The 42,552-nt window shown below is 39.5% G+C and carries 39 protein-coding genes and 4 pseudogenes; 25 read left to right on the top strand and 18 right to left on the bottom strand.

Translation table 11 applies throughout. The annotated features are described in order from the left end of the window. Positions 1-558: 558 nt before the first annotated feature. Positions 559-1,248, bottom strand: coding sequence for a Crp/Fnr family transcriptional regulator (locus tag J7E66_RS03365; RefSeq protein WP_214998031.1), 690 nt, complete (start codon positions 1,246-1,248; stop codon positions 559-561). A 39-nt stretch (positions 1,249-1,287) separates the two neighbouring features. Here J7E66_RS03365 and J7E66_RS03360 point away from each other — a divergent pair, with 39 nt between their 5' ends. From J7E66_RS03360 to J7E66_RS03335, 6 genes are all read left to right on the top strand, one after another. Next, the gene (locus tag J7E66_RS03360; RefSeq protein ID WP_214998030.1) at positions 1,288-2,430 is read left to right on the top strand and encodes an aminotransferase class V-fold PLP-dependent enzyme; all 1,143 of its coding nucleotides are present in this window, start codon (positions 1,288-1,290) and stop codon (positions 2,428-2,430) included. Further along, positions 2,420-3,031: a YitT family protein gene (locus J7E66_RS03355; protein WP_214998029.1), complete on the top strand. Its 612-nt coding sequence runs from the start codon at positions 2,420-2,422 to the stop codon at positions 3,029-3,031. The genes J7E66_RS03360 and J7E66_RS03355 overlap by 11 nt, the downstream gene beginning before the upstream one ends. 41 nt (positions 3,032-3,072) lie before the next feature. Further along, positions 3,073-4,479 carry an amino acid permease gene (locus tag J7E66_RS03350; protein ID WP_251032734.1) on the top strand — a complete coding sequence of 469 codons (1,407 nt, stop codon included), beginning with the start codon at positions 3,073-3,075 and terminating at the stop codon, positions 4,477-4,479. Between the two features lie 183 nt (positions 4,480-4,662). Beyond that, positions 4,663-6,411 (top strand): thiamine pyrophosphate-requiring protein, encoded by a 1,749-nt coding sequence (locus J7E66_RS03345; protein WP_214998028.1) that lies wholly within the window; start codon positions 4,663-4,665, stop codon positions 6,409-6,411. A 93-nt stretch (positions 6,412-6,504) separates the two neighbouring features. Next, positions 6,505-7,998 (top strand): aldehyde dehydrogenase family protein, encoded by a 1,494-nt coding sequence (locus J7E66_RS03340; RefSeq protein ID WP_214998027.1) that lies wholly within the window; start codon positions 6,505-6,507, stop codon positions 7,996-7,998. Between the two features lie 334 nt (positions 7,999-8,332). Continuing rightward, complete coding sequence (locus J7E66_RS03335; RefSeq protein ID WP_214998026.1) at positions 8,333-9,112, top strand: cyclase family protein; 780 nt, start codon at positions 8,333-8,335, stop codon at positions 9,110-9,112. 487 nt (positions 9,113-9,599) lie between these two features. Here the strand turns inward: J7E66_RS03335 and J7E66_RS03330 are convergent, their stop codons facing one another. Continuing rightward, entirely contained in the window at positions 9,600-10,457 is an 858-nt protein-coding gene (locus J7E66_RS03330; protein WP_214998025.1) for a LysR family transcriptional regulator, read from the bottom strand. Between the two features lie 217 nt (positions 10,458-10,674). On the opposite strand from J7E66_RS03330, the gene J7E66_RS03325 reads away from it, so the two are divergent. Both J7E66_RS03325 and J7E66_RS03320 read left to right on the top strand, forming a co-directional pair. Beyond that, positions 10,675-11,442, top strand: a complete 768-nt coding sequence (locus J7E66_RS03325; RefSeq protein WP_214998024.1) for a TSUP family transporter — start codon at positions 10,675-10,677, stop codon at positions 11,440-11,442. A gap of 26 nt (positions 11,443-11,468) precedes the next feature. Beyond that, the gene (locus tag J7E66_RS03320) at positions 11,469-11,678 is read left to right on the top strand and encodes a type 1 glutamine amidotransferase family protein (RefSeq protein WP_214998023.1); all 210 of its coding nucleotides are present in this window, start codon (positions 11,469-11,471) and stop codon (positions 11,676-11,678) included. A gap of 522 nt (positions 11,679-12,200) precedes the next feature. On the opposite strand, the gene J7E66_RS03315 is transcribed toward J7E66_RS03320, so the two are convergent. Genes J7E66_RS03315 through J7E66_RS03300 form a run of 4 tightly spaced genes read right to left on the bottom strand, consistent with a single transcriptional unit; the run spans position 12,201 to position 16,328 of the window. Further along, positions 12,201-12,425 (bottom strand): hypothetical protein, encoded by a 225-nt coding sequence (locus J7E66_RS03315; protein ID WP_214998022.1) that lies wholly within the window; start codon positions 12,423-12,425, stop codon positions 12,201-12,203. Beyond that, positions 12,422-13,636 carry a Ger(x)C family spore germination protein gene (locus tag J7E66_RS03310; RefSeq protein ID WP_214998021.1) on the bottom strand — a complete coding sequence of 405 codons (1,215 nt, stop codon included), beginning with the start codon at positions 13,634-13,636 and terminating at the stop codon, positions 12,422-12,424. The genes J7E66_RS03315 and J7E66_RS03310 overlap by 4 nt, the downstream gene beginning before the upstream one ends. Next, a complete protein-coding gene (locus J7E66_RS03305; RefSeq protein WP_214998020.1) occupies positions 13,620-14,738 on the bottom strand; it encodes a GerAB/ArcD/ProY family transporter in 1,119 nt (372 codons plus the stop codon). Before J7E66_RS03305 ends, J7E66_RS03310 begins: the two co-directional genes overlap by 17 nt. Next, positions 14,739-16,328, bottom strand: a complete 1,590-nt coding sequence (locus J7E66_RS03300; RefSeq protein ID WP_214998019.1) for a spore germination protein — start codon at positions 16,326-16,328, stop codon at positions 14,739-14,741. It abuts the gene before it with no gap. 207 nt (positions 16,329-16,535) lie between these two features. Between J7E66_RS03300 and J7E66_RS03295 the strand changes: the two genes are divergently transcribed. Further along, a complete protein-coding gene (locus J7E66_RS03295; RefSeq protein ID WP_214998018.1) occupies positions 16,536-17,393 on the top strand; it encodes a dimethylarginine dimethylaminohydrolase family protein in 858 nt (285 codons plus the stop codon). Positions 17,394-17,507: 114 nt separating this feature from the next. On the opposite strand, the gene J7E66_RS03290 is transcribed toward J7E66_RS03295, so the two are convergent. Beyond that, entirely contained in the window at positions 17,508-17,996 is a 489-nt protein-coding gene (locus J7E66_RS03290) for a hypothetical protein (protein ID WP_214998017.1), read from the bottom strand. Between the two features lie 304 nt (positions 17,997-18,300). Here J7E66_RS03290 and J7E66_RS03285 point away from each other — a divergent pair, with 304 nt between their 5' ends. Genes J7E66_RS03285 through J7E66_RS03265 form a run of 5 tightly spaced genes read left to right on the top strand, consistent with a single transcriptional unit; the run spans position 18,301 to position 21,354 of the window. Next, positions 18,301-18,777: a DUF2975 domain-containing protein gene (locus J7E66_RS03285; protein WP_214998016.1), complete on the top strand. Its 477-nt coding sequence runs from the start codon at positions 18,301-18,303 to the stop codon at positions 18,775-18,777. A 10-nt stretch (positions 18,778-18,787) separates the two neighbouring features. Next, on the top strand, positions 18,788-19,009 hold the full coding sequence (locus J7E66_RS03280; RefSeq protein WP_214998015.1) for a helix-turn-helix domain-containing protein: 222 nt from the start codon (positions 18,788-18,790) through the stop codon (positions 19,007-19,009). 58 nt (positions 19,010-19,067) lie between these two features. After that, entirely contained in the window at positions 19,068-20,000 is a 933-nt protein-coding gene (locus J7E66_RS03275) for an ABC transporter ATP-binding protein (protein ID WP_214998014.1), read from the top strand. After that, on the top strand, positions 19,993-20,937 hold the full coding sequence (locus tag J7E66_RS03270; protein ID WP_214998013.1) for an ABC transporter permease: 945 nt from the start codon (positions 19,993-19,995) through the stop codon (positions 20,935-20,937). The genes J7E66_RS03275 and J7E66_RS03270 overlap by 8 nt, the downstream gene beginning before the upstream one ends. Positions 20,938-20,985: 48 nt before the next feature. Beyond that, the gene (locus J7E66_RS03265) at positions 20,986-21,354 is read left to right on the top strand and encodes a hypothetical protein (protein WP_214998012.1); all 369 of its coding nucleotides are present in this window, start codon (positions 20,986-20,988) and stop codon (positions 21,352-21,354) included. Positions 21,355-21,477: 123 nt separating this feature from the next. On the opposite strand, the pseudogene J7E66_RS03260 reads toward J7E66_RS03265, so the two are convergent. From J7E66_RS03260 to J7E66_RS03240, 5 genes and pseudogenes are all read right to left on the bottom strand, one after another. After that, positions 21,478-21,620 (bottom strand): annotated as a pseudogene (locus J7E66_RS03260) (YvrJ family protein). A 69-nt stretch (positions 21,621-21,689) separates the two neighbouring features. Next, positions 21,690-21,908, bottom strand: a complete 219-nt coding sequence (locus tag J7E66_RS03255; RefSeq protein ID WP_214730988.1) for a DUF2922 domain-containing protein — start codon at positions 21,906-21,908, stop codon at positions 21,690-21,692. Between the two features lie 39 nt (positions 21,909-21,947). Beyond that, positions 21,948-22,166: a DUF1659 domain-containing protein gene (locus J7E66_RS03250; RefSeq protein WP_098932547.1), complete on the bottom strand. Its 219-nt coding sequence runs from the start codon at positions 22,164-22,166 to the stop codon at positions 21,948-21,950. Positions 22,167-22,728: 562 nt separating this feature from the next. Continuing rightward, positions 22,729-23,298 carry a DUF6241 domain-containing protein gene (locus J7E66_RS03245; RefSeq protein WP_214998011.1) on the bottom strand — a complete coding sequence of 190 codons (570 nt, stop codon included), beginning with the start codon at positions 23,296-23,298 and terminating at the stop codon, positions 22,729-22,731. 232 nt (positions 23,299-23,530) lie between these two features. Further along, positions 23,531-23,779: pseudogene (locus J7E66_RS03240) on the bottom strand (MFS transporter); the annotation flags it as partial. Between the two features lie 87 nt (positions 23,780-23,866). Here J7E66_RS03240 and J7E66_RS03235 point away from each other — a divergent pair. Both J7E66_RS03235 and galU read left to right on the top strand, forming a co-directional pair. Beyond that, a pseudogene (locus J7E66_RS03235) lies at positions 23,867-24,010 on the top strand (peptidase M20); the annotation flags it as partial. A gap of 282 nt (positions 24,011-24,292) precedes the next feature. Continuing rightward, positions 24,293-25,165 carry a UTP--glucose-1-phosphate uridylyltransferase GalU gene (gene galU, locus J7E66_RS03230; RefSeq protein WP_214998010.1) on the top strand — a complete coding sequence of 291 codons (873 nt, stop codon included), beginning with the start codon at positions 24,293-24,295 and terminating at the stop codon, positions 25,163-25,165. Positions 25,166-25,263: 98 nt separating this feature from the next. Here the strand turns inward: galU and J7E66_RS03225 are convergent, their stop codons facing one another. The 3 genes from J7E66_RS03225 to J7E66_RS03215 form a co-directional block, all read right to left on the bottom strand. Next, positions 25,264-25,437, bottom strand: a complete 174-nt coding sequence (locus J7E66_RS03225; protein WP_214998009.1) for a hypothetical protein — start codon at positions 25,435-25,437, stop codon at positions 25,264-25,266. Positions 25,438-25,757: 320 nt separating this feature from the next. Continuing rightward, positions 25,758-26,021: a hypothetical protein gene (locus J7E66_RS03220; RefSeq protein ID WP_168241056.1), complete on the bottom strand. Its 264-nt coding sequence runs from the start codon at positions 26,019-26,021 to the stop codon at positions 25,758-25,760. A gap of 378 nt (positions 26,022-26,399) precedes the next feature. Further along, positions 26,400-27,311, bottom strand: coding sequence for a TauD/TfdA dioxygenase family protein (locus J7E66_RS03215; RefSeq protein WP_214998008.1), 912 nt, complete (start codon positions 27,309-27,311; stop codon positions 26,400-26,402). A gap of 489 nt (positions 27,312-27,800) precedes the next feature. Between J7E66_RS03215 and J7E66_RS03210 the strand changes: the two genes are divergently transcribed. From J7E66_RS03210 to J7E66_RS03195, 4 genes are read left to right on the top strand one after another with little or no spacing between them, the layout of a single operon-like run. Further along, entirely contained in the window at positions 27,801-28,844 is a 1,044-nt protein-coding gene (locus J7E66_RS03210) for an ABC transporter substrate-binding protein (protein ID WP_214998007.1), read from the top strand. A gap of 12 nt (positions 28,845-28,856) precedes the next feature. Then, entirely contained in the window at positions 28,857-29,684 is an 828-nt protein-coding gene (locus J7E66_RS03205; RefSeq protein ID WP_214998006.1) for an ABC transporter ATP-binding protein, read from the top strand. Positions 29,685-29,718: 34 nt separating this feature from the next. Next, complete coding sequence (locus tag J7E66_RS03200) at positions 29,719-30,549, top strand: ABC transporter permease (protein ID WP_214998005.1); 831 nt, start codon at positions 29,719-29,721, stop codon at positions 30,547-30,549. A gap of 19 nt (positions 30,550-30,568) precedes the next feature. After that, complete coding sequence (locus J7E66_RS03195) at positions 30,569-31,924, top strand: LLM class flavin-dependent oxidoreductase (protein ID WP_214998004.1); 1,356 nt, start codon at positions 30,569-30,571, stop codon at positions 31,922-31,924. Positions 31,925-32,109: 185 nt separating this feature from the next. Here the strand turns inward: J7E66_RS03195 and J7E66_RS03190 are convergent, their stop codons facing one another. The 3 genes from J7E66_RS03190 to garR all read right to left on the bottom strand — a co-directional run bounded on the left by J7E66_RS03190 (position 32,110) and on the right by garR (position 35,829). After that, positions 32,110-33,429, bottom strand: a complete 1,320-nt coding sequence (locus J7E66_RS03190; protein WP_214998003.1) for a gluconate:H+ symporter — start codon at positions 33,427-33,429, stop codon at positions 32,110-32,112. A gap of 66 nt (positions 33,430-33,495) precedes the next feature. After that, positions 33,496-34,932, bottom strand: a complete 1,437-nt coding sequence (locus tag J7E66_RS03185) for a four-carbon acid sugar kinase family protein (protein ID WP_374103823.1) — start codon at positions 34,930-34,932, stop codon at positions 33,496-33,498. Positions 34,933-34,935: 3 nt separating this feature from the next. Beyond that, positions 34,936-35,829, bottom strand: a complete 894-nt coding sequence (garR, locus tag J7E66_RS03180; protein WP_214998001.1) for a 2-hydroxy-3-oxopropionate reductase — start codon at positions 35,827-35,829, stop codon at positions 34,936-34,938. A 221-nt stretch (positions 35,830-36,050) separates the two neighbouring features. Here garR and J7E66_RS03175 point away from each other — a divergent pair, with 221 nt between their 5' ends. The 5 genes and pseudogenes from J7E66_RS03175 to J7E66_RS03155 form a co-directional block, all read left to right on the top strand. Continuing rightward, the gene (locus J7E66_RS03175) at positions 36,051-36,677 is read left to right on the top strand and encodes a GntR family transcriptional regulator (protein ID WP_214998000.1); all 627 of its coding nucleotides are present in this window, start codon (positions 36,051-36,053) and stop codon (positions 36,675-36,677) included. Positions 36,678-37,081: 404 nt separating this feature from the next. Beyond that, positions 37,082-37,486, top strand: coding sequence for a hypothetical protein (locus J7E66_RS03170; protein WP_214997999.1), 405 nt, complete (start codon positions 37,082-37,084; stop codon positions 37,484-37,486). A gap of 1 nt (position 37,487) precedes the next feature. Then, positions 37,488-38,159, top strand: a complete 672-nt coding sequence (locus J7E66_RS03165; RefSeq protein ID WP_214997998.1) for a PspA/IM30 family protein — start codon at positions 37,488-37,490, stop codon at positions 38,157-38,159. A 376-nt stretch (positions 38,160-38,535) separates the two neighbouring features. After that, a complete protein-coding gene (locus J7E66_RS03160) occupies positions 38,536-39,396 on the top strand; it encodes an NHL repeat-containing protein (RefSeq protein ID WP_214997997.1) in 861 nt (286 codons plus the stop codon). Positions 39,397-39,804: 408 nt separating this feature from the next. Next, positions 39,805-41,904: pseudogene (locus J7E66_RS03155) on the top strand (transglycosylase domain-containing protein); the annotation flags it as partial. Positions 41,905-42,552: the final 648 nt, after the last annotated feature.

Genomic DNA, 42,552 nt, shown 5'->3' with positions numbered 1-42,552 from the left:
AATCTTAAGAGGATAGCAAATAAGCTATCCTCTTAATTAACCCTTTTATTTCACTTGTTTACCATATTATTGAAAAAAAACAGCGGTTTTTTGGATAAATTGACTCAGTGGTGATAAAATGTCGTAAAAAAAAGTGACTTTTTCAGTGGCTTCGGACAGTTCTGGTGGTCCAGGCACTAACCCACTAAAAACTTTTGTAGCATTTAGGAGCTTTGAAATCTTCTAAGGAAAAATAACCTATAAAAAACCAAAGTGGAACGCATAAGCGTCTTATTTGGTTCTTTTGAGAATAATATGGGAATCATTTTATGTTCCGTCACTTTTTGATGATGCAAATAAGGGGCAAGGGCACTTTTTAATTAGTGACCCTTGCCCCAGAACCAATTTTTGTACATAACCTACTAGCTTATCAAATAAATCCACTCACGCTATCTTAATCAAATATTCAAAAAAAATAAAAAGTGTAAAGTACTTTACTGATAAAAGCGCTTTCAAGAAGTATATTAGTATCAATTAAGAATATTACTTCGTCTCGATTTTTATTAGCTTTGATCCTTATCAGAAACTAGTAATCACCCATTTTTCTAACTGTTTTACACCAGTAATTACGTAATTACTATCAACCTTTGCAAGAATTTGTTCTTTCTCAAGCATCTTCATTGTGTTTGCAACAGTAACACGAGATGTACCGACCAAATTAGCAAGTTCTTGGTGGGTAAAACGGAGGTCGATCACATCACCCATTTTTGTTTTCTTTCCATATGTATGGACTAGCTGTAATAGTGTGTAACAAATTCTTTGCACTGCAGAGTAACTGCTAAGCATCATTGTATGGGAAGCAAGTATGCGATTTTTCATATCCATGATGATCAAGATTTGCTTTGTAATATGGTAATCGTCTTTCATTGCTGCTTCAAAACAATGTTTTGGAACCTTAATAACGGATGCATTGCTAGCTGTTATGGCACTGGAATTGTATGAGGGAATGTTGAAAATCCCGCACTCTCCGATCAATCCATTCTTGCCAATAATCACAATTGCCTTTTCATCTCCAGACGGAGAGGTGATGAAAAGACGGATTCGCCCCTCAACAACAATATATACATGGTCCGTGGGTTGATCCTGATGAAAGAGATATTCGTGCTTTTTTAGAAGCATTTTTTGACCAAGTTGTTGGAAGGTCTCCCATGAAAAAGGAAGATCTTCAATCCAGGGAGATAAATATGATTCATTTGTTAAAACATCCATGTTTTAATCACCTCAAACTAAACAAAGGTAGGGAAAATTATGACATTTCCATTTACTAAAGAAAGAGAGCAATTCCCCATTTTAAATAAAATGACTCAATTGTCAAGCTGTTCGCAAAGTGCAATGAGTATTCAAGTAAAGGCTGCCATCAATGAATACGTCGATAGCTGGAATAACGAAGGGATGGATTGGATTGGCTGGATGAACCACGTTGAACAGGCAAAAGCTTCATTTGCGCAGCTAATCAATGCTTCACCAGATGAAATTGCTGTACTCTCTTCCGTTTCGGATAGTGCCTCATCGATTGCGAGCGCTTTATCCTTTACAAGCAAACGCAATAAAATTTTCACAACGGAAATTGATTTTCCAAGCATCGGACACGTGTGGCTCGCTCAACAAGAAAGAGGCGCTCAAGTTCAGTTTATTCCAAGCGAAAATAATACCGTGCCATTAGAGCATTATGAACAATTTGTGGATGAACAAACAATAATTACATCCATTCCGCATGTTTCCTATTATAACGGCTTTAAACAAGACTTAAAAAAGATTGCTTCGATTGTCCATCAAAAAGGCTCTTATTTATTTGTCGATGCTTACCAGTCTGCTGGTTGTGTACAAATTGATGTGAAAGAAATGGACATCGATTTTCTAGCAACTGGCTCTCAAAAATATCTTCTAGGTATTCCTGGTATTGCATTTTTGTATGTGAAAAAGGAAATTGCCAATGAGCTTAAGCCAGCAGTGACAGGTTGGTTCGGACGGATAAATCCTTTCGATTTTAATGTTAAGCTTCTGGATTACGCTGAGGGAGCCCGACGATTTGAAACAGGAACCCCACCAATGGTGAATGCTTATGCTGCAGATACTGGAATAAAAATACTATTGAAGATCGGTGTTGAAAATATCGAAAACTATTTGCGAACATTATCGCATAAAGCAATTACTCACGCAAAGGAATTAGGGTTGAAAATTGCAAGCCCAGAAAACTTGGATGAAAAGGCTGCTAATACAGCCATTTTTGTAGGAGAAGCGACGAAATTCGAAAACCAAATGAAAGAAAGAGGCTTTATCGTCTCAGCACGAAATGATGTCATACGAATCGCTCCTCACTTTTACAATACGGAAAATGAAGTTATTGCAGCGATCGACATGTTAGCGGAACTTATGAAAGATGGAAAATAATAAATACATTTATAAAACCGCTATTGACATTTTTTTGATTATTTCCGGAACCGCTGTAATGGCGCTTGCTTATTATTTGTTTATGAAACCCAATGACATAATAGCCCCTGGACTTGGTGGTATCGCGATTATTTTTGCACATTTTGTGCCACTTTCACTCGGGATAGTCTATTTTATTTTGAACATACCGCTATTTTTTCTTGGATTCCGCTTTGTCGGCTGGAAATTCGTTTTGTACAGCCTATGCGGTATGTTTTCTTTATCCATTTTTTTATCATTGTTTGAATCCTTAACTGGATTTCAACAACCCATTGTTGGCGCTGTCACAGGAGGCATTTTAAATGGGGCATTTCTTGCATTGGTATTACTCGCAGGCGGTTCAACAGGTGGATTAGACATTGCGTTTATCGTGATCAACAAACTTTGGCCACGGTTCACAGTTGGTAAAATTATGTTTCTTATCAATGGAATTGTTGTTATTGTGTCAGGAATTCTTTTTAGTTTTCAAAGTTCTATCATCACTATTTTTTCCATTTATCTAGCAGGAAAAACACTCGATCTTTGCTGCTCTCGCTTGCTGAAAAGGCAAATATCGGAATGAATTTAGTTTTTAGAATATTGCGAACCATGAAGGGGGAATGAATGATGAAGGATAAATTACTTGAGCGCGAATCAGGACTGCATCGGGGATTGTCGAAAAGCAAGCTAACGATGATTGGTTTAGGTGGAGCAATTGGTACCGGTCTATTTATGGGTAGCTCGATTGCCATTAATTATGCTGGACCAGGAGTTATTTTAAGCTATGTTATTGCCGCTTGCATCGCTGTTATTATGATGTTCAGTTTATCTGAAATGGCTGTTGCGTATCCTACAGCTGGCTCTTTTGGGGTATATGCTGAGAAGTATTTAGGAGGATGGGCCGGCTTTGCCTCACGTTGGACATATTGGGCAGCTCAAGTCATTGCTGTTGGCGGAGAAGCCGTAGCAGTCGGAATATATATGACCTATTGGTTCCCAGGAATCCCTGTCTGGGTATGGACACTAGGATTTGGAGTTATCCTTATTTATGTGAATTCTCGTTCTGTTGAGAATTTCGCCACCATTGAATATTGGTTTGCAATGGTAAAAGTTATCGCGATTGTCGCCTTTATTATATTCGGTGTTTCGACTGTAATAGGTATTGGAACACCTGCAGTCGGTTTTGAAAATTATACAAAGCATGGTGGATTTCTTCCGCATGGCTTCAGCGGTGTTTGGATGGCTGTACTGATGGCGATATTCAGTTTCGTCGGTGTAGAGGTCATTGCCGTTACAGCCGGGGAAGCAAAAGACCCGCAAACCGCTGTACCAAGAGCGATGCGAACGATGGTATTCCGGTTAATTATTTTCTACTTTCTTGCAATGGCGATAATGCTTGCGGTTGTACCTTGGGTGGATTCCGGTGCTATGGAAATCGCACAAAGTCCGTTCGTGAAAGTCTTCGACCACATTGGCTTTAGGTATGCGGCAGGCGTGATGAATTTCGTTGTCTTAACCGCAGCCTTATCAAGTATGAATACGAATTTGTATTTAACAACAAGAATGATTTTCTCTTTATCTAGAGGTAACTATGCACCTCAATCACTTGGGAAACTTTCGAAAAACGGATCACCGGTTAATGCACTAACACTTTCAAGTTTAGGAATCATATGTGCCGCATTAATTGCAAAAGTTAGCCCGATGGCTTATAACTATTTATTCGGTATTTCCTTGTTTGGAGCACTCTTCGTCTGGATGCTTACATTATTAAGCCATTTACGCTTTAGAAAAGAATGGGAACAAAAGGGTGACCATAAGCTCCCAGTAAGAGCCCCTTTATTCCCTGGGTTGCAAATTATAGGTGTGATTTTAATAGCTGCCATTTTAATTACAATGGGAGTAAGCAAAGACTTTCGAGTTTCGTGGATCATCGGAGTTCCATGGCTTATCTTCTTAACAGTCGTCTATTTCAAAAAATTCAGAATTAAAGATTTAGTTGAAGATCATAACCAAAATAAAATAACCAGTTAACATCAAAAAGACAGCCTTCATCATTGATATAGCACCTCTAAAGAGACAACAATAATATCTAACCATTATCTCCATGATAAGATTTAGGAAAGTCGGTTCTGATGTAAACCTCGAATTTAAAAGAAAAAAAAGTTGTAAGGAAATAGAAAGTCTATTAAAAAACTAATGTAAGGGGGATTTGAATTGTATACAACTGGCACTGCATTTTTAGAAGCATTACAAGAAGCGGGTGTTTCCTATATCTTTGCTAATTTAGGGAGTGATCATCCAGCTATCATCGAAAGTTTGGCAATAGCTAAAAAGGAAAATAAGAAATTACCAACAGTTATTACGTGCCCTCACGAATTTGTAGCTTTAAGTGCTGCACATGGTTATGCTCAAGCGACGGGTGAACCTCAGGCGGTTATCGTTCATGTGGAGTGTGGAACACAAAACCTAGGTGGAGCGATCCATAATGCATCTAAAAGTAGGGTTCCTGTTTTAATTTTTGCTGGTGCTTCCCCATACACGCAAGAAAACGAGCTAACTGGAAGCCGGAACGAATTCATCCACTGGATTCAAGATGTTTTTGATCAACGCGGCATTGTACGTGGATATACAAAATATGATAATGAAATTAGAACAGGTGCCAATGTGAAGCAGCTTGTTTATCGTGCACTCCAAATTGCGAAAAGCCATCCGATGGGGCCAGTTTATTTGATGGGACCTCGGGAAGCTATGGAAGAGAAAACTGAACCAGTCAGTATTAATAGCGAACTTTGGAAACCTATCTCACCAGGAGCAATTTCGCCGCAAAAAATTGCAGAATTAGCTAAGGATTTGTTATCAGCCAACAATCCACTTATTGTAACATCCTATTTGGGCAGAAATACTGAGGCGGTCGGAGAACTTATCCGTTTAAGCGAACAATTGGCAATTCCTGTTATTGAATCGATACCACATCACATGAATTTTCCGACAAACCACCCAATGCATTGTGGTTCTTATTGGAATACTGAGCAAAATGAATTACTTGCTAATGCAGATTTTGTGCTTGTATTAGATAGTGATGTTCCGTGGATACAGACAAAAAACAAGCCATCGGATGAAGCGACTATTTATTATATCGACGTCGATCCATTAAAAGAAGAAATGCCTTTGTGGTATATCCCTTCAAAGATCTTCTTTAAAGCTGATTCATATATAGCTCTTCAGCAGATAAACCAATACCTAGAAGATAATAGTGTAATAGATAAAGACATCGTGTCCAAGCGTTGGAAGAAGTTCTCTGACATTCACTATCGACAAAATGAAGAAAAGCTACGTATCGAACAAGCAGAGAGCGACTTCATTACACCAGAGTACCTGACTGCTTGTATAAGAGAAGTTATTGATGAAAACACAATTGTTCTGAATGAAGGTATTACAAATTATGGAGTAATAACTAATCATATTGGAGTAAGTACACCAGGCTCTTATTATGCAAGTGGTGCCGGTTCTTTGGGATGGAATGGTGGCGCAGCAATAGGGATGAAATTAGCTACGCCTGACAAAACGATTGTCAGTCTAACTGGGGATGGTTCCTATTTTTTCAGTATTCCTTCTACTGTGCATTGGATTGCTAAAAGATATAACACCCCGTTTTTACAGGTCATTTACAATAATTCTGGCTGGAAGGCACCAAAGATTTCAACATTGGGTGTTCATCCGCATGGTGTTGCTAATGAAACAGAACAGTTTTGGGTGAACTTTGATCCAACAGCTGATCATGCTAAAATTGCTGAGGCCGCCGGTGGGGCTCACGCAATTAAGGTAAAAGAACGTTCTGAACTAAAGGATGCTGTAAAGAAAGCTATGAAACTTGTTAAGGAAGGCAGAACTACTGTGTTAGATGTTTCTATTCCCCATGTTTATTTAAATAATAAAAATATGAAAATGGAAATAGAAGTATAAGTGTGAGAACTAGGTCTTCTGCTAAGACAAGATATGATTAATACAATACTGTAAAGAATCTTAAGAAAAAATATAAAATTGGAGGTAGATTTAATGCTGACTGCCAGTGAAAAAAAGGTTATAGATCTTAAACTTGAGGAAAAATATGGTCCTTTTATTAATGGCGAATTTGTAGAACCTTCTAATGGTTATATTGATGCTATCAACGCAGCAAACGGAAAATTGCTTTCAAAAATTTCTAGAGGCGGAAAAGAAGATGTGGACCGTGCTGTAAAAGCTGCTAACGAAGCGTTTATAGGGTGGTCTAATACGCCTATCGAGGAACGTTCAGCTTTACTTCATAAGGTTGCTGATCTTCTAGAAGCAAACCAAGTTCGTTTAAAAATGATTGAATGTTTGGATACTGGTCGCCCTATTCACGAATTTGACCTGGATTATAAGCTTGCCATTTATCAATTCCGTTATTTTGCTTCCGCGATTTTAACCCATGAAGGCATTTCTAGGCCTATTCAAAATGGTCATCTAATTGTTAAGAAAGAGCCTCTAGGTGTTTGTGCGCAAATTACTCCATGGAACGTACCTATGATTATGGTTTCCTTTAAATTAGCTCCGGCACTTGCCGCAGGTAACACAGTAGTACTAAAACCTGCAGAAGATGCAAGTCTTTCTACAATGGAGTTCGCTAAATTGCTGAACAAGATTCTTCCAAAGGGAGTAGTTAATATTGTTCCAGGTTATGGTACAGAAGCAGGACAAGCACTTATTGATCATCCCGATATACACAAACTTGCCTTCACTGGAAGTGTTGGTGTAGGACGTTTGGTCGGTAAAACAGCAGGGGAAAGACTGCTGCCCGTAACACTGGAACTTGGGGGTAAAGCACCTCACATCGTTTTTCCAGACGTAGATATTGATCGTGCTGTAGAAAATGCGACCCTCGGGTATACTTTCTTTAACGGACAAAGCTGTATTCTTGGAACACGTCTCTTTATCCATGATGATATTTATGATGAGTTTATTGAAAAATTAATTGCGAGAGCAAAAGAAGTTAAAATTGGCGATCCTACGGATCCATCAACTAGATTAAGTACACTCATTAATGAAAAACAAGGTAAGCGTGTTCTTGGTTACTTTAATATAGCAAGAGAAGAAGGAGCTAAAATCGTCTATGGAGGTAATCGAGTTACTGTTCCGGGTAACGAGCATGGATATTTTATTGAGCCAACAATAATTGAAGCTACAAGTAAAATGAGAATTGCCCAGGAGGAAATTTTCGGACCAGTAGCTACTGTTACTCATTGGAGCGATGTAGATGAGGTCATCAAGATGGCAAATGACGTTGACTATGGTCTTGCGGCTGGTATTATGACTGAAAACCTCGAAAATGCTTTAAACACTGCAAATAAGCTACAGGCAGGAAGTGTTTGGATTAACCAATACTTTAACTTCCAGTCAGGTGCACCATTTGGCGGCTATAAGGACAGTGGTGTTGGAAGAGAATATAGTAAGGAAGCATTGGATCACTATACGCAATCGAAGACGATTGTTGCGGCATACAAGCTGCCACCGGCTGGATTGTATAAATAATTAAAGTTATTCACAAAAATTTGAAATCTGTTGAGTAAGAATTTAATAAGATTTGTATAATCAGGCGATCGAAAGATATTAGCGGTCTTCGACTGCTTCAAAAAATCGAACTGCCGTCCAAAAATTTATGTTTAAATTAAAAAATTAGCTTTCCCATGATTTTTCCTCACCATAATTGGTTTGTCCAGATATGGTGCGCCGATTCAGGGTTGGATTTGGTTGACCCAGCTATAAGGCCCCGGGGGGCAGGTTAACTGCAACATCATGATACTTGCTTGCAGTTAATAAAGAAGGGACGTAAAAAGCAAAAAAATTGTAGATTCCAAACAAGGGAGTGATTGCTATACTGGTAAACCTGCTAAAAGATATTGTAAACGGAAACATTGAAGTGATTGATTTGGCTCAACCTCTCAATGAACAAATACCTGTTATTCAATTGCCGGAGCCATTTTCCAATACCGGGGGATTTAAGTATCTGCGATTATCGAATTATGACGAAGCAGGACCGGGTTGGTATTGGAACGATTTTGTGGCAGGAGAGCATGTGGGAACTCATTTCGATGCACCTAACCATTGGATTACCGGACGCGAAAAAGACGGAGTGGATACCATTCCAATCAAAAATATGATTGGCGAGGCCTGTGTAATTGATGTAACAGAGCAATGCGCTGCTAATCCAGACTATCTTCTGACGAAAGACGATATCCTTTTATTTGAAAGGGAATATGGACGTATACCAGAGCAATCTTGGGTTGTTTTATATACGGGGTGGGGTAAATATGGGCAGGATCCTACAAAATTCTTTAATATCTGTTCGGATGGTATGTCGCATACTCCAGGTTTTTCACCTGAAGCCTCCCGTTTTCTTGCGTACGAACGCGACATTCTGGGAGTAGGTGTTGAAACGGTTGGTACGGATGCCGGACTCGCTTCTTTATTTGATCCGCCATTTCCTAGTCACCATTATATGCATGGAGCCAATCGCTATGGTCTTGCCCAACTGGCAAACGTCAATCTGCTGCCTCCCCGAGGTGCTATCATTATTGCAACTCCGCTAAAAATAACGGGAGGAAGCGGAAGTCCTATTCGACCGATTGCACTGGTAATTCGTTAATCGTAAACCCTTTTAATATTCATACTTATTTACTTTTATTTCTATTAAAGAGGATCATATGTTAAATCGTCTAGATGGCTAAACTTCCTTTCCTCGTATTTTGTCGAAAATTGATAGGTTTTAGATTGTGGGAGAAGACAAGAATTGCTGATGGAAGGACATGGGAACAGCTCTCATGCTTCATCTGTTGGGTGTTCTAGACTGTAAAAAATGTGGCATAATTTGTTACATAATCAAACTGCCCTTCAATTGCGAATTTGGTTTCTCCGCCATAGGGATGTAGTGATCACGACTGTACCGTATCAACTAAAAAAGTAAAAAAGACAAATGAAATCTAAAGTTCTCTTAATGGGAGGCATTACCTTAAAAGGTGTGCCTCCTTATAATTTGCAAATGTAGCAGCCTTAAAAATCCACATAGAATTCCCCTTCCTAACACCTTAGATTTAGGGAATTGACTATTTTAACTTTACTTCTTCCTTAAACTCTTAGTCTGAGTCTACTTGCGTTTTTATATATTCAATGAACTTTTTCGCAGCAGGCGAGAGTTCTTTTAGAGTTAGTGCAGCAATCCCAATCATTCGATACTGTTCAGGCTCTAGACTAAGAACCCTAAGTTTATGCGATATACCTTGCAGAACTAATTCAGGCATGATGCTTACTCCTAATTCATTTTCTACCATTGCTACAATAGCGTGGTCGTCAATCATATCAAAACTCTGCTTAAGAGTAATACCTGTCCCTTTTAATAGACGCTTTATATCGTGGTTTGCAATAAAAGATTCATTCTCTAATTGTTCTATGCCGATTTTTTCTTGATTACTGACGGGATGATTGTTTGGAATGATACACAATATCCTGTCTTTTTTAAGGGGTATCGTTTCAAAAGATTTTAATGAAGGCAAGGTAATAAAACCAAAATCAATCACTCCGTTAGTTATCCACATATCAACATCTTCATAGTCTCCTTGAAAAATCTTAATTTCAATAAAGGGATGTTCTTCTTTAAAATGCTTGATACATTTAGGCAACCATTGAATACAAACACTTGTAAACGCCCCTATCCGAACTGTACCAACCTCAAGTCCGTTGATTGAAGCAACTTCTTGCTTCATTTTTTCATCCCAATGTAGAATCGTTCGTATATATTTTAGTATCCTTTCTCCGTTACTAGTTAGGGTAATACCGGACCTACTTCTAATTAGTAGAGTGAAACCAAGTTCAGATTCCAAATTTGCGATTGAATAACTAACAGCGGCCTGAGTTAAATTTAATACATCCGCGGCTTTTGTAAGATTCCCTGATTCAACAACCGTGTTAAAAACCTCATATTTTGAAAGGCTCATTTTATCATCCTTATCCATAAGTTTTATTTATAATAAGTATATAAAATTTTAATTTTATTTATATATAGTTTACTTCTATAATTTAAGAAAATACAAATATGTGAAAAGGATAGCTAATAAATAAGTTGATGGGTCGTGTCTTTATCGTACAAGAGAATAACGGATGCTTTACAAGTTAGTTATATTCTAAGTTTTTAATGTCGGGAGGAATGATTGGATGCAATTCGAATTGGAACCATCTTTATTACTATTTTTGATTATTTTTGGATTTCTAGCTGCCTTTATTGATTCAGTAGTAGGGGGTGGCGGTCTAGTTACATTGCCTGTATTGTTATTCACAGGTCTGAATCCGGCCGCAGCAGTGGCTACGAATAAATTAGTAGGAACAATGGGCTCCTTGACGAGCACACTTATGTTTTATCGTTCCGGCAAACTCGATTTTTCGTCACAGTATAAGCTATTTCCACTCGTTTTTATTGGCTCGATGGTCGGGGCATTTACGGTTCATTTAATGAACCCCGAAGTGCTAAAGCCATTGATGCTGGTTATGCTCGCAGCTGTAGCTATTTATACCATTTTCAAGAAAGATTGGGGAAGTACTTCCACTTATAAAATGCTATCCATACGCCATTTAATACTGTTCATGGTTTTCATTTTTGCGATTGGTTTTTATGATGGATTTCTTGGACCCGGAACAGGCTCCTTCTTGATTTTTGCTTTTTTAATGATTGGCTTTGATTTTATAAAGGCAGCGGGTAACGCGAAATTTTTGAACTTTGGTAGTAATATTGCTGCATTATTGATGTTTATGTATTTAGGCCAAGTCAACTATGCATATGGATTGCCAATGGGACTTGCTGGAATTGCTGGAGCGATGTGCGGATCGAAATTTGCCATTAAAAAAGGAAGCCGTTATGTTCGAGCCTTGTTCATTGCCGTAACCTTTTTACTATTAGCAAAAAATATATATGATTCAATTCATTAATGCCTTGGAATAGGGGAGATGTTTTTGTGAGAATTCATTATCTTCAAAACGATAAACTCTGTGATTTAGGAAATATAGAATCATGGGAAAAGGAAAGAGGCCATTCTATTACTTCAACCCATTTGGATGAAGAAGCTTGTTTTCCATCCCTTGAGGATTTCGACTTGCTCATTATCTCAGGTGGAAGAATGACTTCGTATGAAGAGGATGTCTATCCTTGGCTTGCCTATAACTAGGATTGGTGAAGACATCTCTCGACAAGCTTTTCAGATGTTAGAGGGATAAAACTAGGAGTGGTGCGTGCTGAGGCCACTGTTAATCAAACGTTTGTGTAGTAGGGAATTGACAGGCAATTAATAGAATTATGTAAGTTTAATAGAAACCTATCTGATTTTGTGGAAAGTTGGGTTATTTCCTGCGGAATATACTTTCAGTTATCGACAATTTTCATTCTTGCTTGGCAGGGAGGGTTCTTATAAATCAGTACTTGAAGCTGTTTTAACTAAACGTTTGATTAGTATAGCCTATATGGAATATAGTCGAACGGCTGTCGGTTAGTGACAAAAGTGATTTGGGCGGTTTCTATCTCCTATAGCATATTGGAGTGTATTTGAATAGGGCATTAATCATCCCCTTATAACAAATAATAATGAAAATAATTAAACATTTTAAATAACAAAGGGAACGAAAAAAGGAGAAGAGTAATCATCATCAGACAATTTCTCTTCTCCTTTTGTTGTGAAGTTTCCACAACTTGATTATTCAAGTAATTTCCCCAATGGCTTGTAGATTCTATCTACCAAATAGGAAGGTCCGGGCGTATCCGGGTAATAGAGAAGAATGAAACTAAGAATCCACCCCATTGCCAGCAGGCATACAAAAGCAATTTTCTCTTTTTTTTCCTTTGACTTTATTTTTGGCCACTCGTATAAAAACATGAGGGCTAAAGCGATTGTAAACGCAAAAACAATCGCCCATTTCATATATCTTCCACCTCACTTTTCGGTACTGCAGGTGGATCAGTAGAAAGGCCTGGTCGTAGAATTTTAACATCAATATCATACTCTATTTCAACAGTTGGAAAAATTTCATCCCATTTTACTTTAGCTGATTGCCACTCTTTCGTGTATTTACGCTGAAAACTTCTATGAAAGTTAAAGATGTCTACTCTCATTTCTTGTTGTACTTCTTCAACCGCTTCCTTTATTCTTCCTTCTATACTTTCTTCAATTTTCCTTTCAAGCATCCTCATACTCTTAGGATCTCTTAAGTCCAAGGTGCTGGCATTTTGAATCACATCATCCTCTACTTTGCAATTAATCGTTATTTTCCATGTTTCATTTTCAATTCGTGGAATCAGCTTCGTATAGGAACGAATCATTTCACCTGTGACCTTGCCATCCCCCTCTTCTACATCAACCGTGATGGTCGCAGATTTAATTTCATTTCTTACCCATAATAATCCCCTTGTGACTGATGCATCTAAGGTCCCAACCATTTTATCTCCTTTAAACACGGCGGTACCGCTTAGCATCAATTGCGTTTTATCCTTTATTTTTCCTTCATCCTTTTTGGAGGAAATACTTGTAACCATAGGCAATGCCGCTCCTCCTGTTTCACTTGCAAACATTTGCAGCAGTTCACTCATCGTAATATCCATTCCTATCTGAAATTGGGCTAATTCAGTAAGGGTCTCTGAGGAACTATTTTCTAAATGGGGCAGGCTTGAAATAAGATCCTTAGCCGTTCCTTCACTTACGAAAACATTGTTTCTTAATCGAGCTTCTGGTAATCGTGAAAAGAAGTCCATATGCTCTCGGATTCCTTTTTCCGCTAGTTCTTCTCCAACTACGGTTGCAGAACCATGCCCCCAAAACAAGTTACGAGCAATTTTTTGCTGCAGCTTCGATCTAGCTTCAGCCATTGTCTCACCAGTTGCAGATTCAACAAACGATGTTCGTGAACCTGGAGCTCCTCCACCTTCCTTTATTGCCGCACTCATAGTCTCTGGTATAACTATTTCTACGGAAAGCTCAATTTCATTTTCATTATAGTAATCAATTCCTGTGCTTAGGACAATCGCCACATCATTAACTTCACGGCGATCCCAACATCCGGTAAGGAAAAAAAGTGTATGCCACATCAATACCATCACGAAGGTTTTACAAATCTTTAGATTAACCCTTGAGTTCATCTTTTAATCCCTTCCTTTGTTCCACTCTTTTACGTACGAGAGTAATGAATAACAGAAGGGCAGGAAGGATTATTTGCAGCGATAGCAAGTAAAAGACACTAGAAGTTCCAAGAAAACTTTTTAATTCTGTCAGATTAGGGGCAGACCACCGAGCGAATAAAATTAAAAGGAAGCCAAGTGGAAATACAATGGGTTTATAATTGGAAAGCTTTAGCCATTGAGCGGTGCCTAGTGCCAAAGCATAATAAAATACAGAAATTTTTATAAAAGTTCCTAATACCCATAGTGCCATTACAATCGATTCCAAGTGTTGAAAAAATTTCGCTATACTAACGTATTTTCCTGCATTCATTACCGGATAACTTAAATCGGCAGTTATTTCACCAAATAGACAAAGGGCTGTCAAATTGGTTAGAACCATAATAAATACTACGCTGAGTACGGAAAGGTTTCCCCATAATAATCCTTTTTTCTGATCCGATAAATAAGGTAGAAAAAAGGCGATAAGAATATATTCGCTAAACCAGGATGCTGGGGAGGCTGCTCCTAAAAAGGAAGGCTTGAGACCTTTTTCCAGTATAGGGAGCATATTGGTTAGATCCAAATCCTTGATAAGGAAAAGGACAAGCGTCAACCAGAGTAATATCACAATAGGGACAAAATGCTGCGCCGCTCTAGCGATCGCTTCTAATCCGCCGCGGACAGCGAAAGCGCAAACGAGTGTCATACTTCCTAAAATGACCATCTGAGGGGTCTGAAACAAAAAGTTACCCGAGATAAACTCTCCATATTCTCTTATCACAATGCCATTTATATGTAAGTATAAAAATAGATATAAAAAACCAATGATCTTTCCAGGGATATTTCCAATAATACGTTTACTATATTCAATAATCGTTTCTCTTGGATAGTGTTTATGTAATTCATAAGCAATCCATACAGCCAAAAAACCAAAGAAGGAACCCCAAACAGGGGATATCCACATATCACGCTCTGCTTTGGCTGCTGTAATCGAAGGAAGGATCAGTAGAGCAGTAGCCAAGATGGTAGGATGCATCATGATGGCCAGTTGAAAAGATGAAATTTTCCCTTTTTCAATCATTTATTCACCCCCATGAGTTGGACCTGGTTTTTGATCAGGAGCTTGACGGTACTTGTTATAATCCCCTGTCAAATGAGGGCGGGAAGAATAAGCCCACCTTGGAAGTCTAAAAAATACATCTTTCATTTCGCTTCCTTTCATCGGTGCAATGGGAGACAAATACGGTACCCCAAAAGAACGTAATGTGCATAAGTGGGTAACAATCATAATGACCCCCAGCATAATTCCCAATAATCCTAACGTTCCTGCTAGGATAAGCATGGGAAAGCGCAGCAATCTAAGAGCCATTCCAGCATTATATCTAGGGATGCCAAACGAAGCGATTCCTGTTACAGCAACAACCATTACCATAGGGGCAGAAACAATTCCTGCTTCAACTGCTGCCTGTCCAATCACTAGTGCTCCGACAATACTTACAGCTGCCCCCATCTGTTTGGGCAAGCGAATTCCAGCTTCTCTTAAAATCTCAAACATAATCTCCATCGAAATTGCTTCGATTAAGGCGGGAAATGGGATGGGTTCACGTGACGCTGCCATACTGATTAAAAGTGCAGTTGGAACCATTTCATGATGATACGATAAAACGGCTACATATAAAGAAGGGAGCAAAAGCGAAATGACGATAAATAAAAAACGAAGCCAGCGGATAGCTGTACTTATAATTGGACGTTGATAATAATCTTCTGAAGCTTGGATCAGAGAATAGAACGTGGTTGGAGCAACCAGTACAAAAGGAGTGCCATCTGTTATAATTGCCACATGTCCTTCCAATAAATAGGATGAAATAACATCCACCCGTTCCGAATTTAATACTTGGGGAAAAGGAGAATACGGATTATCCTCAATAAATTCCTCAATATACTCGCTTTCCAATATCCCATCGACATCAATTCGATTTAGGCGATTTTCAACCTCCGTGATGAGATTCTGATTTGCTACTCCATCAATATAAGCTACTGCTACACTTGTTTTGGTTAATCTGCCAATTGTCGTTTTTTTTATTTTAAACGTTGGACTTTTGATTTTACGTCGAAGGAGAGCAATATTCACCCCGATGGATTCGATGAATCCTTCGCGCGGTCCCCGTATTACGGATTCAGCAGATGGCTCCTCAATTGCCCTTTTTTCCCATTTTGCTAAACCGACAGAAAATCCCTCACCTTTTTGGTCTATAAGAATGACAGGGTTTCCTGATGAAATTTGATCAATCACATCTGTATATGTTTCTACTGTACTAATATTAGAGTTAGAAATCTTTTGTTTCAGATTAGAGGAAGTATTTTCAGAATTTTGCTCTCCAGATTCCTTCAAAAGTGGGGAAAGGATCGTATCGTTAATCCCTTCTGCATCCGCTAAGCCTTCAATGTAAATTAACACTGCTTTCTCTTTTCCTCCTATTAAGAAGGAGTGAAAAATAACATCGGGACAATTCTCATAAATGGAATTTAGATTAGTAATATTTTCATTCAAATCATCTAATAGAACATCTTCTGGTTTTGGTGATGGAGCTTTCCTTTCTTTAGAGTCAGTAGATGTTTGATTTTGAAATAATGATTGAATTTTTTTAGGCTTTCTCCACTTACTACGCATCTACAACAATCTCCTAATGTACCAACATTGTTTTTTTATTATGTTTTAAAAAAACAAAAATATGCACATTTTGGTAATTTTATCCTCTGATAATTCCCTCATTAAAGACCCTATGATGCAAGGAGATTTCCTATTGTCTCTGTTTGTAAATATTAACGATAGATTAGGAAAACCTATTTTAAAAAGAGAATTCCGGAGGGCAGCAAAATGGCAGAAATCCCAAAGACAAACAACAAGACTTTTTGCATGAGTGAATACGATGTATTAAAACGAGTAATCCTTTGTCAGCCTCAATATATGACGATCCGCGAAGTAATTAATGAAACGCAAGAGCATTTTAAGAATGAAGGTATCCATATTGAACGTGCGCTTGAGCAGCACAATAATTTTGTCAAAACGCTAAAGCAGAATGGCATCGAAGTTATTTTATTGCCTTATCATAAGAAATATCCTGAACAGGTCTTTACCCGGGATATTGGTTTTACTCTAGGGGAAACAATCTTTGTTGCTAATATGGCAACGGATGTTCGGGCAGGGGAGGAAAACGTTTTAAAACAATGGTTGGAGGATGAAGAAATCTCTTATTATAATTTAGCCGAGGAACGAATTGAGGGCGGAGATGTTGTGATTGATCGGGAAAGAATTTACGTGGGGCTCAGCAATCGAACGGACCAAAAAGCTGCTGATCAATTACAGCGTCTTTTGAATCAATTTAATGTCATTCCCATCCATTTTAAAGCAAAATACCTGCATCTGGATTGTATATTTAATGTAGTTTCTCCTGATGTGGCCCTTATTTACCCCAATGCCTTAACGAAAAAGGACATCGAGCTTTTTGCTTCACGCTATGAATTAATTGAAGTTTCGGAAGAAGAACAATTTCAATTGGGTACAAATGTATTGAGTATCGGGGACAAACGGGTATTAAGTCTGCCGGTCAACGAGAAGGTAAACAAGCAGCTTCGTAACCGAGGTTTTCAAGTTATTGAAGTGGATATCACAGAAATCATTAAATCTGGTGGCTCCTTCCGTTGTTGTACCCTTCCTATCTTACGTGAAACGTAAAATAATCATATAAAAATGACCATATAAACATCCTCAGGCCCGTAAAGGGTGAGGTTGTTTATATAGTCATCAGGTACATAATTTAGCTTTTTACGTTTTAACCTGGGAGTACGTTCATTCCTCTCTAATTTTATTTTCTCCACCAATTTGTCCTTCTTGCCACTTTTGATAACCATAAAGAATAATAGCTATTATTGTCATTATTAAAATCCCTTCAAGTGGCGATAAGTTTCCTCCAGCAGTTGTAATTTTGAGTTTTTTCCATAAAGTTCTAAAACCAAACGAATAGATACAATCTACAATCAAATTAACAATTAAATAAACCCAAAACTTATCAAACGTAAGATAAAATATCCAAATAGTTCCAATTAAAAAAACTCCATATACAGTATGTATTTGGGCTACTTTATCCCATGCAAATAGAGTTTCTTTGTACTTCCACCAGTCATATGTCCAAGCAACTTGATACATTATTGTGTTTATCACAGTTGCAAACAAGGCAACAGGCATAAATCTACGAAGAGCAGATTTATTTAAATTATTTAAAAAGAATAAGGAAATCCAAGGTATTAAAAAGAAAGACCATAAAACGAGTTTTACCATATGAAGTCTCCTTTTGTTATCTGAATAGTGTTCTTAGAATCCCCTAATCTATACATTTTATTCAATTATTCTTTACTGGAGAGTGGAATTAATCATCATCATCATCTGTTTCTATCAAGGCTTATAAATTGAATAGTGTGAATTTATAGAGCGTTTCTTTGTAATAAGGAATGTTTTTTATTCTATTCTAAAATTAATGTTTGTTTATCAATAAAAATGTTATAAAAAATAATAAAAGTTTATTGAATATCGATAAATAATGTGTTAAATTTCAAATAGACAATAAATATGTGAGGTGCTTTTTATGAAACGAGGATCAACACTATTTTTAAGGATGGCTGTTTTTCTTATTGGAACTCCAGTTCTTGCTTTGTGTATATTTGGGTTGCCTTGGTTAGCTAAGAATTCAGTAAATCTAGATTATGCCCATATCCTATATCCCATTTTAATAGGTATGTATGTTTCAGTGATCCCGTTTTTCGTTGCATTGTATCAGGCTCTCAAACTTTTAAGCTATATTGACAAGAACCAAGCTTTCTCTGAATTGTCTGTTAAAGCTCTATTGAATATTAAAATCTGTGCAATGACAATCAGTGGTTTGTTTGTGGTAATTTTGCCATTTGTTTATCTCGTCGCAGATCTAGACGATGCCCCAGGTCTCATCATAATCGGAATAATCCCTATCTTTGCTTCAATAGTAATCGCAGTATTCGCTGCTGTTCTTCAAAGACTTTTACAAGAAGCGATTGATATAAAATCGGAAAATGACTTAATCGTCTGAGGTGATAACAATGGCAATGATAATCAATATTGATGTGATGCTGGCGAAAAGGAAAATGAGCGTAACAGAGCTTTCGGAGAGGGTTGGAATCACGATGGCTAACCTTTCTATATTGAAAAATGGAAAGGCAAAAGCCATTAGGCTTTCAACTTTAGAAGCGATTTGTAAGGCTTTAGAATGTCAGCCTGGAGATATTTTAGAATACCGAAGTAATGAAGACATCCAAGATTAATAAGGCATTGTGAACAAAAGGACGAAACGTCCAAATTAATCATTAAAGGAGGACATGTATGAGCAACGAACCTATTATCAGCTTGAGTCATGTGACTAAACGGATTGGCCGGACCACCATCATCGACGATCTTACATTTGACGTACCGCAAGGCGAAATTTTCGGCTTTCTTGGTCCAAATGGGGCTGGTAAAACAACCACAATCCGGATGATCGTCGGACTGATGTCGATCACTAAGGGACAGATACTGATTAAGGGGAAAAATATCAAAACCGAATTCGAGCAAGCGATCCGGCACGTTGGCGCCATCGTGGAAAGTCCAGAAATGTACAAGTATCTGAGCGGGTACCATAATCTCGTTCACTACGCCCGCATGGTACCGGGGGTAACTAAGGAACGGATTGACGAAGTGGTGTCGCTGGTCAAGCTGGAAAACCGCATCCATGACAAAGTCAAAAAGTACTCGCTCGGCATGCGCCAGCGTCTGGGAGTCGCTCAGGCCCTGCTGCATCGGCCTTCCCTGCTGATTCTCGATGAACCGACGAACGGTCTTGACCCGGCAGGGATTCGCGAACTGCGCGATTATTTGCGGCATTTGACCCGTACGGAAGGAATCACCGTTATCGTCTCCAGCCATCTGTTGTCCGAGATGGAGCTCATGTGCGACCGGGTCGCCATCCTCCAGCAGGGCAAGCTAGTCCATGTGATGCCGGTTCAGCATTTTACCCAAGGGAACGATCAAGTTCAAACGTATCTAATCCAAGCACAGCCAGCGGAACAGGCATTGGTGACCATGAGGCAGATGGATGGGGTTCAGGAGGTCAAGCTCGCTCAGGAGGGGATCATCGAGGTCACCACCGAGCGGGAACACATCCCGGATATTCTTGCAGGGCTGATGCAGAACCATATTCGTATCTATGGCGTGCAAATGGTTTCCCAGTCTCTAGAAGATCGATTCTTGGCAATAACGGGGGGTGGACAAATTGGTTAATCTAGTACTCAATGAAAATATGAAGATTTACCGACGGGGGCGAACGTGGATTCTGGTCGGACTTATGGCCGCTTTTGTGCTTTTTGTCAACATCATTGAATGGCATTCCGATGGAAAAAAGGCGCAAGGGGAAGGCTGGCGGGCAGAACTGCTGCAGGAGAAGCAGCAATGGAGCAAAATTCTGAAGCAGCCCAAGCTGGATGAAGAGGATCGAATGTTCTACCTGGAGCAGATTGCCGTCAACGACTATCACTTGGAGCAGAATATTCGCTCGACGGTCGGCACGATGTGGGATGGTGTGAACTTTTCGGCCAATCTGATGATCGTGATTACCATTTTTACCATCATCATTGCGGGAGACAGTTTGGCGGGCGAATTTTCATCTGGCACCATCAAGCTGCTGCTCATCCGGCCAGCCAACCGGGTCAAGATCCTCGTGTCCAAGTATATCTCTTTTCTGTTGTTCAGCATGCTGTTGTTACTCACTCTGTTTGTCCTATCCGTCGCGGTCAACGGAATCTTATACGGCTTTGGATATATGGATCTACCGTTGATCAGCATGAATGCGGAAGGGCAAATCGTCGAAAGGAATATGGTCCTCAATCTGTGGAAAACGTATATGCTTAACGGTGTATCTACTGTCATGTACGTAACCATGGCCTTTATGATCTCGTCCGCCTTCCGAAGCAGCGCGATGGCTATCGGGTTTTCCATCGGCGCCTTGTTTGCGGGTAATATTGTTCTGGAGGCACTGCAGCGGTTCGATTGGAGCAAGTACCTGTTGTTCGCCAACACCGATCTCACCCAGTACCTGACCGGACGTCCTTTCCAAGAGGGAATGACATTGTCCTTTTCCATCGGAGTGCTCGTTGTCTATTTCCTCGTGTTCAATCTGATTTCCTGGCTCCTTTTTACACGTAGAGACGTGGCGGCCTAAACCTGCCGATTTTATAACCATTAAGATTCACCAAGGAAGTGATTCAAATTGATAAAAAATATTAGCCTTATAACTGATAAAATAAAAGATTTTTCATTACAAAATATAGAGTGTATTGTTGGATTCTTTCTGAACTTTCAAAATAGGTCTTTTGAAGACAATTGTTTACTCGACATAGATTTTATTATTAAGGATAAAGAAAAACAATATATTGCCTGCTTTCGATTCTACAACCCTAAGAGTATCAATTTTGAAAGTGGGGGTATTTATCATCAAATGTCAATCGAGATTTACGATATAAGGGAGAGAGGTTGGGGAAATAAGAAATATGAAGTGATAGACTACGAAGATGATACCTTACACTTTTATTGTTCAGACATTGAAATTTTTTCTTTAAGAGAACTCAATCAAATTTAGTGCCTGTCACGCCACGGATTTTGTCGAAGATTGGTAGGTTTTTAGATTGTGGAAAATGAAAGAATAAAGACAAGAAACCACCTTGGATCTGCCTGATAGTAGAGGCTAGGTGGTTTCTCTTTTTTATATTCGCTCCCTCATCCGCTCAGGAAGTGTCTGTATCGATTGGACGACCAAATCAAGCTTTGCTTCAATACGGTAAACAAATAAAGCGTCACAACGATGGGGAATCCCACCTGGCTGATAATTGGAATCAACTGTTCCACTTTTCTCTCCTCCTTCCACTATTGATAAAAAGAGGCTGGGTTCATAATGAATCCGGCCTCTCACTTTTATTAGGCAATCACGTAATCCGTCACATTGCGGTCGATCACTCTTGCTCCTTTTGCAGCTACAAACTTGCCACTGCTAGTTGTGAAAACTTCAGATGCAATAATCTGCGCCATCGATAATTTTACGACTTCTTCATCAATCGGCTCTTTTGGGTTATCAACGGAAAGGCTCGCCGTCTTTCCAAACTCCGTGGCAAATTGCAATTCCAATGTTTTTGCCATTTATTTCACCTCCCATCACTTTATTATTTTGTTAGACTATTAACCTACAATTGCGATGCTATCATTCCGCTCCACTTTATTTAGCGTGTCATTGCATAGAACTGCAACTGCTAGTGCAGCTTGCGATAATTGATCCGCAGTAGCTGCCTTGGTGACATTGCTAAACGTTTTCGCTTTGAGGATGGGATTTCCTTCGTCATCCATGCCCGCTTCAAATACGATGCGAAGCTTCGTTACTTCTAATAACGCTAGTGCCATTGTCTCTCACCACCTTTCACCATCTATATAGAAAAAAGTCGGTAAAAAGGACAGGGGAGGGGGAAGAGAATTTTAAATAAATTGAAAAATGCCCTGGAGAGGATAGCGTCTCCCAGGGCATTTTAATAGAGTTTTCAATATTTCGTAGACGATCCGCAAATAAAAGCAGTGAATCCGCAAATAAGAGCCGGAAAATATGGGAAGCAATAACTACGTAATAAGGATCTGAATTTTGTGGGGATTACTCATGAGGGAGCTCGTTTAAATGATATTTTGTGTAAAATTACACTTAAATAGTTGCGCATTTATGATTTATTAAACGACTTGACCCTTTAATGGGCGAATTTTTGAGTTTTATGAGCGGATCTTCGAGATTTATGGGCGGATTTTGGGCTTTAATGAGCGAATTTAACCATTTTATGGGCGAATTTAGAAGCAATAGCTTAATAGCAAGATATTAAATTTCCATGCCTGTCACTCTCCAGATTTTGTCGAAGATTGATAGGTTTTTAGAGAACTAGAAATAACAGAATGAAGTTGTAACTGAATATTGAAGCTCCCATTAGTGCTGGGAGCTTACTTCACGTACAATATCTTCTTCGAAGTTATTCAGGATGAACGTTTCTTCTTCTGATTTGCTCATAATTCCATAAGCTTTACCGATCGTCCCGCCTTGGTATGTCCAGAAATAGTTGTGGTCATCATCTACTTCAGAAAAGGTGCCTTTTTTCCATTTATCTAAAATGGCTAGCAAATCATCTTTTTGTTCGAACTTACTGTTCTCCACAATGTCATAGACTTGATTAATCGTATCGGGAATCATAGGAATGGCTCCCCATTTTTCTTTCGCTTTCACTTTTTGATGTGTCATCTTATGCATCACCTCGATCACCGCATCTTGTGAACTACTGTCATCAATCCCAATATCATATTGAACTCCGCCAATTTTGGCTGTCTGCTGCTTGTCTACTTCCTTTTTCTCATTATTGACCGTATCTTGAACAGCTTTCGCTTCTACTTTCTCTTGTTTTTTTCCAGATTCGGCTTCATTGTCGACCGGTTTATATCCTCCGTATTTTACGCCTATTAAAACAGCCAAAATAATACCAGTTACGATAAATACTATTTTCACTTCATCTCCCCCTGTTTTACTAGATAGCTCTAATTTAACAAAGAATTCAGAATTCATCTAGCTTATTTAACTTACATAATCACTTCAAACAAGACAGATGTCGACATTTTTTCTGAATTTGGATTGAATCGTATGCCGACCGTTTTTTGCGCTTTCTGGATAAACAAGCGGTTTTGAACATGTATGTAAGAGTGGATTGTAAAAAAATTAATTTTCTAAATAGTATTTACAATTAATCTTTCTCACATATATAATTCCAGTGAGAGTTGAAAACAGCGTTCCCCGGATACATCGGACACCAGCTCCAAATAAAAATCTTATGATACACATGACAACATAATTGGCACTGGCAGCTGTTAAAGCAGTAAAGAGACCACCATGCAACTGCGATGGTCACGATCTTCCTTGCTCCAAACCTTTCAGCCAGCTTACCGCCAGGAATTTGCGAAAAACAATACCCTAAGTAAAAAAGTGAAGAGAGTAGTCCAAAGAACCGTGATTCTTGTCAGTCATTTTGATGTAGTGGGAGTAGAGGATTATGGTGATTGGCAGGAATATGCTTTTTCTAAATATTCCTGTACTCAACCTAGGCCCTGTTGGAAAGGATGCCCATAAATGGACCGAACGTCTAGATGTTGACAATGCCTTCGGAGCTTTAAGAGATATGCTTTCAATTACAGTGAATCTATTATTAGCTGAGGACACTGATTAAATATATTTGAAGATACCCTTCATTAAGGGTCAGGCCCCCACTACGTTAAGCGTTATTGTAGTGGGACCTGACCCTTTTTTAATGGAATGGGACTAACCAAATGATATAACATGAGAAACGTTCCTGTGGAGCTTTGTTTTTGGCTATCTATGTTAAAATAAATGTAGTGAACATATGCTTAAACTAACTGGGTAGACGAATGATTATATGGGTGAATGAATGGAGTTTGGAACTGTAAACCCCCTGTTTTTTACAAAAAAATAATAAAAAGGTGGAGTAAGTATGAAACGAGTACGGAAGGCGATTATTCCGGCTGCTGGACTTGGAACAAGATTCCTGCCTGCGACAAAGGCAATGCCTAAGGAAATGTTGCCGATTATTGATAAGCCAACGATTCAATATATTGTAGAAGAAGCAGTGGCTTCAGGGATCGAAGATATTATTATTGTTACTGGTAAAGGGAAGCGGGCAATTGAAGACCATTTTGATATTGCACATGAATTAGAGCAAAATCTATTGGAAAAGGGAAAGTTAGATCTACTTGAAAAAGTACGTTATGCTACTAATCTTGCGAATATTCATTATATTCGTCAGAAGGAACCAAAGGGGCTTGGACATGCCGTTTGGTGTGCTCGTAACTTTATAGGGGATGAGCCGTTTGCGGTTCTTCTTGGTGATGATATTGTTCAAAGTGAGACTCCATGCTTGAAACAGCTTATTAATGTATATGAAGAAACGCATTCGTCAGTTATTGGAGTGCAGTCTGTTCCAGATGATGAGACACATCGGTATGGGATTGTTGAACCTTTGGATCAGGTGGGTAGAAGGTATCAAGTAAATAATTTGGTTGAAAAGCCTAAGGCTGGAACTGCCCCTTCTAATCTGGCCATTTTGGGACGTTATATACTAACTCCAGAGATATTCACGTTTTTGGAACAGCAAGAAACTGGGGCTGGTGGAGAGATTCAGTTGACGGATGCGATTCAGAAGTTGAATCATATACAACGGGTGTTTGCTTATGATTTCGAGGGTAAGAGGTATGATGTTGGAGAAACGAGTGGGTTTGTGAAGACAACCATAGAATTTGCTCTGCAGGAACCTACTTTACGTAAAGAGATTCTAGCTTTTATGGAAGAAAAAATTAAGGTGGAATAAAATTTCGTGCCTGTCACTCCTCGTATTTTGTCGAAGATTGATAGATTTATAAGTGGCAGGCACTAGACCCTAACCGGGACTTCTATTTCAAATAGTAATTATTTCTCCATTGCATGATTAAACTTTTCTAATTGTTCTTGTAGGACTAAAATGTAATTCATCATTGCTACTCTCACTATTGAAGGGTAGTAACGACTGTTAAGTTCTTGCTCACATTCCTCTAAATCCATCTTCTTAACAGTAATAATTTTATTCAATTCTTCTGTGCTCATTGAAAATCACCCCTATATATCGAAAAAATCATTATCAAGTTCTCCACTCTCCTAACCTATCTTTTATATGATCAGGATGGACAAATTTTTCATAGCTTATACAAAAGTTACCTCTGTTAAATTTTTTTCTCATAGATGAGGAAACTTAGACCGGGGCTGCTGAAAAAGTAATTACTCAATAAAAAAATGTGTGTTTTACTCGTAAATAGTAAGAAAAAAGATACGGATCATCTACATATGGCAGATGATCCGTATCTTTTACACATAAAGAGGACTTATCACTGGTCCTGAACCGTCCCTGTGGAGCTTTCATTTTTATATTAAGAAAATCCTCCCCCGAGTATAAGCGCCGCACCTAATAGTAGGACTAAGAGTAAGGCTAAATAACCTATTATGCTAATAATCGTGATAATCCAACCGATGACCTTTCGATTGGTTTTTATTAGATAAATACCTAAAGCGATCAACCCAAAAATGAATCCGAGAATTCCCCAAAGGATGGGGCTTTTACCATGCTTACGAGAATCAATCACTAAATAAATCGTGAGGATTATATTTAAAACCAATCCAATAAAACCTTCCAAATTAAACTCTCCTTACTATCTTCAAATTGTATTCTTAAAATGAAATTATACCAGAAAATTCGAACGTTACAGCAAAAGAAATTCCCTTTTATAAGGAAATTTGAAAAGGAAAGGTAAAAATATAAAAAACCACGGAATATCGGGTGCCTGACACCACCCGATATTCCGCAAGTTCTTTCAAAAAACAAACAGGCAACAGTAGGGGATTTTCCTATAGTGGGTTGTAAAGTGAAAAAGCCTAAATTCTCCGTATTTTAAAAAGAGAATTATAGGCTTTTAATTTTTCTGAGGGCTTTACCGTGGAAATTCCATGATTCCACGCTGTCCCATTTTGGGATCATGATTACCTTTACTTTATCTTCATAGGATAGAAGAAACTTATATATTTTTTCTAATTTTTGTTTTTGTGACACTGCGGCGACCATCTAAACTAATAGGCACGTCTCCATCAATGGTTATTCTTCGGACCACTCTTTGTGCATGACCATAGTCATTCACTGCGTAATGCTGGGTGGCGCGGTTATCCCAAATGACCACATCTCCTGCTTTCCATTTCCAACGTACCGTATTTTCGAGTTGTGTTACATGTCCTTGTAGGATGGAGAATAAATGAGCCGAATCGGTGGAAGAAAGCCCTTTGAAATTTTTGACAAAATGACCGAGTAGAAGATGGCGCTCTCCGGTTTCAGGATGTACATGGACAACTGGGTGTTCAGTTTCATATAGGGTAGAGGTAAAGATTTCGTCATGGCGTTTGATCGCTTCATCAGAAACATTCTGGTGTTTTGCAGCATAATCATAAGCGTTGGTATGGACGGCCCATAATTGATTCGCCAGATTTTGTAATTCTGTTGGAAGATTTTCATAGGACGTAGCCGTGTTTGCCCAAACGGTATCACCTCCTGCCTCTGGTATCACCACTCCGCGTAAAATGGAGAATTTTGGGTACGCTGCTTCAAATGTTACATCTGTATGCCATGAATTGGCTCGGCCGCCATGTTCGGAATGAAGTTCTAATATATAGTTTGTGCCATCTTTTGCTGGTACAGTTGGATGAACAACTGGGTTTCCAAGCAGTTGGGCAAAGGCTTCTTGTCCTTGATCGTCCAGATGATTTTGATCACGGAAGAAAACAACCTTATACTTTAACAGCGCTTCACGGATAGATTTAACTGTAGTGGAGTCTAGTTCTCCGGAAAGTTTCACACCAGATAATTCTGCTCCAATACGTCCAGCCACTGGTTTTACTACAATTCCTGCTTCATTTTGAACTTCTTTGACATTACTCACTTTTATTTCCTCCTTGTTTTTAGCCGTAAAAGCCAGCTTTAATAATGGACCGATAAGACGAAAGAAAGCCAGAGCATAATAGCTCTGGCTTCCAGGTGACTGGTCAGCAATTCAATTGCTTGTAAATTTAATTTATATAATTCATATCGGCTTAATGTGATTTTAATTTTCTGGAAAACATCTGTCAATAACTAATTTTGATTTTTTGGTTTTTTTAAAAAATTAACTTTATTTTAAATTTTTCGTTGACGACTGAAAATTGAATTGGTAATATAAGTGAAAACCAAGTAACCCAATAGGAAATCTAGAATAATTAACCGGTCAACCGGAGACTTTTCTTTTTAAAGAGATGTCTCCGGTTTTTTTTATCGAAAAAAAGGCATGCCTGTAGAAAGGTGAACGTTTGATCAGAATTTTTTTCCGTGGCTGGTAATGGATTTTCCGATTGGATCGGTTGGTTTTAATTTTAAGAGAAGGTAGGGGCCCGTTATGAAGATTTGGAGAACCAAGGCACTTTTATTTTTAATTGTATTATCAGTTGTTATATCGGCTGGATGCCAGGAGAAAAAGACAGGAGCTACAGAAACAAAAGGAAATGGCGCGTATGAAACGCTGAAACTCCGGTATGAAGGATCGGTGGGTTCAGTCACTTATCCAGAGTTAGCCGAGGATTTAGGCTATCTTGATCCGATTAAACTTGAATGGATCGGAAATCAAACAAGCGGGCCTGCTTCTATTCAAAACGCAGCGACCGGTCAAACCGACTTTGGCGGTGCATTTAACGGGGCCATTGCCAAATTGATAGCGAGCGGTGCACCGATAAAATCGGTCATTGGTTATTACGGCAGTGATAAGGATACATATACCGGCTATTATGTATTGAATGACAGCCCGATAAAAAATGCGCGCGATTTAATTGGAAAGAAGGTTGGCATGAACACAATGGGAGCTCATGCTGAATTCGTTTTAAAAGAATATTTAAAACAAAATGGACTCACAGATGAAGAAATTAAGAAAGTGACTTTAGTTGTTCTGCCACCGGTAAGTACAGAGCAAGCACTGCGACAAAAACAAATTGATGTCGCTGTCTTGACTGGGATGTTAGGGGATCTGGCTGTGAAAAATGGGGGGATCAGAAAGCTTTTTAGTGATTATGATTTGTTGGGTCCTTTTACAGCAGGCGGCTATGTCTTTACCGATAAATTCATTAAACAAAATCCACATACGGTGAAAAAGTTTGTTGAGGCTACAGCAAAAGCCATTGAATGGGCACAGACCCATTCACGAGAAGAAGTGATAGCCCGTTATGAATCCATTATTAAGAAACGGGGGCGCAAGGAAGATACAAACACGGTGCAATATTGGAAAAGTACAGGTATTGCGGAGAAAGGTGGAGTTATTCAGGGTAAGGAATTTAAAATTTGGGTCGATTGGCTAAAGAAAAATGGTGAGTTCAAAGATGGCCAAGTGAAACTAAGTAATTTGTATACCAATGAATTTAATCCTTATAAGGGTGAAATTGAAAAAAACTAATGAGGTGAGAGGATGACGGCAAAAATTCAGTTTGAACATGTCAGTAAGGTTTTTAACGTAAGGGATTCTCAGCAAGGAAAGGGAGCGCTTAAAGAATTTACAGCCATTAAAAATGTTCACTTTTCGGTGAATAGTGGAGAGTTTCTTTCATTAGTAGGCCCATCAGGATGCGGAAAATCAACTTTGCTTGATCTTTTAGGCGGGTTGACGAAACCAACCTCCGGACGGATATTATTGGATGGAAAACCGATAGAGGGACCCGGTTTAGATCGGGGAATTGTCTTTCAGCAGTATGCGCTATTACCTTGGAAGACAGCTAAAGGAAACATTGAATTTGGCTTAGAATCAAAAGGTGTTCCTAAAAAGGAGCGGGCTGAAATTTCTCGTTACTTTTTGTCACTGGTTGGATTATCAGGTTTCGAAGATCGTTATCCGCACGAACTCTCAGGTGGAATGAAGCAGCGTGTGGCTATTGCTAGAAGTTTGGCGTTTGACCCTGAAGTGTTGTTAATGGATGAACCGTTCGCTGCACTCGATGCGCAGACGCGTGAAACCTTGCAAACAGAATTACTTCGAATCTGGGAACATACCAAAAAGACGATTGTTTTCATTACACATGGAATTGATGAAGCGGTGTATTTAGGACAGCGTGTGGCCGTCATGACCTCTCGACCGGGAACCATTAAACAAATTATTGAAAACCCGCTTCATTCAACCAGTCACGAAGAGGATTTACGTTCGACAACAGCATTTGCAAATGCACGTCACCAAATTTGGGATTTGCTTCGAGAAGAAGTAGTCAAAGCGCAAACAGTTGAGAATAAGGATCAATCAGCTTAACAAAGTTCAATTATTTTATAGAAGAGGTGAGGAAATGTCTGATTTTGGTAAATCATTCACAGCGCCAATGCAAACATCCCATCGGATTCGTTTTTCTTTTCATTGGGTGCAAAGTCTTGTAAAACAATCTATTGTCATTTTGCTTTTACTAATCCTTTGGGAGATTGCTCCCCGAATGGGGTTAGTGGATCCCACATTCTTTCCGCCATTTACAAAAGTAGCAGAGAGTTGGTGGGGATTAGTGATTTCGGGTGATCTGTATGCCCACTTTCAGGCTAGTATTCTTCGTTCGCTTTTCGGATTTGGGTTGGCGATCCTCGTTTCCATTCCTTTGGGGCTTATCATTGGGTGGTATCCACTGGCAAGTGAATTGTTAAATCCGGTGCTGGAGGTGTTTCGTAATACAGCTGCCTTAGCGTTATTACCTGTCTTTATTTTGCTGCTTGGGATTGGAGAAACATCTAAAGTTTCAATCGTCTTTTTTGCTTGTACGTTTCCGATTCTTTTAAATACGATCAATGCTGTTCGAAATGTAGATCCATTACTCATTAAGGCCGCCAAATCCATGGCTCTTCCCTCCTACCGGCTGTTTTATAAAGTAATTTTGCCAGCTTCCATTCCGACTATTTTTACCGGAATACGTATGGCTGGATCATCATCCATTCTTGTGTTGATTGCTGCCGAAATGGTTGGAGCTAAGGAAGGTTTGGGATATCTCATTAATTATTCGCAACAGAACTTCCAAATTACGCAAATGTATGCAGGTATTATTACGATTTCATTGCTTGGTGTGGCCATAAATTATCTATTGGTATCCTTAGAAAGAAAATTTTCAAGCTGGAAAACAAATTCAAATCAACAATAAAGGAAAGAAGGAATGAAACATGACTCAAAATAAACGGGAAATGAAATTAGGCGCATTTTTTATGATTCCTGGACATCATGTCGCTGCTTGGCGGCATCCAAAAGCAGAAGCCAATCAAATCATGAGCTTTGATTTTATCAAAAGGCTTGCCCAAACAGCGGAACGTGGTAAGTTTGATATGGTTTTTCTTGCAGATACCTATGCGGTGAGAGGGAAAAATCAAACAGTACTGGGCCAAACTGTGAATACGTTATTTGAACCCTTTACCCTTTTATCCGCTCTTGCTGCTGTGACAAATCATATCGGATTTGTCGGAACGGTATCAACTACCTTTAATGAGCCATTTAATGTTGCCCGCAGGTTCGCCTCTCTTGATCATTTGAGCGGGGGCCGTGCAGGGTGGAATGTGGTCACATCAAGCACTGACGTAGAAGCCCAAAATTTTAATTTAGAACAGCAGCTCCTTCATGAAAAACGGTATGAGCGGGCCGAAGAGTTTGTCGATGTGGTCACGAAGCTATGGGATAGTTGGGAGGATGATGCGTTAATTATTGATAAGGAGTCATCCCAATTTGCGGATTCTTCCAAAATACACTCCATTAATCATAAAGGAGAATGGTTTTCCGTAGCTGGTCCATTAAATATCTCCCGCCCGGTGCAAGGGCATCCTGTTGTGATCCAGGCTGGTTCTTCTGAAGCAGGGAAGGAGCTTGCGGCGCGGACAGCCGAGGTTATATTCACTGCTTGGCAAACGATTGAAGAAGCTCAAGCGTTTTATGCGGATGTAAAAGGAAGAATGGCGAAATACGGCCGCTCACCAGAGGACCTGAAGATTATGCCTGGAGTTTTCCCTGTTATTGGTAGAACAGAGGAAGAAGCGGAAGAAAATAAGGCGCTGCTCGAGGAACTTATACCGGAAGAAGCGGGGATCTCTCTTTTATCTGGCATGATAAGTGTTGATTTATCAGGATATCCGGTGGATGGACCACTTCCAGATTTGCCTGAATTGAATCAGATAAATGGGGGGAAAAGTCGTTTCCAATTATTAAAGGATCTTGCAGATCGTGAAGGATTGACGATTCGCAAACTGTATCAACGGATAGCCGGTACCCGTGGACATCGGGAAATCAAGGGCACACCTGAGCAAATTGCGGATCATATGCAAGAATGGTTTGAAAATGGGGCAGCGGACGGCTTCAATGTCATGCCACCTTATTTACCTGGTGGTCTTGATGATTTCGTTGATCTGGTGATTCCCGTCCTTCAACAACGTGGATTGTTCCGTAAACAATATACAGGTAATACATTAAGGGAGAATCTGGGATTAAAGCGGCCAGTTAATACTCTTATTGAGCCCATAAAAGAAACCATATAATGTCGTAAGTTTCGGAAAATGTGTAGTAAGTTTTGGAAAACATGTAGTAAGAGTCAAAAAATATGTAATAAGAGCCTGAAAATATGTAGTAAGGACCAATAATTATGTAATAAGAATCCTGAATATAAAAAGACCACCCTTTTGCTTGCTACGGCGCGGGGGTGGTCTTTTGATTTTGTTTCTCCCTATAGGAACATATTAATAATTAGCACACCAGCAAGTCCGACAAGGGATGCAATCGTTACCATTACTGACCAGGTGCGAATGGTTTTACCGATGCTTAGGTTGAAGTATTCTTTATAAATCCAGAAACCGGCATCGTTTACGTGAGAGAAGGTCATACTTCCTGCACCGGTTGCTAGCACCATGAGTTCTGGGCTAACGTGTGCAGAGGCAACGAGTGGTGCAGCAATACCGGCTGCTGTTAATCCGGCAACGGTTGCTGAACCTAGGACTACCCGTAGAATCGCAGCGATTAACCAGGCGAGGATTAACGGCGACATGGTGGAACCTTCCATCAGATGGGCAACGTATTTATCAACATGACTGTCGATGAGTACTTGTTTGAATGCACCGCCTGCTCCAATGATTAAAAGAATCATGGCGATGCTGCTGATTGATTCTGTGATCGAGTTCATGATTTCTGGCATTTTTTTGCCTCGATTTAAACCAAAGGTAAAGATGGCGACTATGACAGCGATTAATAGGGCAATACCAGGATTTCCTAAAAATTTAGCTGTTTGAATAAGTGATGATTCAGGCATCGTGATTTCAACGATGGCTTGGAAAGCAATCAGAATGACGGGGATAAGGGCCGTAAATACACTAATCCCAAAACCAGGCATTTCTTCTTCTGTAAAGTGCTTAGGATTAAAAAGTCCTTTTGGAATTTTAACTTCCAACTCTTCTTTTTTAAACGTCTTTGTATATAATGGTCCACTGATAATGATTGCAGGAATACCGATAAGAATTCCATATAATAAGGTTTTACCTATATTGGCATCGTAAACACCGGCAACGGCTGTTGGTCCAGGGTGTGGCGGAACAAAGCCATGCATGGTGATCAAAGCCGCAATAACGGGCATCCCAATATAAAGAATCGGTACACCTGCTGTTGCCGCGATTGTGAAGACTAACGGAATTAACACAACCACGCCCGTTTCAAAGAATAGCGCAATCCCAACAATGAAGGCTGTTAGAACGGCTGCAAGCTGTACTCGTTTTTTTCCAAATGCGTTAACCAATGTGGTGGAGATTCGTTGTGCACCACCAGAATCGGCCATTAGTTTACCAAGCATACCCCCAAAACCAATAACCAGTACGAGATTGCCAAGGGTTCCGCCCAAACCGGATGTGACGGATGTTATTGCTTCGATTGGGGTCATTCCTTCCATAACCCCTACAAGTAATCCAACGATAACCAGTGATATGAAGGCGTTTACCTTGAAGACGACCATTAATAATAGCAATAGGGCAACCCCTATACAAATATAAACGATTGGCATGTTTCTCCCTCTTTCCCCTTTGAAAGTGTGGAATGCCAGAACGGCATTCCGATCGATCAGTTCAATTTACTTCGTGCTTAAAATCTCTACCACTGCTTTTAAATCACCTTGTGTTCCAACATTGCCTGGAAAAATAACATAGGACATGCCTGGATACTTACTTTCATCCCCAGTTCTCCAGACAGGTATTCCCGGTCTAATTTGTCCAGCAACGGTTGCTCTTCTTACTCTTAGTCCTTTTGTCCCTACATCACTGGAGGTAATTCCACCTTTTGCGACAAGGAAATTCGGTTTTACCTGTAATCTCGTTACAATGCTTGTTACCGCGTCAGAAATCGTTACAGACAATTTTAACTCTTCTTCTTTTTTATTCTCGCCAAGATCAAGCCGTTGTCTACTTGTATAAACGGCTACGGTTTTACCGGATCGGATCAGTGCTTCGGTGGTCTCTACCACGCGGTCGCATTCCGCTTTGAATTGCTCTGGTTGTAAAACTAAATGGCTATTAAACTCGATAAATTCAATGGTGGTTAATTCTTTTAATTTTTCTAGCTGTTCCGTTGTCTTTTTCACATGGGAACCGATAATAACTAATCCGCCATTCCCTGTTTCTTCTATTATTAACTCTTCTCTCGTTAGCAGTGCTTTATCACTGACTCCGCCAATGACCTTTGGAAGAGCGGCCGCACTTCTAAAAAGGAAGTTCTTTCCGGCATTGATTGCTTGTACTAAGGCAGCCGTGAATACTTTAACATCGACTTCGTCGACTGCATTCACAACTACTTTATTAAAATCGTTTACCTGAAGAAGCTGTTCCGTGATGGCGCCAATCTCCATTGCCCGTAATTGTTCGAGTGAGATATATAATGTATTTTTAGCAAGAAATAAACCGTTCGACTTTTCTTCAATCCATTCTCCTAAATGAGAACTGGAATAGCCAAATGTCCGGTCTTTTGCAAATTCGGTTTCGCCTGCAGGCACAAGCTCTTGACCATTTTGAACATAGTGGATGTTGTTAATGGTCAATCGACCGCCTTCTTTGAAAAATGGCAGGATGACCTCACCATCTATTTTCAAATCAGAACCTGATTCGAGTGTATCCTTAAAAACGGTCGTTTCTAGTGGATAGTGTCCTCTAAGTGTGGAATCTCCACGGCTGATAATGAGGAATTCTCGATTTAATTTCGAAGCTACGGTTAAAATGTTAGCGGCGATCTCGCGATGAGCCTCTTCGGTTTCTTCCGCTGTAAAGCCTCGGGAATTTGTCAAAATGAAAAACATGGACTGCTCTTCGTTAAAGCCCTGCTCAATACTTTCCTCAGACCAATCCGTGAAAACGGAGATATCATGGACGGTTTGGACACCTGTTGGATCATCATCGAGGACGATGATTTTTTTGTTTAGGCCTTTTAGTGCTTCGGTAACTAATTGATGGACTGCCTGACGGTCCACCTCAGGGACGGTTTCTAGGTACGCTGCGGATATTCTGTTCGTTTCAGTCATCATTTACGCCCTCTTTACTTCAACATTGGCAAGCTTTTCATAATAACGGACAATGCTGCCATGATCGTCTTTTATTTTTCCATCGACCTTTAATGCATGGAAAATTTCTAGCAACTGACTTGATAATGGAAGTGGAACGCCAATTTCATGGGCGGTGTCCATTACATTCGTAATATCTTTCATGTTGATGGCAATACTTCCGCCAGCGACGAAGTTCCTGTCTAAAATCAATGGTACCTTGGCATCCAGAACAGCACTTCCAGCAAGTCCGCCGCGGATTGCTTGGTACATTTTTTCAATATCAATACCTGCTTTCGCTGCTAGGACAAGTGCCTCGGACATCGCCGCTATGTTAAGGTTTACAATAATTTGATTGGCAAGCTTTGCGGTCACGCCGCAGCCATGATCACCAACTAAGATAACGTCTTTCCCCATCCCATAGAGGACCGGCAGAACGCTTTCAAAAACATCCTCTTTCCCGCCAACCATAATCGCTAATGTACCATCAATCGCTTTTGGTTCGCCGCCGCTGACTGGTGCGTCTAGCATGCCAACGCCTTTTTCCGCTGCCGCTGCTGCTAGTTCCCGTGAGACTTCAGGTGTAATTGAACTCATATCGATAATGGCCGAACCTGCTTTGGCCCCTGCCAAGATTCCATTTTCACTTAAAACGACTTGTTCAACATGTTTTGAGGCAGGTAACATCGTGATGATGACATCACTGTTTTCTGCTACTTCTTTCGCAGAATGAGCCGCCACTGCTCCAGCTTCAACGACCTGATGAACGGCGTCTTGATTTAGATCATTAACCGTAAGTGTGAATCCCGCTTTGATTAGGTTTAATGCCATTGGTTTCCCCATAATTCCTAGACCTATAAAACCAACTTTTTGTGCCATGATAAATTCCTCCTCATTCTATTTGAAATCTTATAAGTTAAGCGATCCGTTCAACTGCAATCGCTTTCAGATATCGTTTACAAAAGTAATTGTACACGAATTTATAATTTTTGTATACATAAAATTATTTTATGTATACAAAAATCAGTGAAACTGATGTAGATTGTATTTTTTTGACAAGAATTTTGGTAAAATAAATGTAGGTTTGAAGAGATATAGAGGTGAACAGTGTGTTAGAAAGTAATCGTTCTCGTCCTGCTTCCCACCAATCCTATGAGATCCTTCGTGATAGGATCTTAAATGGAGAACTTCCTGGTGGTACCAAAATTGTCGAGGAAAAAATTGCTGCTGAATTAGGTGTCAGTAGAACACCCATCAGGGAATCGATTCGAAAGTTGGAGCATGAAGGGCTTATTGAGAATAAAAAAGTAGTGAAGCCGGCGGAAAAGGACTTGCGAAATATGTTTCAAGTACGAATGCTCCTTGAGGGCTATTCCGCTCAGTGTGCAGCATCCTATTTAAAAGAAGATGAGCTTCAATCATTACATCAATGTGTGGAGATAGGGAGGACAGGAACAGTCGAGGAAATTATGGAAGCAAATGCGCGGTTTCATGAAATTATTGTCGGAGCCAGTAATAACCCGGTCATGATTGATATTATCGATCGGATGTCATCCATCATTTACCTTTTCCGTAAAACAGTCGTATTCTACAACCGCCCCCATTTAATCGACGAACACGAGCAAATATACCAAGCCATTAAAGCAAGAAATGGAGAAAAAGCAGAAATGCTAATGAAAACCCATCTACAAGCGGATTTGGAATTTTGCTTGCATCTGTTAAGGTGATAGGGAAGCAAGGGACGCCTTGTTTGTCGAGTTAGCTCACTCAATTTTTAATCAAAAAGGCAGAAACTCTTACTAAAAAGGGTTTCTGCCTTTTTTTGATAACCTTTGGTGCCTGACACCACACGAACATTTATGATTTAAAAACGGCTAGTCCCTTTAATGGGCGAATTTTTGAGTTTTATGAGCGAATCTTCGAGTTTTGTGGGCGATTTTGGGCTTTAATGGGCGAATTTAGTGTATTTATGAGCGAATTTAGAAGCAATAGCTTAATAGTAAGAAACTGAAACTTATTTTGATAGATTTCATTCCTAAAAAAAACTTACTTGCTAGCTTTCTCTTTTCACCAAGTTTTCACCATTCTCTATTAATATTCATTACATCAGGTAACGAAAGGAGATAAAGAGATGAATACAAAAGTGAAAAAGGGTATTTTCTGGGGTGTGATCATTGCCTCTACGGTACTAGTGATTAACGTACTCCACTTTCTACTAGGAGGGAACAGCGCTTATGCTAGAGGCCCTCATGGACATGGTCCCGGTGAAATGGGGCAGCGTGGCGGATTTGGCGAGGGCCGCCAAATGATGAATGGCGCTCACCATGACGGAGGATTCCCTTGGCTCTTCCTAATTATTGGACTAGCTGCTCTAATACTATTCGTAAGATGGCTCAGAAAGAAGTCGAAAGCATCTTCTATGCAACAGTTTATTAACACCTCTGTGGCAGGTTCGCATATCCCGGTAACTAATCAGAATGCTAGCGTTTTAGATCAATGGGAAAGAAATCTAGTAACTAAAAAGGAGAATGAATAACATGGGTATTTTTAAAAGATTAAAGACAATAACAATGGCGGAAATTTACGGACTTTTAGACGGTATCGAAGATCCGATTGCGATGTTAAATGAGTATTCTAGGGAAATGGAACAGGAAATTGTCAAAGGTCAGAAAGCACTAGCTAGGCAAATTTTTGTAGAGAAAAAACAAGAAGCTCTTATTTTGGAAACGAAAGCGTTAGTGGACAAGCGTACTCGTCAGGCCAAACTGGCGATTGAACAAGGGGACGAGGCCATGGCCAAATTGGCTGTGCAAGAAAAACTCAACCATGACCGCCAGCTACAACTATATGAGGAGCAATACGAGTCGGTTAAGGGACAAACCCAAATCCTCATCGGAAAATTGGACGAGCTGAAGGAAACGTACAACCAAATGCAGCAAAAGAAAATCTTGTTAGCTTCACGTGCGAATGTGGCTCAGTCGATGAAGCAAATTCAGAAAGCGACGGTTTCCTTCCATACTGATGATATTGCGAGAGGTGTGGCCCGTGCCGAAGAGCGGATCTTAATGATGGAAGCAGAAGTACAGGCAGGCAATCAATTTGCGACTCCATTAGCCCAGGTTGAAGCGGCAAACAGCAGCTTTGTGAGCGATGAAGAGCTCAATAAGGAAATTGAAAAGTTAAAGTATGAAAAAGTGGCGGTCTTATAATCCAAGTTTGTGAAGCATCACCGTTTTGGGCGGCGCTGGTTCAAACGAAATTAGTCCCAGCCGTTGTTTTGGGGCTAACTCTGGCCGGACAGACGGCTTATGTCGGCTACTTTTTAGTACAAAATTTTATAATACATGAAGTCCTATCTGGTCATTCGGGTAGGGCTTTTTCAATTTGTTTAACTATTTAAGCAAGACTTGGTGAAACTTTATTTGGGCATATTAAACTTCTAAAGAGTATTGAGATTTAATAGGTAGTGGAAATGTCGTTAGATGTTTTAAATTGTCAAATGTTGTGTAGAAATTTATCGATCATTATTGGTAAAAATGGGAAAAAATCCTTATTTGAAGAGATAGTTCAATGGGAGCGGTTAAAATGGAAATAGCTAAATATATTAGAATGAATTTACTAGTCAACAAGTGTTCACCTATTAATAAGCCAAAAAGGTCATTATCGAGTATCCTTATGGCAGCTTTAATCATAGCTACTGTAACGTCTATAAGTTTGCCATCTAAGGCAACTGCAAGTAAACCAGCAACGATACCAGTTAACCCCACTGCTTGGAAGGCAACAGACTCCAATGCATTTTTGGTTAATTCAACAGCAAATATGCAAGGATTAGCATACCATGATGGTTTTTACTACATAGGGTTCGATGTGGGAAACAATCAAGGAATGATAAACAAGTATACACAAAAGGGTGCATTAGTAAAAAGCTCTGGCCCTTTACCCATCGGCCATAGTGCTGAATTATCGTTCCGACCAAAAGATAATCATATTTATGCAGCTAATGGCGGCGGAAATAATCCAGTCATTGTTTATGAAGTAAATGTGGATGTAACTAAGCCATATATTGTAAAACAAATCGACCTAAGTAAGCTAGGAAAAGCAGCACTTTTAGGTATCGATAATGATAGCGATATATTAGTGATTCATTCCGCAAGCAGCAATTTAGGAAATCCAACCTTTAGTCTAACTGATTTCAATGGTAAGATCATAAAGCAGTTCTCCGTCTCAAATCAGGGAATTCCTCAAGGAATGGAGATTTATAACAAAAAGATCTATTTCTATACAAACAACAAAATAACCGTTATTGATTATACCGGGAAAATTACAAACATCATTAAACTTCCATATACGGGTGAGAGTGAGGGATTAGCAATCTCTGGTACAAAGGAAAAACCAGTTTTATCTGTAGGTTATAACAAACCTAACAGAATTTACGAATTAAAATAAAAGAGCTTCCCTAATCCTGGTGCCTGACACTCCTCGGAATTTGGCTAAGATTGAACGATTAATAAGTGACAGGCTCTGTCAGTCAGATTCTAAGGAAGTTCGCGGCATTAAAACAGCCCTTATCTACACAAGTAGGTAAGGGCTTATTTGTATTATTAGGTCTAGCTTATGAAACTCTATTACATTCAGTATCCAATTGGTAGAAAAAATTATTCCTGATTCCCTCATAAATGTAAGACCACTTACGAAGTTCTATAAATAGTTGGTTGAAGGGAGAAGATTTCCCTTTATACGTCTTAGTGAAGGAAGTACAACGGCCTAAATATTCTTATCCATTTTAATAACTAATCAATACCTCCATTAAAATCAACTTTGCGAAACCATAAATAGACATGGGAGAGAAGAAGAATGCCAGAAGAGACCTATCAATCTCGTGAGGAACGAAAACAAGCGGAAAACGCAAGACAGAATCAACAAAGAAGTCAGCGAACACCGAAGAAGAAAGGATCATTATTGAGAAAAGGATCATTGTTGAAAAAAGTAATCATTGTCTGTCTCGTACTTGGACTTGTTTCGACTGGAGCAGGAGCTATATCGTTCGCTTCAATGATTAAGGATTCGCCTAACTTGGATGCTTCTAAGCTAGTGGATCCACTTTCTACGAAATTCTATGATGAGAACGGAAACTTTATTTATGAGTACGGGAAGGAAAAGCGAACAAAAATTGCGTATGAGCAAGTTCCGAAAGTGCTCGAGCAAGCGTTTATTGCCACGGAAGATTCTCATTTTTATGAGCATCAAGGGATCGATATCAAAAGGACGGCCAAGGCCATTTTTGTAAACTTAACCGGAGATTTCGGATCACAGGGCGGTAGTACCATTACGCAGCAAGTGATTAAGAATTCCTTTTTGACTCCAGAGAAAACATTAAAGCGAAAAGTGCAAGAATGGGACTTGGCGTATCAGTTGGAACAGAAATATTCCAAGCACGATATTTTAATGATGTACTTAAACAAAATTTACCTTGGAAACCGCTCTTACGGAGTAGCTGCTGCAGCAAAGAGTTACTATGGTATTGAAGCAAATGATTTGAAAAAATTGACGCTCGCGCAGGCAGCCATGTTAGCTGGACTGCCGCAGAGTCCGAATAACTATGATCCGACCAAGCCAGAAAACAAAGAAGCAGCCACAAAGCGTCGTAGTATTGTCTTACGTTCGATGCTTAGAGATGGTTATATAACAGAGAAACAATTGCAGGAAGCTTCAAAAGTTCCAGTTACTGAGGGACTTGTACCAAAAAGCACGCAACAAAGTATGCCTTATGAAGCGTTCTTAGATGCAGTTGTAAAAGAGGTAAAGGGTAAAATGAAGGATGTAGACATCAGTAAGGATGGATTATCTATCTATACTACCCTAGATCCAAAAGCACAGGATTATGCAGACAAAATGTTGAACACCAATGAAATCATTGCCTATCCAGATGCAGGTTTTCAGGGAGCTTTCGTCTTTTTAGATACCAAAACTGGTGAAGTCAGGGCGATCGGCAGCGGGCGAAACGACTATAAAGCAGAATTTCTAGGTAACAACTTTGCAGTTGATATCAAACGTCAACCAGGCTCAACATTTAAGCCGATTTTTGATTATGGTCCTGCGATTGAAAATTTGAAATGGTCCACTGCACATCTAATCAATGACCAGAACACCTCCTATTCAACCGGCGAGCCGATTTCCAACTGGGACCATCAATATCACGGAATGCTGACGATACGGAGTGCACTGGAAAAATCCTATAATATTCCTGCTCTTCTCACGATGCGGGAGGTTGGAATGGATCGGGCAAAGAACTTTGCAGAAAAACTCGGCATTACTTTTAAAGATAACCAAGTATATGAATCCTATGCGATTGGAAGCAATACCGTTAGTCCTTTAGCCATGGCAGGGGCCTACAGTGCTTTTGGAAATAACGGCAACTACAATAAACCGCATTTTGTCCAAAAAGTGGTACTTCCGAATGGCAAAGTAGTGAATTTTACGGAGAAATCAAAACGTGTCATGCAGGATTACACAGCGTATATGGTGACGGATATGTTACGCACAGTCGTAAATGATGGGACAGGTACAACAGCGAATGTCATTAACCTAGATGTTGCAGGGAAGACAGGTACAACCAATTTTGATGCAGAGACTAGAGCTAAATTTGGATACCCGACCAACGCGACAAATGATAGCTGGTTCGCAGGATATACCCCGCAATACACAATGGCGGTCTGGACCGGATACGCACAAAACGGTAATGGTAACTATATGGTCGCAAATACGCAGAAAATTTCGCAGTATATGTTTAAAGCCATGATGCAGTCATTTGGAACAGATTCATCGCGTTTTCAGCAGCCAAACAGTGTCTATCGAGTAAATAATGAACTGTATATTAAAGGGGGCAATTCTGCGGAAGTACCACCAAAACCTATTATCAAAAAAGCAAAACAGGTTAGTGAAGATGGTTGGAATGGGAAGAAGCAAAAAGAAGAAGCGAAACAACAAAAAGAGCAACGGAAAAATCATCAAGGGAAAGGGAAAGAAAAAGGAAAAGGGAAACATTAATCCCGGAGCCTGGCACGCACCGTAAATCTCGTGCCTGTCACCACCCGAGTTTTGTCGAATCAGATAACTCAATTTTAAACTAAAAAGGCAGAAACCCTCACTAAATATAAAGGTTTCTGCCTTTCTTTGAAGGGACCTTTTAGGAGGTCTTTTTATGATATTCAGGTTTTCTCATTTATAATTGAACGGTTCATTCTTTGACTTCATGTGAAACCGGTTTTGGTTGTTGATATAAATAGATATGGTATTGTTATCTCAAAAAAGGTTTCTGAGGAAATGAACTCTCTATAAAAAATGAAAACTTTCTGTTGCATATGTAAAATGAAGGTGTTATGATAGGGAAGTTGCTTTTAACGGCTGTCAAATTCGTTGAAAGTGAGAACAAAAAAATTAAAATATTATATTGACATAGTAATAGAGATTCGATATAATAATAAATGTCGCTTCTGACATGATAGATTGTTCTTTGAAAACTAAACAAACAAAAACGTCAACAAACAAACAAAAAATATCGTGTTTCTTCTATTAATATAGAGAACATGAGCCAACGTAACA

Source organism: Bacillus sp. ISL-7, from assembly GCF_018613065.1.
Note: the sequence above shows the minus strand (reverse complement) of the source record. Positions and strands in the feature narration are given on the sequence as shown.

Coding starts and splice junctions, on each gene's coding strand:
- J7E66_RS03365 (WP_214998031.1), bottom strand. CDS start 1,248: ATGGATGTTTTAACAAATGAATCATATTTATCTCCCTGGATTGAAGAT.
- J7E66_RS03360 (WP_214998030.1), top strand. CDS start 1,288: ATGACATTTCCATTTACTAAAGAAAGAGAGCAATTCCCCATTTTAAAT.
- J7E66_RS03355 (WP_214998029.1), top strand. CDS start 2,420: ATGGAAAATAATAAATACATTTATAAAACCGCTATTGACATTTTTTTG.
- J7E66_RS03350 (WP_251032734.1), top strand. CDS start 3,073: ATGATGAAGGATAAATTACTTGAGCGCGAATCAGGACTGCATCGGGGA.
- J7E66_RS03340 (WP_214998027.1), top strand. CDS start 6,505: ATGCTGACTGCCAGTGAAAAAAAGGTTATAGATCTTAAACTTGAGGAA.
- J7E66_RS03330 (WP_214998025.1), bottom strand. CDS start 10,457: ATGAGCCTTTCAAAATATGAGGTTTTTAACACGGTTGTTGAATCAGGG.
- J7E66_RS03325 (WP_214998024.1), top strand. CDS start 10,675: ATGCAATTCGAATTGGAACCATCTTTATTACTATTTTTGATTATTTTT.
- J7E66_RS03315 (WP_214998022.1), bottom strand. CDS start 12,425: ATGAAATGGGCGATTGTTTTTGCGTTTACAATCGCTTTAGCCCTCATG.
- J7E66_RS03310 (WP_214998021.1), bottom strand. CDS start 13,636: ATGAACTCAAGGGTTAATCTAAAGATTTGTAAAACCTTCGTGATGGTA.
- J7E66_RS03305 (WP_214998020.1), bottom strand. CDS start 14,738: ATGATTGAAAAAGGGAAAATTTCATCTTTTCAACTGGCCATCATGATG.
- J7E66_RS03300 (WP_214998019.1), bottom strand. CDS start 16,328: ATGCGTAGTAAGTGGAGAAAGCCTAAAAAAATTCAATCATTATTTCAA.
- J7E66_RS03295 (WP_214998018.1), top strand. CDS start 16,536: ATGGCAGAAATCCCAAAGACAAACAACAAGACTTTTTGCATGAGTGAA.
- J7E66_RS03290 (WP_214998017.1), bottom strand. CDS start 17,996: ATGGTAAAACTCGTTTTATGGTCTTTCTTTTTAATACCTTGGATTTCC.
- J7E66_RS03285 (WP_214998016.1), top strand. CDS start 18,301: ATGAAACGAGGATCAACACTATTTTTAAGGATGGCTGTTTTTCTTATT.
- J7E66_RS03280 (WP_214998015.1), top strand. CDS start 18,788: ATGGCAATGATAATCAATATTGATGTGATGCTGGCGAAAAGGAAAATG.
- J7E66_RS03275 (WP_214998014.1), top strand. CDS start 19,068: ATGAGCAACGAACCTATTATCAGCTTGAGTCATGTGACTAAACGGATT.
- J7E66_RS03255 (WP_214730988.1), bottom strand. CDS start 21,908: ATGGCAAAAACATTGGAATTGCAATTTGCCACGGAGTTTGGAAAGACG.
- J7E66_RS03250 (WP_098932547.1), bottom strand. CDS start 22,166: ATGGCACTAGCGTTATTAGAAGTAACGAAGCTTCGCATCGTATTTGAA.
- galU (WP_214998010.1), top strand. CDS start 24,293: ATGAAACGAGTACGGAAGGCGATTATTCCGGCTGCTGGACTTGGAACA.
- J7E66_RS03225 (WP_214998009.1), bottom strand. CDS start 25,437: ATGAGCACAGAAGAATTGAATAAAATTATTACTGTTAAGAAGATGGAT.
- J7E66_RS03210 (WP_214998007.1), top strand. CDS start 27,801: ATGAAGATTTGGAGAACCAAGGCACTTTTATTTTTAATTGTATTATCA.
- J7E66_RS03205 (WP_214998006.1), top strand. CDS start 28,857: ATGACGGCAAAAATTCAGTTTGAACATGTCAGTAAGGTTTTTAACGTA.
- J7E66_RS03200 (WP_214998005.1), top strand. CDS start 29,719: ATGTCTGATTTTGGTAAATCATTCACAGCGCCAATGCAAACATCCCAT.
- J7E66_RS03195 (WP_214998004.1), top strand. CDS start 30,569: ATGACTCAAAATAAACGGGAAATGAAATTAGGCGCATTTTTTATGATT.
- J7E66_RS03190 (WP_214998003.1), bottom strand. CDS start 33,429: ATGCCAATCGTTTATATTTGTATAGGGGTTGCCCTATTGCTATTATTA.
- J7E66_RS03185 (WP_374103823.1), bottom strand. CDS start 34,932: ATGACTGAAACGAACAGAATATCCGCAGCGTACCTAGAAACCGTCCCT.
- garR (WP_214998001.1), bottom strand. CDS start 35,829: ATGGCACAAAAAGTTGGTTTTATAGGTCTAGGAATTATGGGGAAACCA.
- J7E66_RS03170 (WP_214997999.1), top strand. CDS start 37,082: ATGAATACAAAAGTGAAAAAGGGTATTTTCTGGGGTGTGATCATTGCC.
- J7E66_RS03165 (WP_214997998.1), top strand. CDS start 37,488: ATGGGTATTTTTAAAAGATTAAAGACAATAACAATGGCGGAAATTTAC.
- J7E66_RS03160 (WP_214997997.1), top strand. CDS start 38,536: ATGGAAATAGCTAAATATATTAGAATGAATTTACTAGTCAACAAGTGT.